This is a genomic window from Streptomyces mangrovisoli, from assembly GCF_000974985.2.
GTDB lineage: Bacteria > Actinomycetota > Actinomycetes > Streptomycetales > Streptomycetaceae > Streptomyces > Streptomyces mangrovisoli.
The window spans coordinates 1-57,063 of the sequence record NZ_LAVA02000080.1 but is presented as its reverse complement, the minus strand read 5'-3'; the positions used below and the strand labels follow the sequence as shown (position 1 = coordinate 57,063).

The 57,063-nt window shown below is 72.6% G+C and carries 51 protein-coding genes (1 of these 51 only partly in view); 22 read left to right on the top strand and 29 right to left on the bottom strand.

Going from position 1 to position 57,063, the window contains the following annotated elements:
* Positions 1-655: the 5' portion of an IclR family transcriptional regulator domain-containing protein gene (locus WN71_RS28880; RefSeq protein ID WP_046589608.1), read on the bottom strand. 182 nt of this gene lie to the left of the window's left edge; 655 of the gene's 837 nt are visible here — the first part of the coding sequence; the start codon lies at positions 653-655; its stop codon lies off the left edge, out of view.
* A gap of 197 nt (positions 656-852) precedes the next feature.
* On the opposite strand from WN71_RS28880, the gene WN71_RS28875 reads away from it, so the two are divergent.
* The 4 genes from WN71_RS28875 to WN71_RS28860 are packed head-to-tail and all read left to right on the top strand — an operon-like array spanning position 853 to position 4,236.
* Entirely contained in the window at positions 853-1,824 is a 972-nt protein-coding gene (locus WN71_RS28875) for an ABC transporter substrate-binding protein (protein ID WP_046589607.1), read from the top strand.
* The gene (locus tag WN71_RS28870; protein WP_046589606.1) at positions 1,821-2,594 is read left to right on the top strand and encodes an ABC transporter permease; all 774 of its coding nucleotides are present in this window, start codon (positions 1,821-1,823) and stop codon (positions 2,592-2,594) included. The genes WN71_RS28875 and WN71_RS28870 overlap by 4 nt, the downstream gene beginning before the upstream one ends.
* A complete protein-coding gene (locus WN71_RS28865) occupies positions 2,591-3,403 on the top strand; it encodes an ABC transporter permease (RefSeq protein ID WP_240529799.1) in 813 nt (270 codons plus the stop codon). Before WN71_RS28870 ends, WN71_RS28865 begins: the two co-directional genes overlap by 4 nt.
* Before the next feature lie 17 nt (positions 3,404-3,420).
* Complete coding sequence (locus WN71_RS28860; RefSeq protein ID WP_206300167.1) at positions 3,421-4,236, top strand: ABC transporter ATP-binding protein; 816 nt, start codon at positions 3,421-3,423, stop codon at positions 4,234-4,236.
* A 151-nt stretch (positions 4,237-4,387) separates the two neighbouring features.
* Here the strand turns inward: WN71_RS28860 and WN71_RS28855 are convergent, their stop codons facing one another.
* The 9 genes from WN71_RS28855 to WN71_RS28815 form a co-directional block, all read right to left on the bottom strand.
* Complete coding sequence (locus tag WN71_RS28855; protein ID WP_046589605.1) at positions 4,388-5,986, bottom strand: glycoside hydrolase family 13 protein; 1,599 nt, start codon at positions 5,984-5,986, stop codon at positions 4,388-4,390.
* A gap of 55 nt (positions 5,987-6,041) precedes the next feature.
* Positions 6,042-6,923 carry a carbohydrate ABC transporter permease gene (locus WN71_RS28850; RefSeq protein ID WP_046589603.1) on the bottom strand — a complete coding sequence of 294 codons (882 nt, stop codon included), beginning with the start codon at positions 6,921-6,923 and terminating at the stop codon, positions 6,042-6,044.
* Positions 6,920-7,879: a carbohydrate ABC transporter permease gene (locus WN71_RS28845; protein WP_046589602.1), complete on the bottom strand. Its 960-nt coding sequence runs from the start codon at positions 7,877-7,879 to the stop codon at positions 6,920-6,922. The genes WN71_RS28850 and WN71_RS28845 overlap by 4 nt, the downstream gene beginning before the upstream one ends.
* A gap of 6 nt (positions 7,880-7,885) precedes the next feature.
* On the bottom strand, positions 7,886-9,232 hold the full coding sequence (locus WN71_RS28840; protein ID WP_046589600.1) for an ABC transporter substrate-binding protein: 1,347 nt from the start codon (positions 9,230-9,232) through the stop codon (positions 7,886-7,888).
* A gap of 151 nt (positions 9,233-9,383) precedes the next feature.
* The gene (locus WN71_RS28835) at positions 9,384-10,382 is read right to left on the bottom strand and encodes a LacI family DNA-binding transcriptional regulator (RefSeq protein WP_206300166.1); all 999 of its coding nucleotides are present in this window, start codon (positions 10,380-10,382) and stop codon (positions 9,384-9,386) included.
* Positions 10,383-10,475: 93 nt separating this feature from the next.
* Complete coding sequence (locus WN71_RS28830) at positions 10,476-11,291, bottom strand: ABC transporter permease (protein ID WP_046589596.1); 816 nt, start codon at positions 11,289-11,291, stop codon at positions 10,476-10,478.
* Positions 11,292-11,307: 16 nt separating this feature from the next.
* Positions 11,308-12,213, bottom strand: coding sequence for an ABC transporter permease (locus WN71_RS28825; RefSeq protein WP_046589594.1), 906 nt, complete (start codon positions 12,211-12,213; stop codon positions 11,308-11,310).
* Between the two features lie 4 nt (positions 12,214-12,217).
* Complete coding sequence (locus WN71_RS28820; protein WP_046589591.1) at positions 12,218-13,411, bottom strand: ABC transporter substrate-binding protein; 1,194 nt, start codon at positions 13,409-13,411, stop codon at positions 12,218-12,220.
* Positions 13,412-13,509: 98 nt separating this feature from the next.
* Positions 13,510-14,547 carry an ABC transporter ATP-binding protein gene (locus WN71_RS28815; protein ID WP_046589589.1) on the bottom strand — a complete coding sequence of 346 codons (1,038 nt, stop codon included), beginning with the start codon at positions 14,545-14,547 and terminating at the stop codon, positions 13,510-13,512.
* Between the two features lie 104 nt (positions 14,548-14,651).
* Between WN71_RS28815 and WN71_RS28810 the strand changes: the two genes are divergently transcribed.
* Both WN71_RS28810 and WN71_RS28805 read left to right on the top strand, forming a co-directional pair.
* A complete protein-coding gene (locus tag WN71_RS28810; protein WP_420856538.1) occupies positions 14,652-15,398 on the top strand; it encodes a FadR/GntR family transcriptional regulator in 747 nt (248 codons plus the stop codon).
* 32 nt (positions 15,399-15,430) lie between these two features.
* Complete coding sequence (locus WN71_RS28805) at positions 15,431-16,261, top strand: cache domain-containing protein (protein ID WP_240529798.1); 831 nt, start codon at positions 15,431-15,433, stop codon at positions 16,259-16,261.
* A gap of 199 nt (positions 16,262-16,460) precedes the next feature.
* Here the strand turns inward: WN71_RS28805 and WN71_RS28800 are convergent, their stop codons facing one another.
* The gene (locus WN71_RS28800; protein ID WP_046589587.1) at positions 16,461-17,135 is read right to left on the bottom strand and encodes an MmyB family transcriptional regulator; all 675 of its coding nucleotides are present in this window, start codon (positions 17,133-17,135) and stop codon (positions 16,461-16,463) included.
* 223 nt (positions 17,136-17,358) lie between these two features.
* On the opposite strand from WN71_RS28800, the gene WN71_RS28795 reads away from it, so the two are divergent.
* Positions 17,359-18,015: a helix-turn-helix domain-containing protein gene (locus tag WN71_RS28795; protein ID WP_046589585.1), complete on the top strand. Its 657-nt coding sequence runs from the start codon at positions 17,359-17,361 to the stop codon at positions 18,013-18,015.
* Positions 18,016-18,139: 124 nt separating this feature from the next.
* Here WN71_RS28795 and WN71_RS28790 read toward each other — a convergent pair whose 3' ends face one another.
* Positions 18,140-19,189, bottom strand: a complete 1,050-nt coding sequence (locus WN71_RS28790) for an alpha/beta fold hydrolase (protein ID WP_079178179.1) — start codon at positions 19,187-19,189, stop codon at positions 18,140-18,142.
* Between the two features lie 227 nt (positions 19,190-19,416).
* On the opposite strand from WN71_RS28790, the gene WN71_RS28785 reads away from it, so the two are divergent.
* Positions 19,417-19,641, top strand: coding sequence for a hypothetical protein (locus WN71_RS28785; protein WP_046589635.1), 225 nt, complete (start codon positions 19,417-19,419; stop codon positions 19,639-19,641).
* A 95-nt stretch (positions 19,642-19,736) separates the two neighbouring features.
* On the opposite strand, the gene WN71_RS43365 is transcribed toward WN71_RS28785, so the two are convergent.
* Both WN71_RS43365 and WN71_RS28775 read right to left on the bottom strand, forming a co-directional pair.
* The gene (locus WN71_RS43365) at positions 19,737-20,723 is read right to left on the bottom strand and encodes a lamin tail domain-containing protein (protein WP_063777723.1); all 987 of its coding nucleotides are present in this window, start codon (positions 20,721-20,723) and stop codon (positions 19,737-19,739) included.
* Between the two features lie 423 nt (positions 20,724-21,146).
* Complete coding sequence (locus WN71_RS28775) at positions 21,147-21,713, bottom strand: TetR/AcrR family transcriptional regulator (RefSeq protein ID WP_046589583.1); 567 nt, start codon at positions 21,711-21,713, stop codon at positions 21,147-21,149.
* An 85-nt stretch (positions 21,714-21,798) separates the two neighbouring features.
* Here WN71_RS28775 and WN71_RS28770 point away from each other — a divergent pair, with 85 nt between their 5' ends.
* Complete coding sequence (locus WN71_RS28770; protein WP_046589577.1) at positions 21,799-22,704, top strand: SDR family oxidoreductase; 906 nt, start codon at positions 21,799-21,801, stop codon at positions 22,702-22,704.
* Positions 22,705-22,932: 228 nt separating this feature from the next.
* On the opposite strand, the gene WN71_RS28765 is transcribed toward WN71_RS28770, so the two are convergent.
* A complete protein-coding gene (locus WN71_RS28765) occupies positions 22,933-23,814 on the bottom strand; it encodes a helix-turn-helix domain-containing protein (protein ID WP_046589575.1) in 882 nt (293 codons plus the stop codon).
* Positions 23,815-23,969: 155 nt separating this feature from the next.
* Here WN71_RS28765 and WN71_RS28760 point away from each other — a divergent pair, with 155 nt between their 5' ends.
* Positions 23,970-25,442, top strand: coding sequence for an amidase (locus tag WN71_RS28760; RefSeq protein WP_079178178.1), 1,473 nt, complete (start codon positions 23,970-23,972; stop codon positions 25,440-25,442).
* Positions 25,443-25,631: 189 nt separating this feature from the next.
* Complete coding sequence (locus tag WN71_RS28755) at positions 25,632-27,149, top strand: hypothetical protein (protein ID WP_046589574.1); 1,518 nt, start codon at positions 25,632-25,634, stop codon at positions 27,147-27,149.
* Between the two features lie 59 nt (positions 27,150-27,208).
* Here the strand turns inward: WN71_RS28755 and WN71_RS28750 are convergent, their stop codons facing one another.
* The 5 genes from WN71_RS28750 to WN71_RS28730 form a co-directional block, all read right to left on the bottom strand.
* Complete coding sequence (locus tag WN71_RS28750) at positions 27,209-27,784, bottom strand: hypothetical protein (RefSeq protein ID WP_046589572.1); 576 nt, start codon at positions 27,782-27,784, stop codon at positions 27,209-27,211.
* Between the two features lie 54 nt (positions 27,785-27,838).
* A complete protein-coding gene (locus WN71_RS28745) occupies positions 27,839-29,410 on the bottom strand; it encodes a helix-turn-helix domain-containing protein (protein ID WP_046589571.1) in 1,572 nt (523 codons plus the stop codon).
* Positions 29,407-29,736 carry a helix-turn-helix transcriptional regulator gene (locus WN71_RS28740; RefSeq protein ID WP_052743135.1) on the bottom strand — a complete coding sequence of 110 codons (330 nt, stop codon included), beginning with the start codon at positions 29,734-29,736 and terminating at the stop codon, positions 29,407-29,409. Before WN71_RS28740 ends, WN71_RS28745 begins: the two co-directional genes overlap by 4 nt.
* Positions 29,737-29,919: 183 nt before the next feature.
* On the bottom strand, positions 29,920-30,771 hold the full coding sequence (locus WN71_RS28735; RefSeq protein WP_046589569.1) for an alpha/beta hydrolase: 852 nt from the start codon (positions 30,769-30,771) through the stop codon (positions 29,920-29,922).
* Between the two features lie 88 nt (positions 30,772-30,859).
* Entirely contained in the window at positions 30,860-31,525 is a 666-nt protein-coding gene (locus tag WN71_RS28730; RefSeq protein ID WP_046589625.1) for a DUF4097 family beta strand repeat-containing protein, read from the bottom strand.
* A 272-nt stretch (positions 31,526-31,797) separates the two neighbouring features.
* Between WN71_RS28730 and WN71_RS43515 the strand changes: the two genes are divergently transcribed.
* Together WN71_RS43515 and WN71_RS28720 are read left to right on the top strand one after the other, a co-directional pair.
* Complete coding sequence (locus WN71_RS43515; RefSeq protein WP_079178177.1) at positions 31,798-32,646, top strand: helix-turn-helix domain-containing protein; 849 nt, start codon at positions 31,798-31,800, stop codon at positions 32,644-32,646.
* 110 nt (positions 32,647-32,756) lie between these two features.
* The gene (locus tag WN71_RS28720) at positions 32,757-33,743 is read left to right on the top strand and encodes a L,D-transpeptidase (RefSeq protein ID WP_046589568.1); all 987 of its coding nucleotides are present in this window, start codon (positions 32,757-32,759) and stop codon (positions 33,741-33,743) included.
* Between the two features lie 111 nt (positions 33,744-33,854).
* Here the strand turns inward: WN71_RS28720 and WN71_RS28715 are convergent, their stop codons facing one another.
* Positions 33,855-34,325 carry an Lrp/AsnC family transcriptional regulator gene (locus WN71_RS28715; protein ID WP_046589566.1) on the bottom strand — a complete coding sequence of 157 codons (471 nt, stop codon included), beginning with the start codon at positions 34,323-34,325 and terminating at the stop codon, positions 33,855-33,857.
* A gap of 79 nt (positions 34,326-34,404) precedes the next feature.
* Here WN71_RS28715 and WN71_RS28710 point away from each other — a divergent pair, with 79 nt between their 5' ends.
* Positions 34,405-35,463 carry a Glu/Leu/Phe/Val dehydrogenase dimerization domain-containing protein gene (locus WN71_RS28710; RefSeq protein WP_046589564.1) on the top strand — a complete coding sequence of 353 codons (1,059 nt, stop codon included), beginning with the start codon at positions 34,405-34,407 and terminating at the stop codon, positions 35,461-35,463.
* Between the two features lie 74 nt (positions 35,464-35,537).
* Here WN71_RS28710 and WN71_RS28705 read toward each other — a convergent pair whose 3' ends face one another.
* Positions 35,538-36,179 carry a class I SAM-dependent DNA methyltransferase gene (locus WN71_RS28705; RefSeq protein ID WP_046589562.1) on the bottom strand — a complete coding sequence of 214 codons (642 nt, stop codon included), beginning with the start codon at positions 36,177-36,179 and terminating at the stop codon, positions 35,538-35,540.
* A 69-nt stretch (positions 36,180-36,248) separates the two neighbouring features.
* Here WN71_RS28705 and WN71_RS28700 point away from each other — a divergent pair, with 69 nt between their 5' ends.
* Positions 36,249-39,410 (top strand): AfsR/SARP family transcriptional regulator, encoded by a 3,162-nt coding sequence (locus WN71_RS28700; protein ID WP_046589560.1) that lies wholly within the window; start codon positions 36,249-36,251, stop codon positions 39,408-39,410.
* 2 nt (positions 39,411-39,412) lie between these two features.
* On the opposite strand, the gene WN71_RS28695 is transcribed toward WN71_RS28700, so the two are convergent.
* Both WN71_RS28695 and WN71_RS28690 read right to left on the bottom strand, forming a co-directional pair.
* Positions 39,413-40,174 carry an ABC transporter permease gene (locus tag WN71_RS28695; protein ID WP_046589558.1) on the bottom strand — a complete coding sequence of 254 codons (762 nt, stop codon included), beginning with the start codon at positions 40,172-40,174 and terminating at the stop codon, positions 39,413-39,415.
* Positions 40,171-41,109 carry an ATP-binding cassette domain-containing protein gene (locus tag WN71_RS28690; protein WP_046589556.1) on the bottom strand — a complete coding sequence of 313 codons (939 nt, stop codon included), beginning with the start codon at positions 41,107-41,109 and terminating at the stop codon, positions 40,171-40,173. Before WN71_RS28690 ends, WN71_RS28695 begins: the two co-directional genes overlap by 4 nt.
* Before the next feature lie 265 nt (positions 41,110-41,374).
* On the opposite strand from WN71_RS28690, the gene WN71_RS28685 reads away from it, so the two are divergent.
* A complete protein-coding gene (locus WN71_RS28685) occupies positions 41,375-42,262 on the top strand; it encodes a TIGR03619 family F420-dependent LLM class oxidoreductase (protein ID WP_107469790.1) in 888 nt (295 codons plus the stop codon).
* 152 nt (positions 42,263-42,414) lie between these two features.
* On the opposite strand, the gene WN71_RS28680 is transcribed toward WN71_RS28685, so the two are convergent.
* The 3 genes from WN71_RS28680 to WN71_RS28670 all read right to left on the bottom strand — a co-directional run bounded on the left by WN71_RS28680 (position 42,415) and on the right by WN71_RS28670 (position 45,130).
* Complete coding sequence (locus WN71_RS28680; RefSeq protein ID WP_143074886.1) at positions 42,415-43,392, bottom strand: SecDF P1 head subdomain-containing protein; 978 nt, start codon at positions 43,390-43,392, stop codon at positions 42,415-42,417.
* A 111-nt stretch (positions 43,393-43,503) separates the two neighbouring features.
* On the bottom strand, positions 43,504-44,304 hold the full coding sequence (locus tag WN71_RS28675; protein ID WP_046589552.1) for a 4'-phosphopantetheinyl transferase family protein: 801 nt from the start codon (positions 44,302-44,304) through the stop codon (positions 43,504-43,506).
* Positions 44,252-45,130 (bottom strand): metallophosphoesterase family protein, encoded by an 879-nt coding sequence (locus WN71_RS28670; protein ID WP_046589550.1) that lies wholly within the window; start codon positions 45,128-45,130, stop codon positions 44,252-44,254. Before WN71_RS28670 ends, WN71_RS28675 begins: the two co-directional genes overlap by 53 nt.
* Before the next feature lie 368 nt (positions 45,131-45,498).
* On the opposite strand from WN71_RS28670, the gene WN71_RS28665 reads away from it, so the two are divergent.
* Positions 45,499-46,689 carry an ATP-grasp domain-containing protein gene (locus WN71_RS28665; RefSeq protein ID WP_046589548.1) on the top strand — a complete coding sequence of 397 codons (1,191 nt, stop codon included), beginning with the start codon at positions 45,499-45,501 and terminating at the stop codon, positions 46,687-46,689.
* A gap of 174 nt (positions 46,690-46,863) precedes the next feature.
* Positions 46,864-48,540 (top strand): carbohydrate binding domain-containing protein, encoded by a 1,677-nt coding sequence (locus WN71_RS28660; RefSeq protein ID WP_420856539.1) that lies wholly within the window; start codon positions 46,864-46,866, stop codon positions 48,538-48,540.
* Between the two features lie 372 nt (positions 48,541-48,912).
* Here the strand turns inward: WN71_RS28660 and WN71_RS28655 are convergent, their stop codons facing one another.
* Together WN71_RS28655 and WN71_RS28650 are read right to left on the bottom strand one after the other, a co-directional pair.
* Positions 48,913-51,969: an alpha-mannosidase gene (locus WN71_RS28655; RefSeq protein ID WP_046589545.1), complete on the bottom strand. Its 3,057-nt coding sequence runs from the start codon at positions 51,967-51,969 to the stop codon at positions 48,913-48,915.
* 71 nt (positions 51,970-52,040) lie between these two features.
* Positions 52,041-53,378: a 6-phospho-beta-glucosidase gene (locus WN71_RS28650; protein ID WP_046589543.1), complete on the bottom strand. Its 1,338-nt coding sequence runs from the start codon at positions 53,376-53,378 to the stop codon at positions 52,041-52,043.
* A gap of 278 nt (positions 53,379-53,656) precedes the next feature.
* Between WN71_RS28650 and WN71_RS28645 the strand changes: the two genes are divergently transcribed.
* From WN71_RS28645 to WN71_RS28630, 4 genes are all read left to right on the top strand, one after another.
* Positions 53,657-54,157 (top strand): DUF4981 domain-containing protein, encoded by a 501-nt coding sequence (locus tag WN71_RS28645; protein WP_338058706.1) that lies wholly within the window; start codon positions 53,657-53,659, stop codon positions 54,155-54,157.
* A gap of 271 nt (positions 54,158-54,428) precedes the next feature.
* Positions 54,429-54,848 (top strand): MarR family winged helix-turn-helix transcriptional regulator, encoded by a 420-nt coding sequence (locus WN71_RS28640; RefSeq protein WP_046589540.1) that lies wholly within the window; start codon positions 54,429-54,431, stop codon positions 54,846-54,848.
* Positions 54,845-55,606 (top strand): IclR family transcriptional regulator, encoded by a 762-nt coding sequence (locus WN71_RS28635; RefSeq protein ID WP_046589538.1) that lies wholly within the window; start codon positions 54,845-54,847, stop codon positions 55,604-55,606. The genes WN71_RS28640 and WN71_RS28635 overlap by 4 nt, the downstream gene beginning before the upstream one ends.
* A 111-nt stretch (positions 55,607-55,717) precedes the next feature.
* A partial coding sequence (locus WN71_RS28630; RefSeq protein WP_107469788.1) for a sensor histidine kinase occupies positions 55,718-57,063 on the top strand: 1,346 nt, incomplete at its 3' end.

Sequence of the window (57,063 nt, the reverse complement as noted above, 5' to 3'; positions counted from 1 at the left end):
GTCGTACGGCCGCCCGGGAGACCCGCCCGGCGTGGGCGAGGACGGTCACCGCCGCCACGACCTCGCCGCCCCGGTCCCGCACCGGGGCGGCGACCCCCCGCATCCCCGGCTCCAACTCGCCGTCCACCACGGCGAATCCGCGGCCGCGCAGGCGGATCAGGTCCGCCCGCAGCGGTTCGGGGGCGGTCGCGGCGCCCGGGGCGTGGGCGAGGAGCATCCGGCCGGCGGCGGTGTCGGCGGCCGGGAAGCGGCTGCCCACGGCGACGTCCGCGGCCATGAGGCGACGCGCGGGCACCCGGGCCACATGGACCACGTCGGCGCCGTCGAGCACGCAGAGGAAGGCCGGTTCGCCGGCGGTCTCGGCGAGGGCGACGAGGTGCGGTGCCGCGATGCCGGGCAGAGTGAGCCCCGAGAGGTAGCCGTGACCGAGTTCGAGGACGCGCGGGGTGAGGCGGAACGCGCGGCCGTCGGTGCGGACGTATCCGAGGTCGGTGAGGGTGAGCAGGAAACGGCGGGCCGCCGCGCGTGTGAGGCCGCAGGAGTAGGCGACTTGACTGAGCGTCAAGTCCCGTCGCGCGGCGCCCAGGGTGCGGATCACGGCCAGGCCGCGCTCCAGAGACCGGACGAAGTGAGGCTCACGGACAGCGTCTGTCATCGGCTCCTCCCGATTCCATAACTGTCAACAATATTGTGAGCACAAGCATTGACCGGGAAGTGCCTGGGCCGTACGTTCCCGCTGAGCACCAACTGAGCACGCACCACTGTGCGGTATGCGCACAGGCAGTCCCTGTGCGGAATGTGCACAGGCAGTCCCGATCTCACCGACACACCGCTGTCTGCACGGGAGGCGCCATGCGTCGTCGTCTGCTCATCGGCCTAGCCGCCGGAAGTCTGCTGGTGGCCGCGACGGCCTGCGGCTCGTCCGGTGGAAGCGCCTCGGACAAGAGTTCCTCGTCCGGGGGCACCACCACGGTCAAGGTCGGGGTCATCCCGATCGTCGACGTCGCGCCGATCTATCTCGGCCAGAAGCAGGGCTTCTTCGCCAAGCACGGCCTGAAGCTCTCGCTGTCGACCGCGCAGGGCGGCGCGGCGATCGTGCCGGGCGTGGTCAGCGGCCAGTTCCAGTTCGGGTTCTCCAACGTGACCTCGCTGATGGTGGCGCAGTCGCAGAACGTGCCGGTGAAGGCCGTCGTCAACGGCGTCGCGTCGACGGGCGTCGCCGGCAAGGACTTCGGCGCGATCGTGGTGAAGAAGGGTAGTTCGATCACCTCCCCGAAGGACCTCGTGGGCAAGAAGGTCGCGGTCAACACCCTGAAGAACATCAACGACACCGCGGTGCGCGAGTCGGTCCGCAAGGCGGGCGGCGACTCCTCCAAGGTGAACTTCGTGGAGCTGGCCTTCGACCAGATGCCGGCCGCCCTCGACAAGGGCCAGATCGACGCCGCGATGATGGTGGAACCGGCGCTCGCGACCGCCAAGGCCCAGGGCGCCACCGAGATCGCGTCGTCGTTCGTCGACGTCGCCAAGGACCTCACGGTCGCCATGTACTTCACCTCGCAGAGCTACGAGCAGAAGAACCCGGCCGTGGTGAAGAACTTCCAGGCCGCCATGGAGGAGTCGCTCTCCTACGCCGACAGCCACCCGGACGAGGTGCGGCAGATCCTCACCGCGTACACGAAGATCTCCGCGGACGTGCGGGCCTCGCTGACGCTGCCCAAGTGGCCCGCGCAGGAGAACCGTTCGTCGATCGAGGCGCTGGAGAAGCTCGGCCAGCAGGACGGCCTGTTCAAGACCGCCCCCGACCTGGACAAGCTGCTGCCGTGAAGGGACTGAACGCCGTCCTCGGCGCGGCCGGGCTCGCGGTCTTCCTCGCCCTGGGCGAGGCGGTGCCGCGGCTCGGCCTCGTCAAGGAGCAGTACTTCCCGCCGACCAGCCGCATCGCCTCCGCGCTCGCCGACGAACTCGGCGACGGCGCCTTCTGGTCGGCGCTCGGCGACACCCTCACCGGCTGGGCGCTGGGCCTGGCCATCGCGGTCGTCGCCGGGGTCGTCGCGGGCGTGCTCCTGTCCGTCGTGCCGTATCTGCGCGAGGCGACGGCCTCGACGATCGAGTTCCTGCGCCCGATCCCGTCGGTCGCCCTGATCCCGCTGGCCGTTCTGCTCTACGGCACCGAACTGCGGTCGGTGCTGCTGCTGGTGGTGTACGCCTCCTTCTGGCAGGTCCTCATCCAGACGCTCTACGGCGTCCAGGACGTGGACCCGGTCGCCGAGGAGACGGCCCGCTCCTACGGCCTCGGCACCTGGGCCCGGGTCCGGCACGTGCTGTGGCCGACCGCCCTGCCGTATGTGATGACGGGCGTGCGGCTGGCCGCGGCGGTCGCGCTGATCCTCGCCATCACGGCCGAACTCGTCATCGGCGCACCCGGGTTGGGGCAACAGATCGCGGTCGCGCAGACCTCGCAGGCGGTGCCGGAGATGTACGCGCTCGTCGTCGTCACCGGTCTGCTGGGGCTGCTCGTCAACGTCGGAGCGCGTACCGTGGAGCGGCGGGCTCTGGCCTGGCACCAGTCGGTGCGCGGGGAGGTGGCGGTGTGACGCAGCAGTCCGTGACCCCCAGGCGCGGCTGGGAGCGCCTGCTGGTGCGCGCGGTGTTCGTCCTCGCGCTCCCCGCGCTGCTCGTGGCGCTGTGGTGGCTGGCCTCGGACGGCTCCACCAACGTCTTCTGGCCGCCGCTGCGCACGATCGTGAAGACCTTCCCGGACGTGTGGACCCGCGAGCGGCTGCGCTCCGACGTCTGGCCCAGCCTGTGGCGGCTCGCGTGCGGATACCTCCTCGCGGCCGTCGTCGGGATCGCGCTCGGCACACTGATCGGCTCCTACCGCAGGGTGCGGGCGTTCTGCGAGCCGGTGCTGGAGTTCCTGCGCGCGGTGCCGCCGCCGGTCCTGGTGCCGGTGATCATGCTGTTCGCGGGGATCGGCGACTCGATGAAGATCGTGGTGATCGCCAGCGGCTGCGTGTGGCCGGTGCTGCTCAACACGGTCGAGGGGGTGCGCGCGGTCGACCCGGTGATGACGGAGACGGCCCGCTCCTACGGCATCACGGGGCCCGCGCGGCTGGGGTACCTGGTGCTGCCCGCGGCGAGCCCGCAGATCTTCGCGGGGCTGCGCCAGGCGCTGTCGATCGGCATCATCCTGATGGTCATCAGCGAGATGTTCGCCGCCAGCGACGGCATCGGCTTCACGGTGGTGCAGTTCCAGCGCAGCTTCGCGATCCCCGACATGTGGACCGGGATCCTCGTCCTGGGCCTGCTCGGCTTCGTCCTGTCCGTCGTCTTCCAGCTGGTCGAGCGCCGGGTGCTCGGCTGGTACCACGGTCTTCGCGCGTCCACCCGGCGGTCCCGGTGATGGTGAAAGGGCGGTCCATGCTCGACGTACGCGGCCTGCGCAAGGTCTACGAGGGATCCGGGCGGCGGATCGAAGCGGTGCGCGACCTGACCTTCACGGTCGAGGCCGGCGAACTGGTCTGTCTCGTCGGCCCGTCGGGCTGCGGCAAGACGACCCTGCTGAAGTGCATGGGCGGACTGCTCACGCCGACCTCCGGCGACGTGCTGCTGGAGGAACGGCGGGTGACCGGGCCGCCGCCCGGGATGGCGTTCGTGTTCCAGGAGTACGGGCGCAGCCTGTTCCCGTGGATGCGGGTCGCCGAGAACGTCGAACTGCCGCTGAAGCAGAAGGATCTGCCCAGGCAGCGGCGCCGGGAGCTGGTGCGGGACGCCTTGGAGGCGGTCGGTCTGGCGGACGCGGCCGGCGCCTACCCCTGGCAGCTGTCCGGCGGTATGCAGCAACGCGTGGCGATCGCAAGGGCGTTGGCGTACGAGCCGCAGGTGCTGCTGATGGACGAGCCGTTCGCGGCGGTCGACGCGCAGACCCGTGCCGACCTGGAGGATCTCGTACGGCGGCTCTGGCAGGAGCGGTCGATGACGATCCTGTTCGTGACGCACGACATCGACGAGGCGGTCTATCTCGGGGAACGGGTGATCGTGCTGTCCGCGTCCCCGACGGTGGTCCAGGAGCAGCTGAAGGTGGATCTGCCCGCGGAGCGGGACCAGTTGCACACGCGGGTGGCTCCGCGCTTCGCGGAGCTGCGGACGCATGTGTACCAGCAGATCCAGGCGGCCAAGCGGGGGTCCCTGCGGGACGGGCTCACGAAGTCTGACCCGCCGCCCGCGACCCGGTGATCGATCACCTGCGGGCCGGTGGGGCTCGTTCGCGCAGTTCCCCGCGCCCCTTGCAGGGGCCTCGCAGCAGCGTCCCGAAAGGGGCGCGGGGAACTGCGCGACCAGCCCCCACCGGCCCGCAGATGCACGACAACCGCAGGCCGGTGGGTGGTCAGGCGGTCAGCCAAGCCGCCGTGTCCGACGGAAGTCGCCCCCCGTCCAGCGGGCCGCTGGTCAACAACACCGCCCGGTGCGGAGGCAACTCGCAGGGCTCACCGCCCAGGTTGACCACGCACACCGCGCCGTCCTCGCGGGCGAGCGCGAGAACCCCCTCGGGTGCGGGCAGCCAGGTCAGCGGCCCGTCGCCGAAGACCGGCCGCAGCCGGATCGCCTCGCGGTAGAGGCGCAGCACGGAGTCCGGGTCGCCCTGCTGCCGGTCGGCGGCGTACGACGCCCAGCCGGCCGGCTGCGGCAGCCACGGCTCCTGGCCCGAGCCGAAGCCCGCGTGCGGCGCGTCGGCGAGCCACGGCAGCGGGACGCGGCAGCCGTCGCGGCCCGGGTCGGAGCCGCCCGAGCGGAAGTGCATGGGGTCCTGGATACGGTCGACGGGCACCTCGGCCTCGGGCAGGCCGAGTTCCTCCCCCTGGTAGAGGTAGACCGCGCCGGGCAGCGCGAGCGACAGCAGCGCGGCGGCCCGCGCCCGGCGGGTGCCGAGCTCCAGGTCGGTGGGGATGCCGAACTCCTTGGCCGCGAAGTCGAATCCGGTGTCGGTGCGGCCGTAGCGGGTGACCGTGCGGGTCACGTCGTGGTTGCACAGCACCCAGGTGGCGGGGGCGCCGACGGGGGCGTGCTCGGCCAGGGTCTCGTCGATCGAGGTGCGCAGCCGTCCGGCGTCCCACGGGCAGGACAGGAAGGCGAAGTTGAAGGCGGTGTGCAGTTCGTCGGGGCGCAGGTAGCGGGTGAAGCGCTCGGTGTCGGGCAGCCACACCTCGCCGACGAACACGGCGCCGTACTCGTCGGCGATCCGGCGCCAGGAGCGGTAGACGTCGTGGAGTTCGTCGCGGTCGACGAACGGGTTCGGGTCGCGGCCCGCGACGAACTCCGGCAGCGCGGGGTCCTTGGCCAGCAGGGCGGCGGAGTCGATGCGGACGCCAGCCACCCCGCGTTCGAACCAGAAGCGCAGGATGTCCTCGTGCTCCCGGCGGACCGCCGGGTGGTCCCAGTTGAGGTCGGGCTGCTCGGGGGTGAACAGGTGCAGGTACCACTCCCCGTCGGGCAGCCGGGTCCACACCGGTTCGGTGGAGCCGACGAACTGCGACGGCCAGTCGTTGGGCGGGAGTTCGCCGTGGGCGCCGCGCCCGGCGCGGAAGTGGAACAGGTCGCGCTCGGGGCTGCCGGGGCCCGCGGCCAACGCGGCCCGGAACCAGGGGTGCTGGTCGGAGACGTGGTTGGGCACGATGTCGACGATCGTGCGGATGCCGAGTTCGCGGGCCTCGGCGATGAGCTTCTCCGCCTCGGCGAGGGTGCCGAAGGCCGGGTCGATGGCGCGGTAGTCGGCGACGTCGTAGCCGCCGTCCTTCATCGGTGACAGGTACCAGGGGTTGAACCAGAGCGCGTCCACGCCGAGTTCGGCGAGATAGGGCAGTCTGGCGCGGACACCCGCGAGGTCACCGGTGCCGTCGCCGTCGCCGTCGGCGAAGCTGCGGACGTACACCTGGTAGATGACGGCGCTGCGCCACCAGTCCCTCTGGGCATGGCTGGGCTGTCCCACTGTGCTTGCCTTTCTTGTCGACGGGTCGGTGTCAGCTCTTGTCGACGGGTCGGTGTCAGCCCTTCGTGGCACCCGCGCCGATGCCGGCGATGATGTGCCGCTGGAAGACCAGGAAGAGCGCGACCATCGGGATGCTGGCGATCACCATCGCGGCGATGAGCACGGTCAGCTGGATGTTCTGCGACAACTGGACGAGGGCCACGCTGATGGGCTGCTTGTCGGTGTCGGAGAAGACCATCAGCGGCCAGAGGAAGTCCTGCCACACGGCGACCAGGGCGAAGATGGACACGACGCCCAGCACCGGCCGGGACATCGGCAGGACGACCGACCACAGGATGCGCAGCTTCCCGGCGCCGTCGATCTCGGCGGCCTCCAGGACGTCGCGCGGGAGTTGGTCGAAGAACCGCTTGAGCAGATAGAGGTTGAACGCGTTGGCGACGGCCGGCAGCCAGATGCCGAGCGGGTCGTTGAGCAGGCTGGTGTGGATGAGCGGCAGATCGGCCACGGTCAGGTACTTCGGCACCACCAGGGCCTGCGCCGGGACCATCAGGGTGGCGAGGATGCCGCCGAGGATCACCTTGCCGAAGGCGGGCTTCAGCCGGGACAGGGCGTAGGCGGCGCCCGTGCAGAAGACGATCTGGAAGAACCAGGCGCCGGCCGCCTGCACGACCGTGTTCCACAGGTGTTCCGGGAGCTGCATCAGGTCCCAGGCGTCGGTGTAGGCGCTGATGTGCAGGTGGTGCGGGACGAGGGTGGGCGGGGTCTGCGTCACCTCGTCCGGCGACTTCATCGCGCCGGTCACCATCCAGTAGACCGGGAAGAGGAAGGCCACCGCGAACAGCAGGACGACGCCGGTGAAGACGCTCCAGTACACGGCCCGGCCGCGCGGGCGGGCGAGCACGGCGGGTGAGACCAGGGTGCGGGTCGTGCTGCTCATGCGTCCCCCTCGGCGGAGCGGGTCAGCCGTAGGTAGACGGCGGAGAAGACACCGAGCAGCACCAGCAGCATCACGCTGAGCGCGCAGGCCCCGCCGAAGTCGTTGTAGAGGAAGGCGTACTTGTAGATGAGGTAGAGGACCGTGACCGTGGCGCTCTCCGGTCCGCCGCCGGTGATGACGAACGGCTCGGTGAACACCTGCATGGTCGCGATGATCTGAAGGAGCATCAGCATCAGGATGACGAACCGGGTCTGCGGGACCGTCACGTGCCGGATGCGCTGGAGCAGGTTCGCGCCGTCCAGTTCGGCGGCCTCGTACAGTTCGCCGGGGATGGACTGGAGGGCGGCGAGGTAGATCAGCACGGTGCCGCCCATGTTGGCCCAGGTGGCCACGATGACCAGGGAGATCAGCGCCGTGTCGGTGCCGTTGGACCAGTTCGAGGTGGGCAGGTGCAGGAAGCGCAGGGTCTCGTTGGCGAGGCCCGCCCCGGGGTCGTAGAACCACTTCCACAGCAGGGCGCTGACCACCGGCGGGATCATCACCGGGAGATACACGACGACCCGGAAGAAGGCCTGGGCGTGGCGGAGTTCGTTCAGCACGAGGGCCATCACGAACGGCACCGCGAAGCCGACGAGCAGGGCCAGCAGGGTGAAGGTCAGGGTGTTGCGCCAGGCGGCGGAGAACTCCGGATCGTGCCAGACACGGGTGAAGTTGGCGGTGCCGACCCACTCGGGTGACGAGCCCGGTGTGTACTTCTGGAAGGCGATCACGACGGCGCGGATCGCGGGCCACCAGGAGAACAGCGCGAAGCAGATCAGGCCGCCGAGGAGGAATCCGTAGGCGCGGGCCTGGTCGGCGAGGCGGCGCCGCCTCCGGTCCCCTGCCGGAGGCGGCGCCTGCACCGGGCGCACGGCGACCGGCTCGGCCGGCCGACGTGCTGCGGTGGTCTTCGTCATCACCGGTCAGCCCCGCGCCAGAATGCTGTCGATCTTGGTGCTGGCGTCCTTGAGGAGCTGGTCGATGTCGGCGTCCTTCTTGGTCAGGACGGCGGAGACGGTGCCGTCGAGGACGGAGTAGATCTGCTGGGCGTCCGGCGGCTCGATCTTCATCTGGAGGCTCTGGTTGCCGTCGAGGAAGGCCTGGTAGTTCTCCACCGGCACGTTGGCGTTGGCCTTCTTGACCGCCTGGTCCTTGGCGTCGGCGGCGCCGGTGAACAGCCGCGGCTCGGGCAGTCCGACCGGGGCGTCGGCCTTCTTGGCGCGGGCGTAGTCGCCGAGGAAGCCCGATCCGGGCGTGAGGAACATGTGGTCCAGCCACTTCAGGCCGGCGCGGATCTGGGCGGGCGTGTCGTGCTTGTTGAACATGTAGCCGTCGCCGCCGATGAGCGTGCCGTTGCCGCCGGGCATCGGGCCGAGGGCGAGGTCGTCGTAGTTGCCGCCCTTCTCCTTGACCAAGATCGGGATGTTGTCCGGCGCGGAGAGGTACATGCCGAGCTTGCCCGAACCCATCATCTGCTGCACGTCGTTGATGACCAGCAGCTGCTTGCTGCCCATCGAGTTGTCGCTCCAGCGCATGTCGTGCAGGTTCTGCAGGACCGCGTGACCCTGCGGGGTGTCGACGGTGGCCGACTTGCCGTCGGCGGAGACCACGTCGCCGCCCTGCGAGTACATCTCGGCGGTGAAGTGCCAGCCGCCCTGGTTCTGCGCGCTGTAGTCCGCGTAGCCGACGGTGCCGTTGCCGAGCGCCGCGATCTTCTTGGCGTCGGCGCGGACCTCGTCCCACGTGGTCGGGGGCTTGTCGGGGTCGAGGCCGGCCTTCTGGAACAGCTTGCGGTTGTAGATCAGGCCCATCGAGTAGCCGGTGCGCGGGATGCCGTAGACCTTGCCGTTGACGGTGTAGATGTCGCGCAGCTGCTTCTGGATGGTGTCGTAGCTCTTCAACTCCTTGAGGTACGGCGTGAGATCGGCCGCCTGGTTGATGTCCACGACATGCTTGGCGTCGGTGAAGTAGGTGTAGAAGACGTCCTCCATCTGCCCGCCGGCGAGCTTGGCGTCGAACGTCTTCGGGTCCTGGCAGGGGAACGCGTCGTGCGTGACGACGTCGATGTCCGGGTTCTGCTTCTCGAAGGAGGCGACATCCTCCTCGAAGAACTTGCGGTCCGTCTTGGCACTCTTCGGCGGCTCGCAGTTGACGGTGATACGGGTCTTGCCGCTCGCCGAGTCGTCGCTCGAACCGCAGGCGGTGGCGGTGACGGTGAGGGTACAGACGCCTAGGGCGACAACAGTACGGCGGAACCCGGTGCTTCTCATCGGTGGACCCCTTCGGGCAGGAGCGGTGGGCGCCGCACACTCAAGCACCGACGACAAGCGAGCGCAAGATGTCACGCAGAATCTGAAATTTTTTGGCAGTGAACCGGATCTTCCGGATCCCGTACCGACGTTCGAGAACCGAAGCCGGACCTCAGTTGCGCGGCGCTTGCGCGGTCGACCCCCGAACCACCAGCTCGGGCTCGAACAGCAGCTCGTCCGCCGGTACGGCACTGCCGCCGATCTGAGCGTTGAGCAGCTCCACGGCCGCCTTGCCCATGGACTCGATGGGCTGGCGGACCGTGGTCAGGGGCGGCTCGGTGCAGTTCATGAGCGCGGAGTCGTCGTAGCCCACGACCGAGATCCGGCCCGGGACGTCGAGCCCCTTGCGCCGGGCGGCCCGGATGACGCCGAGCGCGAGCGGGTCGCTGGCGCAGATGAAGCCGGTGACACCCCGGTCGATCAGCCGCGCGGCGGCCGCGTGACCTCCCTCGATGGAGAACATCGCGCGCGCCACGAACTCGTCGGGCAGCTCGCCCGCGATCGCGCGCGCCGCGGCCAGCTTGCGCGCCGAGGGCACGTGGTCGCCGGGGCCGAGCACCAGCCCGATCCGCTCGTGCCCGAGCGAGGCCAGATGGCGCCACGCCTGCTCGACGGCGACGGCGTCGTCGCAGGAGACGGCGGGGAAGGGCAGGTGCTCGATGGCCGCGTTGACCAGCACGACCGGGATGTTGCGGTCGGCGAGCTCGCGGTAGTGGTCGTGCGGCGCGTCGGCCTGCGCGTACAGTCCGCCGGCGAAGACGACGCCGGAGACCTGCTGCTGGAGCAGCAGGTCCACGTAGTCGGCCTCGGAGACGCCGCCCTTGGTCTGCGTGCACAGCACCGGGGTGAGCCCCAGCTGTGCCAGCGCCCCGCCGATGACCTCGGCGAACGCCGGGAAGATGGGGTTCTGCAGCTCGGGCAGCACGAGGCCCACGAGCCGGGCACGTTCGCCGCGCAGCTGCGTGGGCCGCTCGTAGCCGAGGACGTCGAGGGCGGAGAGCACCGCCTGGCGCGTGGCATCGGAGACACCGGGCTTGCCGTTGAGCACCCGGCTGACCGTGGCCTCGCTGACCCCGACCTTCTTCGCCACTTCCGCAAGTCGTCGCGTCATGCACGCAAGCGTAGCGCAAGAAACGCAAAAGGCTTGCGTAAATCGGCCAGGCGGATCAGACGCGGTTCCCGGCGGCCGGGGCCGCCGAGGTGATCAGACGCGGCTCGCGGTCGCCGTGTCCGCCGACAGCCGCTGGGCGACGTAGATCGGGACGACCGAGAGCACGACGAGGACCGCCGCGACGACATTGACCACCGGGGCCTGCTGCGGCCTGGTCATGTTGTCGAAGATCCACAGCGGCAGGGTCTGCACGCCGGGGCCCGCGGTGAAGGTGGTGACCACGATCTCGTCGAAGGAGAGCGCGAACGACAGCAGCCCGCCCGCCAGCAGCGCGGTGCGCACCAGCGGGAAGGTGACGTCGACGAAGGCGCGGAAGGTGTGGGCGCCGAGGTCCATGGCCGCCTCCTCGTACGACCCCGAGGTCCGCCGCAGCCGTGCCACCACGTTGTTGAACACCACCACGATGCAGAAGGTCGCGTGCCCGACGACCACGGTGAACAGCCCGAGCCCCACGCCGAGGGGCTGAAGGACCGTGCCGAAGGCCGAGTTGAGGGCGATGCCGGTGACGATGCCGGGCAGCGCGATCGGCAGGACCACCACGAAGGAGACGGTGCCGCGGCCGAAGAAGCGGTACCGGGCCACCGCGAAGGCGATGAGCGTGCCGAGCACCAGCGCGATCGCGGTGGCGCCGAGCCCGGCCCGCACCGACGTCCACAGGGCCTCGCGCGCACCGGCGTTGCGCCAGGCGGTGGACCACCAGTGCAGGGTGAGGCCGGGCGGCGGCCAGCTCGCGCTGCGGTCGGGGTTCAGGGAGTTGAGCAGGACCAGCAGGAGCGGCACGTAGATCACCGCGAAGCCGGCCGCGGCGGCGATCCGCAGCGCGATGCGCGCGGGACGGGACAGCTGCATGACGGGCACCCCCCTTCTAGAGGCTGCTGAGCGCGCCCGTGCGGCGCATCGCGAGCAGGTAGACCACGATCACGACGACCGGGACGGTGCCGAGGGCCGCGGCCATGGGCAGGTTCAGTTCGAAGTTGGAGTAGACGAGGTTGCCGATCAACTGCGTCTTGCCGCCCACGATCTGCACCGTGATGTAGTCACCGAGGCTGAGCGAGAAGGTGAAGATCGACCCCGCGGCCACGGCCGGCAGCACCATCGGCACCACCACCGAGCGGAAGGTCCGTCCGGGCCGCGCGCCCAGGTCCGCCGACGCGTCGAGCAGGTTGTCGGGCAGCTGCTCCAGCGCGGTGTGCACGGGCAGGATCATGTACGGCAGCCAGAGGTACGTCAGCGTCAGCACGGTCGCGGGCAGTCCGTAGCCGGGGCCGCTCAGCCCGAGCGGCTTGAGCAGCCAGTCGGCGGGCCCGCCCTCGGACAGGATCAGCCGCCAGGCGTACACCTTGACCAGATAACTCGCCCACAGCGGGGTGAGGATGGCGACCACCAGCAGCGGCCGCCACTTCGGCCGGGCCACGCGCGCGGTGTAGAACGCGACGGGGAAGGCGATCACCACGCACAGGACGGTGACCGCGAGGGCGACCCCGATGCTGCGCAGCACGACCTGCCGGTAGACGGGCGTGGTGAACAGCTCGTGGAAGTTGTCCGTCGACCAGACCTTCACCACCTCGGAGGTGAAGGAGTCCGTCGTCCAGAACGCGGAGACGAACAGCACGGTCAGCGAGCCGAGATAGAGCACCGCCAGCCACAGCAGCGGGGCCGCCAGCAGCAGGGTCAACTGAAGCCGGGGACGGCGGTGCAGCGCCCCGGCGAGCCGCCGGACCGCGCCCGCGGGGGCGGCCGGTCCGGCGGGCTGCGCCTCGACGAGGGTCATCGGTTCAGCCCTTGATCTCGGTCCACGCCTGGACCCACTTGGTGTACGGCACGCACTTGACGTCCGTGCGGCCGTCCAGGCACTGCTCGATGGGCGTGTTCCAGAAGGCGATCTTCTTCCAGTAGCTCTCGTCGGCCGCGTGGTAGACCGTGCAGAAGTTCTTGTCGCTGGTCTCGGCACACGCCTTGGAGTTGGCCGGCGCCTCGCCGAAGTACTCCGCGACCTGGGCGTTGACCTTGGGCGAGACGATCCAGTCGAGCCACTTGTAGGCGCAGTTGGGGTGCTTGGCCTTGGCGGACACCATCCAGGTGTCGGACCAGCCGGTGGAGCCCTCCTTGGGCACGATCGCGTTCACCTTGGCGCCCTCGTCGGCCGCGAGGGAGGCGATGACCTGCCAGGTGGTGCCCACCACGGAGTCGCCGCTCTTGAAGGCGGAGACCTCCTTGAGGTAGTCGCTCCAGTACTCGCCGATGTCCGCGTTCTGCTTCTTCAGCAGCGCCACGGCGGCGTCGAACTGCTTCTGGTCGAGGGCGTAGGGGTCCTTGATCTTCAACTCGGGCTTGGTGGCCTTGAGATACAGCGCCGCGTCGGCGATGTAGATCGGCGAGTCGTAGGCGGTGACATGGCCCTTGTAGGTGCCCGCGTCGTCGAAGACGGCGGACCAGGACGTCGGCGCGGGGCTGACCTTCTCGGTGTTGTACATCAGCAGGTTGGCGCCGCGGCCGTGCGGGATGCCGTACATCTGGCCCTTGACCGAGTTCCAGGCGCCGTTCTTCAGGCCGCTGAAGATGTCCTTGTAGTTCGGCACGAGGTCGGTGTTGACGGGGGCCGCGTCGCCGGAGGCGATGAGCCGCAGCGAGGCGTCGCCGGAGGCGGAGACGGCGTCGTACTCGCCCGTCTTCATCAGCTTGACCATCTCGTCGGAGCTGGCCGCGGTCTTCGAGTGGACCTGGCAGCCGGTCTGCTGCTCGAAGTCCGAGACCCAGTCGACCTTCGGGTCGTTGGAGCCGTCCTCGACATAGCCGGCCCAGGCGATCAGGTTGACCTCGCCCTCCGTCTTGCCGAGTTTCGTGGGCTCCTTGAGGTCGGGCGGATTCAGGCCGCCGGCGGAGGAGCCGGAGCCGGAGGAGCCGCAGGCGGTGGCGGCCAGGAGCACGGCCGCGGCCGCGGCGACCTGGAGGGTACGGATGGGACGCACGGCGATTCTCCCTACGTGGAGCGGGGGTTGGGCGGTCGGCGTGGGGAGCCGTTGTTCGAGTGGGCAAGTCCGGGGCCGAGTCGGCCGCGGCCGCGCGGTCAGCCCGTGGTGGGGACCTCGACGGCGTGGCGGCGGTGCCACTGGAGGCGTACGCGGGTGCCGCGGTAGGCGGCGACGTCCTCGGAGGAGGTCTCCAGGTTCTGCTGGAGCGCGGTGAGCCGGCCGCCGGCGTCCAGGTCGACCAGGAAGCGGGTCGCGTCGCCGAGATAGACGACCTCGGCGACGGTGCCGGCGGCGGTCGCGTGCTCCGGCTCGTCGGCGTCGGCCGACTCCTTGAGCACCCGGATCTTCTCGGGGCGGATGCTGTAGGTGCCCGGTGCGCCGACGACGCGGTGGGCCGCCTCGCCCGCCAGCAGGTTGGAGGTGCCGACGAAGGACGCCACGAAGGGGGTCGCGGGGCGTTCGTAGATCTCCGCCGGGGTGCCGACCTGTTCGATGCGGCCCTGGTGGAAGACGGCGATCCGGTCGCTCATCGTCAGGGCCTCCTCCTGGTCGTGCGTGACGAAGACGAAGGTGATGCCCACCTCCCGCTGGAGCGCCTTGAGTTCGACCTGCATCTGCTCGCGCAGCTTGAGGTCGAGGGCGCCGAGCGGTTCGTCGAGCAGCAGCACGCGCGGGCGGCCGACCAGGGCACGGGCCAGGGCGACGCGCTGGCGCTGGCCGCCGGAGAGCTGGGCCGGGCGGCGGCCGCCGTAGCCGTCGAGCCGGACCTCGGCGAGCGCCTTGCGGGCGCGGACCAGACGCTCGGCCCTCGGCACCTTGCGGATCTTCAGCCCGTACGCGACGTTCTGCTCGACCGTCATGTGCGGGAAGAGGGCGTAGTCCTGGAAGACGGTGTGCACGTCCCGTTCGAAGGGGGCGCGGCGCGTGACGTCCTGCCCGGCGAGTTCGATCCGCCCGGCGGTCGGGCTCTCGAAGCCGGCGATCATGCGCAGGACGGTGGTCTTGCCGGAGCCGGAGGGGCCGAGCATGGAGAAGAACTCCCCGTCCCGGATCTCCAGGTCGACCCCGGCCACGGCTGTCGTCCCACCGAACGACTTCCGCAGATCGTGCAGCCGGATCGCACTTCCCTCCATGGGCGGGAACCTTTCTGGCGCTCTCGTACGTTGGAGTGAAACATATGAAGTCATAGTTCAAAGCTCAAGGCCCCCTTAAGGTAAAGCTTGCGTCAACGTGCAAGGTGGTGACCGTGAAGCAACCAACCGCCGGTGGAGCCCGCCGGGCCGTCTTCGCGCCGGTCGACAACCTGGCCCGCGTCGAGGCGGTCGTGCACCGGCTGTCGGACGCCATCCAGCTCGGCCTGCTCGCGGACGGCGAGCAACTGCCCGGCGAGAGCGAACTGGCCGGCCAGCTAGGCGTGTCCACGGTGACCCTGCGGGAGGCCCTGATGGCGCTGCGCCAGCAGGGCCTGGTGATCACCCGCCGGGGCCGCGGCGGCGGCTCCTTCGTGTCGCTGCCCGAGACGCCGGGCGACGAACGGCTGCGGGTACGGCTGCGCGGCTGGACCACCGAGGAGCTGCGCGACCTCGGCGACCACTGGGCCGCACTGTCCGGAGCGGCGGCCCGGCTCGCCGCCGAGCGCACCGAACCGGACGACCTCGGACAGCTGCGGCGCACCGCCGAGGAGCTCGCGAAGGCCGCCGACACGGCCACCCGCAGCAGGCTCTACGGCCGCTTCCACGTCGAGCTGGCGGCGGCCGCGCAGTCCGCCCGGCTCACCCGCGAACAGGTCGCGCTCCAGGCGGAGGTCGGCGCACTGCTCTGCCTGGTGCTGGGAGACGACGAGCATCGTGAAGAAGTGGCGGACCGTCACCGGTCCGTAATCTCGGCGGTGCAAGATGGGGCGCACGCAACGGCCGGCACGCTGGCCGAGGAGTGCGTGCGGGAGTCGACGGCGCGGCTCGTCGCCGTGCGTCTGACCCTGTAGACCTCGTACGGTCCCGTCCGCTGGAGGGCGCCATGAGCAGCAGCCCCGGCCTCGTCGGTACGGCGGCCACGGCGCCGCCGCGGGACGCCTCGGCGGACGGGGGCGGCACGGCTCCGGCCACGGTCGGAACCTCGCGCGAGCAGCGGGTCGTGGCCCTCGTCGACGGCTGGCTCGAGGCCGTGTTCGACGCCGTCGCGCAGACCCGCGCCGACACCGCCGCACTGCTGGCCCGGGTGGCCGCGGAAGGCCGCCGCCCCGCCACCGCGGACCTCGCCGCACTGCGCCCCGGGCTCCATCTGCGCCTGACGCGCGACGAGTTGGTCAGCGGCGTGGGCTTCGTCGCCGCGCCGGGACTGCTGACGGACGTACCGGCCTGGCTGGAGTGGTGGCAGAGCACCGCCGACGGCGGCGTACGCCCGCTGCTGCTCGACCTCGACCCCGCGCAGTCGGCGTACTCGGACTACACGCACTGGGACTGGTTCGCGCTGCCCCGGGACACCGGGCGGCGGGCGGTGGCCGGACCGTACGTCGACTACCTCTGCTCCGACGAGTACAGCCTCACGCTGTCGGCACCCGTCGCCGTCGCGGGCCGGTTCGCCGGGGTGGCCGCGGCCGATGTGTACCTACGGCACTTCGAGGGCGCGGTGCTGCCGCTGCTGCGCGAACTGCCCGGCCCCGCGCGGCTGGTGAACGCGCGCGGGCGGGTGGCCGCCTCCGCCGACCCGGCCCGTCTGGCCGGATCCCTCACCAAGGGAACCGATTTCCAGGCCGTCCTGGAGGGCGGTCGGCCGGTCGCGGCCGGGGGGCTGCGACTGGTGCCGTGCCGGCGTGTCCCGCTGGTCCTCGTGGTGGACGGACACTGAAGCCCTGGGGCCGCCGCGGGGTGGTGACGTCCGTCGGGTGCGGGCCGGTGGGGGCTGAGCGCGCAGTTCCCCGCGCCCCTTTCAGGGGCACCTCGCAGCCGCGGCCCGAAAGGGGCGCGGGGAACTGCGCGAAAGGGCCTCACCGGCCCGCGGAGGAGTCCGGCGCCGTCGGCGACCTGAACGCCGACGGAGCCGGACCCTAGGTCTCCCGCGTGGGGACGACGCTGAGATGACCGGCCGTGCGCCGGACCGAGCGGCCCGGTCTGCGCGGCGCGGCGGCGCCCCGGCGGTTCTCCCGCAGAACCAGCGTCAGCCGGGTGTAGCCCATGTCCTGAAGGGTCTTGGGGGTCTCCTCGACGACGCGGCAGTCGGTGGCGCCCCAGCGCGGGTCGGGGTGGAGCAGCGGGCGGAGCGCCCCGTCGTGCTCGACGGCCGCCTCACCGACCGCCCGGATCCAGTGCGGCAGGCCCTGCCGGAAGGCGGCGTCCATCAGGGGGTCCTGCGCGATCTCCCGGCGGATCGCCTGGAGTTCGTGGTCGTGGCCCATGCGTTCCAGGGCGGCCCGGAAGTCCGCGAGCATCGGCAGGCACCAGCTCGCCTCGTGGTCACCGAGGACGGTGTCCGCTTCCGGATGGAACAGGACGAACCGGAGGAAGTTGTCACCCGGCATGGCCGTGGCATGGCCGCCGATACCGCGGAAAAGTGTCTCGAACGCGTTGTTGGTCAGGACCACGTCCCAGCGGTGGTCGACCACGACCGAGGGAAAGGGGACGGCGTCGAGGAACGTGGCGTAGTCCTGGAGATACGCCTGGGCCTCGAGGCCCTGGGGGACGGGCCGCGGTACGGACCGCTGCCCACCTGCCTGATATGCCATCGGGAGGTCACCCCTCTTGCCTCTGCGGCCTTCGCGCGGCGTCTTGATCCTGCGGCCCCGGTACGAGCGGTGTCAACTATCGTGGCATTTCACACTGGTTGACGGCTGAAATTGGCCACAGTTGTGGCGAGACCTGGATGTGAGTTCGAACCAACCGCTACTCTCCGGGAAGTTCACGGCAACCGCTTGTGAGAGGCCTGTGAGAGACGTAGGAGATCTGGCGGTGACGGATGGCTTCGAGATACCGGGCGCCGCGGCGACCGCTCTGCTGCCTGCCGTCGTCGCCCGCGTCACCGCACTCGCCGACCGGCTCGGCGTCCCGCACGCGGAGGTCTTCGACGTCGGCAGGCTGTCCGTCGCCTGCGGGGTGCCCGAGCCCGTGGTGCGCGCCCTGCTCAGCGGCCGCCCGGCGGGCGAGCCCGATGTGCAGTCCCGTTTCCTGCAACGCCTGGACCTGCTGCGGCGCACCCGGCTGAAGGCCAACGGACGCCGGTACACCCAGCAGGAGATCGCCGACGGGGCGGGCATGTCACGGCAGCAGGCCGGCGCGCTCATCAACGGCGACCGACGGCCCACCATGGAGCACTGCGACGCCCTTCAGCGGTTCTTCCGGGTGCACGCGGGCTTCCTGACCGCGGAAGACCCCGAGGCGCTCGCGGGCGCCCTCCAGCACACCGAGCAGGAGCTGCTGCAGAAGCTCGCCGACCGGGAGCGGGAGGCCACACAGCCGGCCGACGACCCGCTGGAGAAGTTGCTCCAGGACCACGGGGTGCGCGGAATCGCCTGGCGCGCCGCGCAGTTGCCCACCGACCAGCACCGCGACAAGGTCGCCGAATGGCTGGACATGCTCCTGGAGAGCGTCAAGCGACCCGAGTCGTGATCCTGGGGAGTTCGGGTGCGGGCTCGGATGCGCGCTCGCGTGCGCGTTCAGGTGCGCGTTCAGGTGCGAGGGCGGGGGCGCGTTCGGGTGCTTGGGGCTGAACTTCCGCCTGGGCGGCGGTGTTTCAAGTGGCGCTGCGTTCGCTCGCCTCTCTCAAGTCGCTCTCCAGCGCCTGCGTTCGGGCCAGGTCCGCCCGGCCCCCCGCGCCCTCGACCGCCGGCCGGCCCTCGACGAGCAGCTCACGCCAGTGCTCGCGGCTCCAGTCGGCGGGAGACGTGGTCGAGGTGAACTCCTCGATCAGGGACAGGAAGCGCGCCGGGTCGGAGTGGTACGGGAAGTGCCCTGCGCCCTCGAAGATCTCCAGCCTGCTGCCGGGCATCGCCGCATGGGCGCCGTACGCGTGCCGCACCGGCACCACGCTGTCCCGGTCGCCCCACAGCAGCATCGTGGGCATCCCCTGGGTGAGATAACAGCGGTCGAGCATGGTCACCACCTGGCCGCGCCAGTCGACCACGGCCCGCAGCGTGCGGATGAAGGCGTACCGCGAGGTGTCGTCCGGCAGGGCGTCCACCAGCGTCAGCAGCTCGGGGGCGTCCTGCCCGAGATCCGTGTCGAGCATCTTGAGCAGGTGCACCGCGAGGCCGACCTGGAGCCGCATCCCCGGCAGCCGCAGGGTGGAGAGCATCAGGTGCGCGCCGGGCAGCGAGACCAGGCGGAGCATCGGGTTGACCTCGCTCCCCACCCCGCCCGCGCTGACCAGGATGAGCCGCTCGGTGCGCTCGGGGAACTGGTAGGCGAACTGCATCGCCACTCCCCCGCCGAGCGAGTGCCCGACCAGCGTCGCCGACTCGACGCCCAGGGTGGTGAGCAGATCGCGTACCCCGTTGGCGTAGGCCGCGACGGAGTAGTCGGCGCGGGGCTTGTCGGAGGCGCCGTGGCCCAGCAGGTCGGGCGCGATCACGGTGTGGGTGCGGGCGAGGTCCGGGATCAGTTCCGCCCAGGTGGCGGAGGAGTCGCCGATGCCGTGGATGAGCACCAGCACCGGGCCGGATCCCGCCATGCGGAAGGCCCGCCGGTAGCCGTGCACGACGCGGTACTGCAATGCCAGTTCGTCCTTGCGCACCGGGCGCAGCCGTACGGTGCGCGCCGGTGGCCGGCGCCGGGCGTCCACCACGACTCGCCTCCCGTCCGGCCGGCCGCGAGGCGGCGGCCGAATGCCCTCCGCTCCAGCGTAGGCACCTCGTGTGCCAGGGGGTTTCCGTGAGGTTTCCCTTCCGCTACGCGGGCGAACGACGGCGGAGGGAAACGGGATTGTCAGTGGCGGCAGGCAAGCTGGAGGGGCGGGGCCGCCACGGGGGCGGAGCCGCGTGACCGTCGACACCCAGCGGGGAGATGCACGCCATGCCGACAGCCGTGATGACCGACCGTGAACGGGCCGCCGTACAGGCGTATCTGCGGCTGCTGCACACCGTCCGCGCCGCGTTCGACGGGCCGCCGGGCGATCGACCACCCGTGGTGCCGCCCGCCGTCCTCGCGGAGACCGAGCAGGCGCTGGCGGCCGCGGGCCTGACCGGCAACGAGGAGTCGTTCTTCCGGCTGCTCCAGACGTGGTGCCCCGCGCCCTGAGCAGCCATGCGAAAGAGGTGGGCCGCCTCCAGTGCCGAAGGCGGCCCACCCCGTAGGTGTGGCGTCAGCGGGCCGAGGTCACGGCCGGGCGCCGGTCAGCGAACCGGGTGACCGTGGTTCTGGCCGCCCTGGTTGTTGCCGCCCTGGTTGTTACCGCCCTGGTTCTGGCCGCCCTGCTGGTTGCCGCCCTGGTGGTTACCACCCTGGTTCTGGCCGCCCTGGTTCTGGCCGCCCTGGTTGTTGCCACCCTGGTTGTTGCCACCCTGGTTGTTGCCACCCTGGTTCTGGCCACCCTGCTGGTTGCCGCCCTGGTGGTTACCACCCTGGTTGTTGCCACCCTGGTTGTTGCCACCCTGCTGGTTGCCACCCTGGTGGTTACCGCCCTGGTTCTGCGAGCCCGGGTGGCCCTGGACGCCACCGCGGCCCGGCAGGTTGCCGTGGCCCTGGGCACCGTCGTGGCGACGGTTGTCGTCCTGGCGGCGACCGTCGTCGTGACGGCGGTCGTCATCGTGGCGGCGGCCGTTGTCGTGACGGCGGTCGTCGTCGTGACGACGGTTGTCGTGGCGCGGGTCGTGGCGACGGTCGTCACCGTGACGCCGGTCGTCACCGTGGCGGCGGTCGTCGCGGTGGTCGCGGCCCCACGAGACGCTGTCGACCAGGCGCCCGTGGTCGTTGCGCAGGGTCGCGGTGTCGACGTCGTCCCAGACCTGGACACGGCGGCCCTCGTACAGGTTGCGGCTGGTGTCAGTGCCGACGCCGGTGTGCACGCGGACCTTGGCGCCGGCGCCCAGCCACACATGCCGGAAGGTGTAGCTGTGACCGTCCCGGTCCGACAGCGTCCAGCCGGAGAGGCTCACCGCCTGCCGCGTGTGGTTCGTGACATCCACCCACTCCTGGTTCAGCACGGTGTTGGAGCGGTTGTGGTCGCCCCGGCCCGCGTGCTGCACCGCCGAGATGGAGACCGCGGTGAACTGGCGGGTGGAGTGGTCGGCGGCAGAAGCGGGCAGTGCCGAGGCCCCCATGGCGGCGGCGACCACGATGCCGGCGGCGGTCAGACGGCGGACGGATGAAGAAACGGACACAGGGGTATCCCTTCGCGGGTGCGCACACCCGGCCGGACCAGGGCAGAGAAACCCTGTGCTGACCGGATGCGTTGTGCTGGTGAGCGGCCGGTCGACCGCACACGCACACCCTGCCGCTCCGAATCGCCACGATGTGTGAGACATGCGAAGGGCATTACAGATTGCACAGATTCCTGTGACAGTAGCGTGCAATGTCCATTTATCGAATGAAAGAACATGTTTGTGTCATATTGATCCCCAAGGGCGTTGAAAAACACCGGACTTACCCGACTCAGGAGACTCCACCGGGACCCTCGGCACTCCGACAGGACCAGGGCGCTCACCCGAAAGTGAGTAACATTCGCAGGTCCGAACGGGGGACGGCGCGCAGCCACGAACGGGCGACACGCCGATGACGGCGCCAATGATTGACAACACGCACGATCAGGCGCCCGCGGTCACGGCCTTCAGCTCGTCCAGCGACTGACGCATCAGCAACTCCATCGGCCGTTCCTCGCCCGCCGCGATCCAGCGCTCGAAGCCGACCTTGAAGACGGCGATCCCCGCCTCGGCCGTCAGGCTGGCGGCCGGCTCGGCCACCCCCCGTGACCGCAGCGCACCGGCGACCGCGGCCGCGAGGGAGGCGAGTTTGATCAGTTCGCGTTCCTGGAGCTCCGCGTTCGCGACGATCACGGCCTGCCGCTGCCGGGCGAACGCACGCCGGTCGGCGAACATCGCGGAGACGGCGTCCAGCCCGGCCGCGACCGCGTCGATCGGCGCGGCACCGGCCGGCATCCCCTCGACTGCGTCGACGAACAGCTTCTGCAGGACGGGCGAACCGTCGAAGAGCACTTCGCGCTTGTCGGCGTAGTGCCGGAAGTAGGTCCGCTCGGTGAGACCGGCGCGCCCGGCGATCTCCGCAACCGTCGCCTGCTCGTAGCCGCGCTCGCTGTACAGCTCGAGCGCCGCCTTCGCCAGGCGTTCCCGCGTGTTCGGCTCCCACCTTCCCATGCGCCGATAGTACGTGATGACAGCCACTGACATCAGTGCTAGCGTCTATGACAGTCACTGACATCAACAGGTTTGGGGCACTCCCATGCGCATCTTCGTGACCGGCGCCTCCGGCTGGCTCGGTTCCGCCGTCGTTCCCGAGCTCATCGGCGCGGGGCACCACGTGGTCGGACTCGCCCGCTCCGACGCCTCCGCGTCCGCTCTCGGCGCCGCCGGGGCCGACGTCGTCCGCGGCACCATCGACGAGCTCGACGTGCTCCGCGACACCGCCGCCGCCTCGGACGGCGTGATCCATCTCGCGTTCAAGCACGACATCGCCTTCAGCGGCGACTTCCAGGGGGCCGTCGACGCCGATCGCCGCGCCGTCGACACCTTCGGCGAGGTACTGGCCGGGTCCGACCGGCCGCTGGTGATCGCCTCCGGCCTGCTCGGCCTCAAGCCGGGGCAGACCGCGACCGAGCAGGACATGCCCGCGGTCGACGGTTCCCCCATGTCCGGCCGCGCGGCCACCGCCGAGGCGGTGCTCGCCCTCGCCTCGCGCGGGGTGCGGGCCTCGGTCGTACGGCTCTCCCCGACCTGCCACGGCGAGGGGGACAACGGCTTCATGGCGACGCTGGTCGCCACCGCCCGCGCGAAGGGCGTCTCGGCCCACATCGGCGACGGAGCCAACCGCTGGCCCGCCGTGCACCGCCTCGACGCGGCCCGGCTGTTCCACCTGGCGGTGGAGAAGGCCCCCGCGGGCACGGTCCTGCACGGCTGCGCGGAGGACGGCGTCCCGCTCCGCGAGGTCGCCGAGGTGATCGGCCGCCGGCTGGGCGTGCCGGTGACCTCCGTGGCGCCCGAGGACGCGGCCGCGCACTTCACGTGGCTGGCCGGTCCGCTCTCCCTGGACGCACCGGCGACCAGCATCGCCACCCGGGAACTGCTGGACTGGGAGCCGACCCGCCCCGGCCTGCTGGCGGACCTCGAAGAGGGCCACTACTTCAAGTAACCGCCACGGCGGCCCGACGGTACGGCGAGCCGCGTTCCGCGCGGGGCGGGGCCGACACTTCCTTCGGCCGCGCCCCGCGGTCCCGGCGGCCGCCCCTCCCTCACGCGTCGAACCTCCCTCACCCGTCGAAGATCATCACCGCTCCGACGGCCATCCGGTGACGAACGGGCGGGCGGGAAGGTTGCCCTGGTTCGGCCGGGCATACGGCGGGTCGTCCCGAACGGACGGTCAACGTGCCGCTGCGCGGCGGCGGTCCCCGGACAGATACGCGGGAGCGGCCCAGGCGACCTCGTCGACGGCCAGCCACGGGGCGAGCGCGACCGCCGTCGGGGTCACCCCGGCGAACGCCATGACGTCCCGGTGCAGATGGGACTGGTCGGCGTAGCCGCTCTCCGCCGCCACCCGGGCCGCGCTCTGTCCGGCCGCGAGCCGGTGCGCCGCGTGGTCGAACCGGACGAGCTGCGCCGCACGCTTGGGGCCGAGACCGATCTGCTCCCGGAACCGTGACCACACGCGCTGGCGGCTCCAGCCGACCTCGTCCGCCAGCCGTTCGACCCGGACGGCACCGCGCCGTGCCACCAACTCACGCCAGATGTAGGCGATTTCGGGGTCGACCGCCGGACCGGCCGCGCGCCGTTCGGCGAGCGCCGTCTCCGCGATCGCGAACCGCTCCGACCAAGACCGGGCGGCGCGCAGCCGTTCCTGCGTCCGTTCGGCCGCGCGACCCCAGAGGGCGTCGAGCGGGACCGCCCGTCCGCTCAACTCGGCTGCGGGGCCGAGGACTTCGTACGCGAGCACCGGCGAAAGACGTAGTTGCAGGCAGCCGATGTCACGGCCGCGGCCCCGCACGCCGTGCGTGCCGAGCCCGACGACCACCCCGCCGGTGTGCCGCCCACCGCCCGCGTCGTCCACGGCGAGCGACCCGTCGCCGACGTCGACGGCCACCGTCACGGCCGGATACGGTACGACGCCCAGGTCGACCGGGTCCGTCGTACGGGCACGGAAGCCGGCCATGGCGAGGCCGCGCAGCCGGCCGGGACGACGGGCCGGGGTCGCGATGTCCCAGACCGCCGCGGCGGCGGCGCCGTGAGCCGGCTCGGCGGATCGCATGTCTTCAGGCTACGCGCCGGAAAGGGCTCGCGCGGCGGCCCCAAGCGCCGGGCCCCTTTCCGCCCCCGCCCCGACATTCGTCCAAGACCCCGGCCGCCCGCCCCGCCGAGACTGGCGGCACGCGCACACAACCGGACCGGAGAGGACCGCCCGACATGCCCGCACGGATGAACCCGCCGCACGCGACGGACCCGTTGGACCCGTTGGACCCCTTCACGCCGGCCGTCGAACTCGCGGCGGCCGTACGACGCAAGGAGGTCAGCCCAGTCGAGGTGGCCGAGCGCTTCCTGCGGCGGATCGACGACCTCGACCCGGGGCTCAACGCCTTCTGCCACCGGGCCGACGACGACGTCCTCAAGGCCGCCGCGGCCGCCGCCGACACCGTGGCGCGGGGCACCGAGGGCGACGCGCTGCCGCCGTTCCTGGGCGTACCGCTGCCCGTCAAGGATCTGGTGGACGTGGCCGGTTGGCCCACCACCTACGGCTCCGCGGGCGCCGCGCGCACCCCCGCGGCCGTCTCCGGTCCGGTCGTACGCCGGTTCGTGGCGGCGGGGTTCGTCCTGCTGGGCAAGACGACCACGTCGGAGTTCGGCGCGGTGCCGTTCACCGAGAACGACACCCTGGGCATCACCCGCAACCCGTGGAACACCGCCCGCACGCCGGGCGGTTCGTCGAGCGGGGCGGGCGTCGCGGTCGCCGCCGGGATGGCGCCGATCGCCCACGCCGAGGACGGCGGCGGGTCGATCCGCATCCCCGCGTCGTGCACCGGGCTGGTCGGTCTGAAGCCCACCCGCGGCCTGGTCACGGACGAGACCGTGCTGGTGGAGGGGTTCGGGACCAGTGGCGTGGTCAGCCGTACGGTCGCGGACACCGCGGCCGCGCTCGACGTGCTCGCCCGGCACGACCCGGGGGCGTGGTGGTCGCCGCCCGCTCCGCGGCGGTCCTTCGCGGACGCGCTGTGGCGGGACCTGCCCGCCGGGCTGCGGGTGGGCGCGCTCACCCGCTCCCCGGTCGACGGCATCCCGGTGGACCCGGCGTGCGTGGCGGCCGTCGACGCCGTCCTGCGCGCGCTGGAGTCGGCGGGCCACCACCTCGTCGACACGCCGCTGCCGCTGCCGCCCGCCGGGGAGCTGATCGGGGCGTTCACCACCGTGTGGAACGCGGGCGCCGCCGCCGTACCGCTGGCGGATCCGGAACGTGTGGAGCCGCACAACCGGGCGATGCGGGAGGCGGCGCGCGCGACCGACTCGTGGGCGTACGTGGAGGGGGTGCAGCGGACCCAGCACTTCTCGCGGCGCATCGTCGAGGGCTTCCTCGCCGGGTACGACCTGCTCGTCACGCCGACGATGGCGTGCCTGCCGCCGCCGGTCGGGGCCTGGCGCGCGGGCGCGGACGACAACCCGATGGCAGCGCTGCTGAACAGCTACCCGATGGGGGTGTTCACGTCCGTCTTCAACGTCACCGGTCAGCCCGCGATCTCCGTCCCGGTCCACCACGACGAGGCCACCGGGCTGCCGGTGGGCGTGCAGATCGTCGCCGCACCATGGCGGGAGGACCTGCTGCTCCAGGCAGCGGGACTGCTGGAACGCACCCTTCCGTGGGCGAACCGACGACCGCCTGTCGGCTGAGACGGAACGCGCGGCGCGCGGCTGGTGGCACCCTAAGCCGTCGTGGGGATGCTTCTGGACCGCGGGGTCGGCCGCTCCGGGCTGCGCCGGGACTTCCACGTGATGTCCTCCTTCAGGTCCGGGCTCCCTCCGGCTCACCTCCCCGTAATTCCTGACGCGGGGTCCGGGCGGGCAGGCAGGATGCCTGTCGTGGATCCCCTCCTCTGCGGACTGGCCGCCAACCCCGCCCTGCCGGGCGACCTGGTGGACCACCTGATCGCCCGCGCCGACGACGACCTCGCCCACGACCTCGCCCGTCGCCCCGACCTCAGCCACGCGCAGGCGCTCGCGCTGATGGAGCGCGTCACGGACAGCGCGGCGCTCCTCGCCTACGAGGGCCGGCTCACTGCGGCCGACGTGGACCCCGCCACCCACCCGGACGCCGTCCTCGCGCTGCTCGACCGGGGTGCCGGCCGCGCGGAGTGGGCCCGGCTGCTCGCGCGGGATCCCGACCGGTCGCGCCGGGAGCGGCTGGCGACCTGCCCGGATCTTCCCCCCGACGTGGTGGACGCGCTCGCGGCGGATCCGGACGTCCGGGTTGTCGCCGAACTCGCGCTGTGGACCACGTCGTCGGCCGCCGCGCGACTCGCCGGGCATCCGCACGCCGAAGTACGCCGGGCGGTGGCCGCCAACGAGTCGACACCGCCCGCGTCGCTCGAAGCCGTGGTCATCGGGACGGGTCTGCCGGCCCTACGAAGCTGTCTGGTCTGCGACCGGGAGGAGATCCCCTTCGTCCACGATCCGTACTGCCCGCGGGCCGACTGCGACCTGCCGTCGGGTGCCTCCTGCGACGGCTCCCACGAGTCCGCCCGACAGGACATCCTGGATGCGGCGCTCCGCAACCCCGCCCTCCCCGCCCACGTGCTCGTCGGCTTCGTGGACCATCCGTCGGCGCTGATCCGCCGGACCCTCGCCGACCGCCCGGACCTGCCCCGCGACGTGTACGAACGGCTCGCCGCGGACCCGGCTCACCTGGTGCGTGTCGACCTCGCCGGGAATCCTGCGCTCGACGACGCGCTGATCCGCCTGCTGGCCGAGGATCCCGGTGCCGACGTACGGCGCCGGGTCGCGGCGCACCCCCGCGTACCCCTCGACGTGCTGACCCGCCTGGCCCGCACCGCCAAGGCGGGCGGCACTCTTCTGCCCCGTGTCGCGGCCGCATCGGCCGCGGAGGTCGCCGAGTTGGCCGCCTCACCCGATCCGGCCGCCCGCATGGTCGTGGCCCACCGGCGCGACCTCCCGCCGGGCGTGCGCGACCGGCTGGCCACCGACCTCGACGCCAAGGTGCTCAAGGCCCTCGCCCCGCATCCCGGCCTGAGCGAAGCCCAGTTGCGGGACATGGTCGACCGGCACGGTGTGCGTGTCCTGGCGAGGGTGGCGACCAACCCGGACGCGAGTGCTGCCCTGTTGGAGGACCTGACCAGGCACCGGCCGCCGGTGCAGAAGGTGTTCCGCCAGATCGCCCGCCACGACCGCGCACCGGCCGCCGCCCTGGTGGCCTGCCTGGCGGACAGCCAGGCCAGGCCCCTGGCGGCCGCCCATGCGGCGCTCCCGCCGGAGGTCGTCGTGGGGCTCCTGAGGGACACGGACCCGCAGGTGGTCGAGGCCGCGGCGGCCAACCCGTCGCTGCCGGTCGCGGTGATGGCGGAACTGGTGCACGAGCGCTGAGCTCGCCCCCGGACCGGCCGGGCCGCCGCGCGGCCGCGGTGCGGGCCGGGCGCTGTGCCCTACGCCGCGAAGCCGATCGTGGTGACGTACTCGTACTGGCCCCACTCCGAGCCGAGGTCGACGACCGCGTCGGTGATCCAGGCGTCGTCGAGGGCCGTGGCGTCGTCGGCCGCCCATGCCTCGATGATGCGGTCCCAGTGGCGGACGTTGAGCGAGCGGTAGGCGACCGCGCGGTGGTGGGGGCGGTCCACCTGGGACTGGTTGAGGGGGTGGAACTCGACGCGGGTGCCGCGGCCTTCGCGGTTGAGTCGCGCGAGGAGGTAGCGGGCGACGTTGTGGCGGCGGACGATCCGGTACGTCTTCTCGATGAGTTCGAGGTTCTTCCTCGACGGTCCGCGCCGGCCGTCCAGCCACGCCTTGAGGGTGCGGTCGGTGACGGTCAGACCGGCCGCACGGGCGGCCTGGCGGGCATGTCCGCTACGGGTGAGGTAGTGCAGGCGCGCGAGCAGGCCCCGGCGTTGCGTGACCGGGGTGGTGACGAAACCGGCCAGGGCGTCCAACTGCCGGGCGACGGCCTCGTGTCCCCGGATGCCGCGGGCCCCGAACTTGCCGAATTCGATGTTCCGTTCCGGCACCCTCGTCTCCTCCGTGGTCGGCTCGCGGGTCCGCCGCCTCGCTGCCGGGTCACTCTAGTCGGCCGGGTGCGGGGCACCCACGCTGTACACGTCCTTGACCTTCACCTCGGTGACCCCGCGCCCCTCGTCGAACACGGCGCGCCAGTCGCCGACGACATGGAACTCGTCGGTACCCATCGCGCGGACCACCATCAGGCCCTGGTCGTAGGCGCGATGGGCCTTCCACCACAGGTTCGCGAAGGCCTGCGCGCGGATGAGGTGCATCCAGTCGGCGCGGTACAACTCGCGGTTGTAGTTGGACTCCCCGAGCGTGGACACGAACTTCGCGTACATCGCCTTGACGTAGTCGAGCGTCACCTCGTCGTCCTCGGCGATCGCCCGGTCCCGGGCGTCCTTCAGCGCGACGCGGAACTTCTCCAGCAGGCCCTCGGTGGCGCCGGAGGTCCAGGACTCGTGGATCTCCGGTGGGTCGCAGAGGCCGTACGCCGGTCCGGAGACCCGCAGCAGCAGGCGCAGGGTCGGCTCGGTCACCCACAGCGGGCCCGGCTCGTCCCGGCTGCCGATCGGGTTGGGCAGGTAGGCGTCGTGCTCCCACTCGGGCGGGGTGATCAGGTGCACGCCCGCGCGGCGGCGGTCGTGGTGGTCACCGGTGGAGTGCTCCAACTGGCCCAGCGGGAGATGCGTCTTGAGGGCGGAGAGGTAGGCGCCGTTGACGTCGAGCGCGGTGACCTCGTGCTCGCCGGGCGGCAGTTCGGGCCTGGCCCACTTGGGGCGGGCCTCCCAGATCTGGTCGGCGCCCCGGGCGGACTGCTTGCGCAGGACGTCCGGCAGCCAGGGGTGCGCGATGACGTCGTACCGCCCGCCCTTGCGGCTGTGGTCGAGCAGCGCCATCGCGTCCGGGATCGCCCGCTTCACCAGCGCCTTGGTCGCCGCCTCGACATCACCGGAGTGCTCGGCGAGCGCGGCCGCGACGGCCGAGCCGATGAGGTCCGGGGTGTCGGTGGTCTTGAGGCGACGGCCGGCGGGGACGACCGGCACCCCGCGCGGGGGCCTGCCCGGCCGGGCCGGGCGATCCACACGCGAGGGCTCCGGTTCCCGCCGCGCGGGGGTGGGTGCCGCCGGGGCGGTGGGCTCGGCCGTCTCCCGGGGTACGGCGGTCTCGCACTCGGCGGGGTCGAGGTGCTGGGGGAACCCCGCGACCTGATGGTGCGCGGGCTGCCCGCACAGCACGCAAGGCTCGGGGGCGGCGAGGTGGCCGACGTCGTCGGGGTCTTCGGTGGTGCCGGGGGCGGTGGGGTCGGCTGGGGCGGTCGGGGTGGCGGGGTCGATATGCGCGGTGAGGGGCTCGGCGGGCTCGGCCAACTCTGCCGTCTCTGCCGTCTCTGCCGCCAGTTTGGTCCGCGCCCCCGCGAGGAAGTACGCGTACTTCTCCCGTACTTCGCCGCTCGGGTCCCGTCCGGACTCCCAGCCCGCGACCGTGGACGGGCTGACGCCCAGGACCTCGGCGAGCCGGGGGCGCGAGAGGTTCAGTTCCTCGCGCAGGGTGCGCCGCTCCTCGGCGGAGGGCAGCGGGACCTCCTTCGCGGCCCCGGCAAGCAGCGCGTCGATCGCGCCGAAGTCGGTCATCGCGCGCCTCCCTCGATCGCCGCACGCCGTACGTCCGTCGGCTGCCGTACGGCCGTCGGCTGCCGGCCGGGGACACGGCGCCGCCGGGCGGGCAGCGCCTCCGCGGCCCGGGTGGGGCCTGCCAGCAGGTCGAGGACGTCGATGCCGTAGTGCGCGGCGACCGCCTCGCAGTCGGTCAGGCTCCAGGTGGCGGTTCCGGACTGACGGCGGCTCACCTGGGCCTGGCTCACGCCGAGGGCGGCGGCCAGCTCGGTCTGCGACTCACCGGCGGCGTGCAGCAGCGCCGCCACCGCCGACCGCACCCGTTCTTCGAGGCTCATGCCCATGTCCGGGACTTTAGCACCGGAACCTCATGAACTATGCGAAATACGCACCGCTCGGGGCCGGCAAAGGAAGACCCGCGCGGGGCGGCGGGCCGTCTGATGGCCCGCCGCCCCGTCACTCCGGCGCCCGGCGGCTCCGGTGCCCCGGTACCCCGGCGCTCCGTCACCCCGCCGCACCCTCCCCGCTCAGTCCTCGCCCCCGAGCGCGGCGGCCTCGCGCACCTCGCGGACCGCCGCCGCCACCTCCCCGAAGTTCTTCTTCAGGATCGCGCCGTGGTTGCCGGAGGCCTTCGCGCTGACGCGGATGTTCGTGTTGCGGGCGGTCACCGCGTCGATGCCGGCGCGGATCTGCTCCTGCTCGTCGCCGCGGCTGCCGAAGGACGAGCCCGAGGCGAGCACGTAGCGCACCGGGACGGTGATGTCGTCCAGCACCGGACCCAGTTCGCTCACCCGGGAGAGCCGGCCGAGCTCGATGTTGCTGTTCGCCTGCTCCTCGGCGGTCATCCGCGGGGTCAGGCCCGTCGGGCGCAGCAGCGGCATGAACCAGTTCAGCCGCTTGAACAGCGTGCGGATGCGCTCCTCCATGGCGTCGTCGAGCCAGTCGTGGGGGAAGGCGCCGTCGACCAGGACCGCGCCCAGGGCGCGGGCCGGGTTGCGGTGGGCCCAGTGCGCCGCGACGACGGCTCCGTAGGACCAGCCGACGACCAGTGCCCGCTCCACGCCCCGCGCCGCGAGGACGGCGTCGACGTCGCGGACGGCGGCCTCGAAGGAGTAGTCCGCCGACCGGCCCGACTTCCTGCCGCGGGCCCGCTCGTCGTAGGTGATGTGCCGCTGTTCCGAGCCCAGTTCGGCGATGACCCGGCTCCAGTACCCCTGGGTGGCGAACTGACCGTTGAGATAGACGACGGGGATGCCGGGGCCGCCGGTGTCGGTGACGGCCAGGGCGGTGTCGTCGACGGGCACCAGCCCCGTCCACGGCGCGGGGGCCGCGGCGGTGGAGGGCTGCGCGTGGTTCGAGGAGATGCTGGTCTTCGTCATGGGGTTCCCCCTGGTCGCGTGTGGTGTGGGCGTTTGGTCGCGTGTGGTGTGGGTGTTCGACGGGCCTCGGCGGGCGGCGCCCGCCCGCTCAGAGCGCGCGAGCGGTGATGTCGCCGCGCGAGGTGGTGGCGCGGATGTCGAGCTCGGTGGTGCCGTCGTTCTTCAGGGTGTTGGCGACACGGCCGTGGTCGGTGCCGGCGTCCAGCGCGGCCGAGACGCCCGCGGCCGCGCCGACGGTGATGTGGCCGTCCTGGGTGCGGAGCACGACGGTGCCGCGTACGGCCTCGTCGACCCGGATGTCTCCGCGGGCGGTGCTGATCTCGGCAGGACCGTTCAGCCTGCCGATCACCACGTCGCCGTCGACCGCGGTGAGGCGGACGCTCGCGGCCTCGTCGAGCTTGATCTGCCGGTGGGCGCCGTCGACGTCGACGTCCCCGAGACGGCCGACGCCGCGCAGTTCGCAGGCGCCGGACCTGGCCTCGACGCGGGACCCGGCCGGCAGCTGGACGGTGATCTCCACGGATCCGGACGGACCGAAGAGCTGGTTCCCGCCCTCGGCGCCGCCGATCCGCAGGACGCCGTCGGCGTAGGAGACGGTGGTCCGCCCGGCGGCCTCGACATCGCGCTTTCGCGCCGGGTCGGCGGGCCGCACCTCGACGGTGGCGTCCGCGCGGTCGGCGGCGATGAGCTGGAGCCGGCCGGCGGCGATGTCCACGATCGCGGCGATCGGGGCGGAGGTGTCGAACTTCTGCATGGTGTTCTCCTGCTTCTGCATGGCGTTCTCCTGGGTTCGTTCGTCGTTTCCGACATCACGAAAGCTACGTTGCTTTCCACATCGCGGCAACAAGTCAGTTGCGCCAAATCCGTGTAATCACTGGTCAGTTGCGTCAATCTGTTGCAACGAGCCTGTCGATAACGCAACGACCCCGCATGCCTTCATTGCAATGACCTTGCGGTGAACGCTATGGTGAAGGGCATGTCGGCACCGCCGCCCGCGGGCCCCGCAGAAGCACCGAGGAGATCGCGATGCCAGGAGGCAGACTCACCCAGCAGGAACGACGGGAGATCGCGCTGGGGCTGGCCGACGACCTCCCCTACGCCGAGATCGCCCGCCGCCTGGAGCGTCCGACCTCGACGATCACGCGCGAGGTGATGCGCAACGGCGGCCCCACCGTGTACCGCGCCGACCTCGCCCACCGGGCCACCGAGCGCCGCGCCCACCGGCGCGGGTCCGCCGCCGTCAAGGGACCGCAGTCGGCCCCCCAGCCGCACGGGCGCGACGCCGAGGCCGTGGCGGAGTACGAGGAGACGCTCACCCTCACGCTCATGGCCTCGGGCCTGCCGAAGACCTCGGCCCGCCTGCTGACCTGCCTGTTCGTCACCGACGCGGGCAGCCTCACCGCGTCCCAGCTCACCCAGCACCTCCAGGTCAGCCCCGCCTCCGTCTCCAAGGCGATCGCCTTCCTGGAGAGCCAGAGCCTCGTGCGCCGGGAACGGGACGAACGGCGCCGTGACCGGTACGTCGTCGACGACGACCTCTTCTACCAGGCGACGGTGGCCAGCGCCCGGGCCAACGACCGGCTCGTCGAGACCGCGCGCCAGGGCGTCGCCGTCCTCGGCACCCACACCCCCGCCGCCGCCCGCCTGGAGAACGTCGCCCGCTTCCTCGACTTCATCAGCGAGAGCATCACCCGCGCCGCGGAACAGGCCCGCGAGGTGCTGCGCACCCGGCCCGTGCCGCCCGCGCCCGCCGCGGACGACTCCGGCGGGCGCGGTCAGGACCCCGCCCGGACCGGCGTACGCTCGGCCTTGCGCGGGCACGCGTCCGATGACGGGACGCACGGGGTTCCGACGACGGGGCGCACGGAATCTTGAGGCACGCTTTACACAACGAACGCAACTACGAGCCCCGTCCGTACTGTCTGACATGGAGTCGGGCCGTCGGGACCGATGATCACAAGAGCAACGAGAGAGCGGGGCAGTTCGTGGGACGGCGTAAGGGCGGCATAGGGATCGCGCTCGTCGCGGGGGCGCTGCTGATGACGAGTGCCTGCGGCGGTGGCGGCAGCGACAAGGCGAGCGGCAGCGACGACGCGAAGGCGTCGACCAAGCCGAGTGCGAGCGCCTCCCCGTCGCCGACGAAGCCGCTGGGCCCGCCGATGCTGCTGGATACGATCACTCCGCAGACGGGCACCACGGTCGGCGTGGCCATGCCGATATCGGTGGTCTTCACCAACCCGGTCGCGGCCAAGGCGCGCGCCACGGTGGAGAAGCACATGAAGGTGAGCACCTCGCAGCCGGTGGCCGGTGCCTGGCACTGGTTCGGCGACCGGCGCGTCGACTGGCGGCCGAAGGACTACTGGCCCTCCGGCACGAAGGTGAAGATCGACGCCGACATGAAGGGTGTCAGCAACGGCAACGGCCGCTACGGCACCCACAGCTACACGCACACGTTCACCGTCGGCGACGACGTGCGCGCGGACGTCTCGGTGACCGGCCACACCATGAAGGTGACCCGCAACGGCAAGCTGGTGCGCACCCTGTCGATCAACGCGGGCAGCCCCCAGTACCCGACGTGGAACGGCACCATGGCCGTCATCGACAAGCAGGAGAAGGTCCATATGACCTCCTGCAGCGTCGGCATCAGCTGCGACAAGGGCAGCCCCAACTACTACGACCTGACGCTGCCGTGGGACGTCCACCTGACCCAGTCGGGCACGTACGTGCACTACTCGACCGGTGACCCCAACCCGGGCAGCGGCAGCGCGCGCGGCTCGCACGGCTGCGTCCACCTGTCCCTGTCGGACGCCAAGTGGTTCTACGGCCAGGTCAAGCAGGGCGACCCGGTCACGATCACCGGCTCCTCCCGCGCGAAGGCGTCGGCCGACAACGGCTACGCCGACTTCAACCTCGGCTGGAGCGAGTGGCTCGCGAGCAGCGGCTCCGGGGAGGGCACGACCGCCACGCTGTGACGGTCGGCCACAGGACTTGGTGGCGGCGCGGCAGGCATTCTCCGGATGCCCGCCGCGCCGCAGCTTTGTCTGTGGGGGCGCGGTCGCTTGACGGGGGCGCCGGGGCCGCGGTCAGGCGGGGTCCGCCGGTGGCAGCGGGTCCAGGACCGGGCTGGTCAGGTGCTGGTAGATGATCGAGGTGCGGAAGCCCACGATCTCCCGGCGGTTGGTGAACTGGTCCAGCAGGAACGCGTGCAGATGGTCGATGTCCTGAGCCGTGACGTGGACGAGGAAGTCGTCGCTGCCGGCCATCGTGAACACCGAGACGACTTCGGGCAGTTCGGTCACCGACCGCTCGAACGCGGCGACGACGTCCCGGCGCAGCGGCCGCACCTGCGTCGCCACCATCGCCTGCACCGGGCGGTTGAGGGCGCGCAGGGAGACCTTGGCGGTGTAGCCCTGGATGATGCCCCGCCGGTGCAGGAGCCGGGTGCGTTCGAGGCAGGTGGACGGGGCGACGCCGAGCTTCTCGGCGAGGGCGCGGTTGGACATCCGGCCGTCCAGCTGCAGATGGCGCACGATCGCCGAATCAACTTCGTCCATGGCTGCCTCCGCGCGTCGGATCCCGAACTTGATTCGGTGAACGGCCCAACTACCCGTGCACCAGCCTAACTTCGACGGTATGAGCCAAGCGTTCACACACGAAGAAGTAGTCGTCCGCCGCGGCAGCCGCTCGGCGCTGCCGCTGATCGTCGCCGTCCACTCCCGTCTCCTCGGCCCCGCGGTCGGCGGCTGCCGGATGCGGCGCTACGACACCTGGCAGGAGGCCCTCACGGACGCGCTGCGTCTGTCGGAGGCCATGACCCACAAGGCCGCGGTGGCCGGTCTGGACTTCGGGGGCGGCAAGAGCGTCGTCGCCCTCGGCCCGGACACCGAGCTCACCCCCGCCCGGCGCGAGGCGGCGCTGGCGGACCTGGGCGAGCTGGTCGCGTCCTTCGACGGGTCGTACCGCACGGGTCCGGACATCGGCACCGGCCCGCAGGACATGGCCGTGCTCAGGCGTTTCACGCCGTACGCCTACTGCGCGCCCGAGGAGCACGGCGGCACCGGGGACTCCGGCGGGCCCACCGCGACCGGGGTGCTGGCCGCCCTGCGCTCCGGCGCCCGGCAGGTGTTCGGTGACGCCTCCTGCGCCGGCCGCACGGTGGTCGTCAGCGGGTTCGGGTCGGTCGGCGGCCGGATCGCGGCCGCGCTGGCCGCCGAGGGCGCGCGGATCGTGGTCTCGGACGTGGACCCGAGCCGCAAGGCGGCGGCCCTGGCCCTCGGACACGGCTGGGTGGAGCCCGAGCGGGCCCTGTCCGCGCCCGCCGACATCCTCGTCCCGGCGGCCGTCGGCGGTGTCCTGAGCCGGGCGGTGGTGCCGCGGCTCGCCGCGCGCCTGGTCGTCGGCCCGGCGAACAACCAGCTCACCGAGGACTCTGTCGCCGACGCGCTCGCCGCGCGCGGGATCCTCTGGATCCCCGACCATGTGGCCGGGGCGGGCGGCATCGTCTACACGCTGAGCCGGGAGTCGGAGCACTACGGTCACGAAGCCGCCCTGAGGCGGGTGGAGTCGATCGGCGACACCGTGGACCGCCTGCTGGAGTCGGCCCGTTCGGCCGGTGTCACGCCTCTGCGGGCGGCCCGCCTGCTCGCCGAGGCCCGGCAGACCGCGGCCGCCGCGCCCGCACTCCACCCCTGACGCCCTCTCCGCACCGGATCGGCCGCGCCGGATCAGCCATCAGCCGGGCCGGATCAGCCGTCAGCCGCACCCGGTCAGTCGCGGCGCGCGAACAGGAACGCCTGCGCGGCCGGTCCGTCCGGGTCGAGCAGCAACTGCGCCTCGACCGTGAACCCCGCCTCGCGCAGCCACGCGGTCATGCGCTCCGGACGGCGGCGGTGCACAGGGACGCGCATCGGGTGGCCGCCGTAGCCCTCGGTCTTCACGCGGGACGTGTCGCCGACGTGGAAGAGAAGGTGCAGCACGCCGCCCGGCCGCACCGCCCGGTGGAAGTGGCCGAGCACCGCCGGTATGTCGCCGTCGGGGATGTGGATCAGCGACTGCCAGGCCAGCACGCCGCTCACCGAGGCGGCGGGCAGGGCCGGGTCGGTCATCGAGCCGACCTCGAAGCGCAGACCGGGATGGTCGCGGCGGGCCACGTCGATCATCCCGGGCGAGAGATCGATCCCGAAGGCGTCGACACCGAGGGCGTGCAGCTGCGCGGTGACATGTCCGGGCCCGCAGCCGATGTCCGCCACCGGTCCGCCGCCCGCCTCCCGCACGGCGTCGGCGAACAGCGTCAGCGCCGCGCGCAGGTAGCCGGGCCGGGCGAGGGCGCCGCGTACCTGGTCGGCGTAGCCCTCCGCGACCGTGTCGTACGAGACGCGGGTGTCGGTCAGCCAGTCTTCGGTCTCCATGCGCGGGACGCTAGCGCCCCCGGCGGCAGCGGGAGAACCGGCGGCGGGTGACCGTGCCAGAATCGGCGGGTGCAGATCAGGGTGCTGGGGCCGTTGGAGGTGCGCGCGGCGGACGGCGGGGTGGCCGACGTGCCGGGGGCGCGGTTGCGCGGGCTGCTCGTCGCTCTCGCGCTCAGGCCGGGGCAGGTGATCGCCCGGGCGTCGCTCGTGGACTGGATCTGGGGCGAGCACCCGCCCGCGGACGCGGCCAACGCCTTGCAGCGCCTGGTCTCCCGGCTGCGCAAGACGCTGCCGGAGGCGGTGGTGCAGGGGCAGACCGACGGCTACCGGCTGATGGCGGACGGGGACGACGTCGACGCCGTACGGTTCGAGCGGTTGGTGGCCGACGCGGGCCGGGCCGGCCGCACGGATGTGACGCTGCGAGTGCAACTCCTGCGTGAAGCAGGCGAGTTGTGGCGTGGGGACGCGCTTCAGGACGTCGGCCTGCAAGGGGGTGCCGCGTTCGACGCGGCCGCGGCCCGCCTCGACGGCCTGCGGGTGACGGCCCTGGAGGAGCTGTACGACGCCGAGATCGGCCTCGGGCACGGGGAGTCGGTCGTCGCCGAGCTGACCGATCTGGTGGCCGCCCACCCGGTGCGGGAACGGCTCGCGGGCGCGCTGATCCGGGCCCTGGTCGCGGCCGGCCGGGACAGCGAGGCGCTGGTGGCGTTCCAGCGCATCCGCCAGGCCCTCGCCGACGAACTGGGCGCTGACCCCTCGCCCGAGCTGGCGGCACTGCATGTCGCGCTGTTGCGGGGTGAGTTGGGCGGACGGCGCGAGGAGACCGGCCGAAGCAGCAATCTGCGGGCCGAGTTGACGACGTTCGTGGGCCGGGAGACCGATGTCGCCGCGGTGCGCGAGCTGCTCGCCGAGCATCGGCTGATCACCGTGATCGGTCCCGGCGGGGCGGGCAAGACCCGGCTGGCCACGGAGACCGCGCGCACACTGCTGGGCGAACTGCCGGACGGCGCCTGGCTGGTGGAGCTGGCCGCGGTCGGCCCGGACGGTGATGTGGCGCAGGCGGCGCTCGCCGGGCTCGGCCTGCGCGACACCCTGCTCGGCGACGCCCCCCATCTGGAGCTGACCGACCGGCTGGCCGCCGCGATCCGCGAGCGCGAGGCGCTGCTGATCCTCGACAACTGCGAGCATGTCGTCGAGGCGGCCGCCGTCTTCGCGCACCGGCTGCTCGGCGAGTGCCGGCGGCTGCGCATCCTGGCGACCAGCCGGGAACCGCTCGGCATCACCGGCGAGGCGCTGTGGCCGCTGGAGCCGCTGGAGTTGCCCGCGCGGGACGCGGGCCCCGAGCAGATCGCAGCCTCCCCCGCCGTACGGCTGCTGCGGGACCGCGCGCGGGCGGTGCGCCGGGATCTCGCGGCCGACGCCGGTACGACGGCGACGATGGTGCGCGTGTGCCGGGCGCTGGACGGGATGCCGCTGGCGATCGAGCTGGCCGCGGCCCGGCTGCGCACCATGCCCCTCGGCCAGCTCGCGCACCGGCTCGACGACCGCTTCCGGCTGCTGACCGGCGGCAGCCGGACCGCCCTGCCGCGCCACCGGACGCTGCGCGCGGTCGTCGACTGGAGCTGGGAGCTGCTCTCCCCGTCCGAACGCGCCGTGCTGCGCAGGCTGTCGGTGTTCTCCGGCGGCGCGAGCCTGGACGCCGCCGAGGAGGTCTGCGCGGGCGCTGACCTCCCGCCCTGGCAGGTCCTGGAACTGCTCACCTCGCTCGCCGAGAAGTCGCTGCTGTTCACCGAGACCTCCGGCGCGGCCCGCTACCGGATGCTGGGCACGATCAAGGAGTACGCCGGTCAGAAGCTCGCCGAGGCGGGAGAGGCGGACGAGATACGGCGGGCGCACCTCGCGCAGGTCACCGGGCTCGCCGAGACCGCCGAACCGCATCTGCGCCGCGCCGAGCAACTGCACTGGCTGGCCGTGCTAGGCGCCGAGCACGACAACCTCACCGCCGCGCTGCGCGGCGCCCTCGCGGCCGGCGAGGCGCAGGCCGCGATGCGGCTGGCGGCCGCCGCCGGGTGGTACTGGTGGCTCAGCGGCCACAAGAGCGAGGGCATGGAGCTGATCAGCGCGGCCACCCGGGTCCCCGGTCACGTCGACGACGACATCCGGGCCACGGTGTACGGGCTGATGGTGATGTTCGTCAGCTCCGGGCGGGGCGACGAGCACCAGGCCGCGGAATGGATCCACAAGGCCTACCGCCACAACGAGCAGGCGGGGCACCTCGCGCGCCGCCATCCGCTCCTGGGGTTCGTCGCGCCGCTGGAGCGGATGCTGCGGACGCCGGACGACTTCCTGTCCGCGTTCGAGCCGCTGCTCGACGACGAGGATCCGTGGGCGCGGGCGCTGGCCCGGCTCCATCTGGGCAAGATGCGCATCCTGCTCGGCCAGTCCAGTCCGGTGGCGGACGCGTATCTCCAGACGGCGCTCGGCGAGTTCCGGGCCCTGGGCGAGCGGTTCGGGATCTCGTTCGCGCTGACCGAGCTGGCCGAACGGATCGCCGTGCGCGGGGAGTTCGCCGCCGCGTGCGAGCTGCTGGAGGAGGCGATCACGGCCGTCGGCGCGCTGGGCGCCGCCGAGGACGTCATCCGGATGCGGTCGCGGCAGGCGCAGTTGTACCGGCTGCTGGGCGACGAGGAGGCGAGCGCGGCCGCCCTCGCGGAGGCGGAGCGGTGCGCGCGGCGCGTCGCCTGGCCGGACGCGCTCGCCGAACTGGCCTTCTGCCGTGCCGAACTGGCCCGCTGGGCCGGTGACATGACGGAGGCGATCCGTCAGGTCGACCTCGCGCAGGCCGTGTTGGGCGCCGAGGCCGGGCAGACCAGCATCCGCGCCCTGACCCACGACGTGCTGGGCTATCTGGCCGACGACCTCGGCGAGTCCCGCGCGCATCGCGCGGCCGCCGTGGAGGCCGCCTCGCTGGCCGGGCACGCCACGCTGATCGCGCAGGTCCTCGTCGGCGTCGCCGACCTCGCGCTGCGCCGCGACCGGCCCGAGCAGGCCGTACGGCTGCTGGCGGCGAGCACGCGGCTGCGCGGGCTGCCCGACCGCTCCCACCCGGACGCGGCGCGGATCGAGCGAGACGCCCTGGACCGCCTCGGCGACGTGCGCTATGCCGAGGCGGCCGGTCAGGGCGCGGAGGCGGACTGGTCCGCACTGGCGGGGGCGGCGCTGGCCCCCTGACATCAGGCCCGCTTCCGGAAGGTCGTCACCGCCCAGACGTAGCCGACCAGGGCGAGCCCGGCGCACCAGGCGACGGCCGCGATCGCGTCGCCGCGGGACGGATCGCCCGCGAGCAGCCCGCGCAGGGTCTCGATGACCGGGGTGAAGGGCTGGTACTCGGCGAACTGGCGCACCCCGGCCCCCATGGTGTCCGCGGGCACGAACGCGCTGCTCAGGAACGGCAGCATGATCAGCGGCACGGTGGCGAGGCCCGCCGACTCCGCGGTCTTCGCGGCCAGGCCCATGGCGACGGTGAGCCAGGCGGCCGCGACGGTGAGCAGGACGAGCAGTCCGAACACCCCGAGCCAGCCGAGCGCGCCGGCGGCCGGGTCGAAGCCCAGCGCGAAGGCGAGGGCGACGATGGCGGCGTCGGCCACCAGGCAGCGCACCGCGGTGACGACGACGTGCCCGGTCAGCACGGCCCCGCGTGAGACGTCCATGGCCTTGAAGCGGTTGATGATGCCCTTGGTCATGTCGTCGTTGACGGCGGTCGCCGTCGACCCCAGCCCGTAGCTGACGGCCATCACGAGCAGGCCGGGGGTCGCGTAGTCGACGTAGTCCTCGCCGACGCTGAAGGCGCCGCCGAACACCTTGACGAACATCAGCATCATCACGAGCGGGAACAGGACCGCGTTGAAGATCACCAGCGGATTGCGCAGGGAGTGCTTCAGATTGCGGCGCAGCATGATCGTCGAGTCGGCCAGAGCCGTGGAAAATCCGCTCACTTGGCGGTCACCTCCGTGCTGACGCGCCCGGTCAGGGCGAGGAAGACGTCGTCGAGGTCGGGCGTGTGCACCGAGAACTCCCGGGAGCCCAGCAGGTGTTCGTCGAGCAGGTCGAGCAGGGCCCGCAGCGACCGCGACTCGCCGTCGCTGGGCACCCGCAGGGTCAGCTCCTGGTCGTCGCGTACGGCGCCGGGCAGGAGCCGCGCCGCGGCGTCGAGTTCGTCGGGCCCGGCGAACCGCAGCCGCACATGGGTGCCGGGGATCTGCCGCTTGAGCTCCTCGGCGGTGCCCTCGGCGACCAGCCGGCCCTGGTCGAGGACGGCTATCCGGTCGGCGAGCTGGTCCGCCTCCTCGAGGTACTGCGTGGTCAGGAAGATGGTGGTGCCCTCGGCCACCAGGCCCCGGACGATGTCCCACATGGTGCGCCGGCTGCGCGGGTCGAGGCCGGTCGTCGGCTCGTCCAGGAAGATGATCCGCGGGCTGCCGACCAGGGTCATCGCCAGGTCCAGCTTGCGGCGCATGCCGCCGGAGTACGTCGAGGCCTGCCGGTCCGCCGACTCCGTCAGGTCGAAGCGCTCCAGCAGCCCGTCGACCACCGAGGCGGCGGGGCGCACGCGCCGGAGGTCCGCCATCAGCCGCAGGTTCTCGCGGCCGGACAGCAGTTCGTCCACCGCCGCGAACTGGCCGGTCACCCCGATGGCCGAGCGCACCTGCCGGGTCGCGGTCGCCACATCGTGGCCGGCGACGCGCACCGAGCCGGCGTCGGCCTTCATCAGTGTGGCGAGGATGTTCACCGTCGTCGTCTTGCCCGCCCCGTTCGGGCCGAGCAGGGCGAAGACCGATCCCTCGGCCACCTCGAAATCGATGCCGTCGAGTACGGCCTTGTCGCCGTACGCCTTGCGCAGTCCGGTGACTGCGATCGCGGAACTGTTCATGTCCTTCACGGTCCTCGCGGCCGCTGACACGGGGCTGTCGCGGCGCTGACACGACGGGAGCGGACCCTGACACGGCGGGAGCGGTCCCTGACAGGACAGGAGTGGGCCCTGGCACGACGGTCGGAGCCGCTGACGGAGGGGGACACGCACGCGGGTCGGCCGGGCGGGCGGGATGAATCCGCGGCAGGGTGTGGTTGGTGAGGGCGACAGGGCGGTCGCGTGGTCGTCGTGCCGCCGGCGGACTCCACCGAAAGGCAACCCCACCATGCCCTCGCTGCGCCTCGGTGTCTCCCTCCAGCCTCGCTGGCCGCTCGACGACGGGGCGGCCGTGCTGCGCGCCGCCCGGCGCGCCGAGGAGCTCGGCTTCGACCATGTCGCGGTCGGCAACCGCCTGCTGGACAGTGGCTTCGGCCTCGACACGGACCCGCTCGTCCTGCTGGCGGCCGTCGCGGGGGCGACGACCCGCCTGCGGCTGCTGACGTCCGTGCTCGTCGCGCCGTACTACCCGGCGCTGGTGCTGGCCAACCAGGCCGCGACCCTGGACGTCGTCTCCGGGGGCCGGCTGATCCTCGGCGTCGGCACCGGCTGGAACCCCGACGAGTTCGCCGCGGTGGGCGTGCCCGTCCGGGAGCGCGGGGCGCGCACCGACGACCGTCTCGGCGCCGCCAGGGCCCTGTGGAGCCGCCGCCCGACGGACTTCGACGGGCGCTTCACCACCCTTCGCGAGGCGCGCCTCGGCGTTCCCCCGGTCACCTCGGGCGGTCCGCCCGTGTGGGTCGGCGGGGCCAGCGACGCCGCCCTGCGCCGCACGCTCCGCCACGGCGACGGCTGGTACGGCACGGGCGCCGACGCCGGCGACCTCACCGGCGTACGGCACCGCCTGCGCGAGCTGGCCGACGAGCCGGAGCACGCCGACCGGCTGACGCTCGCCTCGGCCGAGTTCCTCACCCCGCCCGGCGTCCCCGCCGTCACCGAGGCACCGGGACGCCCCCTCGGCGGTGCCACGCCCACCGCGGCGAGCGTCGCCGACGACCTCGCGCGCCTCGCCGGGGCCGGGCTCACCGCCTGCACGCTGTGGCTGCCGATCGCGGCCGAGCACGTCGTGGAGGCGATGGAGTGGATCGCCGCGGAGGTGGTCCCTCAGCTCCCCTGAACCCGGGAGGGGCGCGGGCTCCGCGTCCGCGCCGTCCTCCAGAGGTCTCCAGCTACAGCTCGCACCGTCCCACTCGCCGCCGTCCACGGTGAGCGGCGCAACGGCGGGAACTCGCGGACCCGTTCGGGGAGCCGTCAGCCCGTGGGGAGCCGTCAGCCCCCGGGGAGTCGTCGGGCGCCGGTGAACCGGAGGGGGATCGGCAGTGCGCCCGAGTCCAGTTCGGCGGCCAGGTTCCGCGCCTCCGTCTCCGTGCGGCTGCCGTGCAGGAGCGCCGTACGGCCCGTCGGCTCCCCGGTCATGGCGGGGGCCGAGAGTACGGTGCCGTCGACGACGGTGGCCAGTTCGTCGCGGGGGGCCGGGTGCCGGGCCAGGCGGGCGGCGGCGTCGGCGTAGGCCGTGCCGCCCGCCGCGGTGAAGCGCAGCCGCACCAGCCACAGCGCGCCGGTGGCGGGATCCTGCAGGGACTCGGCCGAGGTGACGTCGTGTCCGGTGAGGACCGCCGGACCCAGCAGGTACTTCTCGGGGGGCTCCCCGAGCGGTCCGTGCGCGGCGCAGACGGCGACGGGCGCGCGCGGGTCCGCGGCGGCGGGCGTGCCGCCGTGCGAGCAGTCCAGCGCCGCGTACCGCGCCCGGAGCGCGGCGGAGACGCCCTCGGCGCCCGTGCCTCCGACGGGGTTGGTGCCCGGGGTCCCCGAGCCCGCCGGGGAGGCGACACCGCGGTCCACCGCCAGCACCGGGCGCAGGGTCAGCGAGCCGGGCGCGCCCAGGGCGCGCAGCCGGTCGGCGGCGTACGGCCCGGTCAGGGTGAGCGCACCGCCCCGCGTCCCGATCCGCGTGCCGGTGAGCCCCGTGCCCTTGGCGCGCTCGCGCAGGACCGCGACGCTGCGGCGCAGGTCCTGGGCGCTCGCGGGGGTCGCCCGTGAGCCGGTGGCGAACGTGACCGCCGACCGCTCGGCCGTCACCCCGGTCGCGCTCGGCGGGGCGCCCGGCCGCCCCGGTGCCGTGGCCGAACAGCCGGTCAGCGCGGCCGAGACGAGGCCGAGGGCGAGGCATCCCCGCCACCATCGGCGAGCGGCGACGGGGAGGACATGAGCGACATGGGCGAGATGAACGCTGTCAACGGGACGCACGCCGTAGAGCGTGCCGAAACGGACCGGCCGGATTCAGCCGAATCGGGGGAATCTCATCAGGACGGGGGACAGCGGGAGTTGGCGGTCCGCGTCGGGACGAGTGACCGACTGTCAGGCCCCGGCGCCGGGTCGCGGCACGACCACCGCCGTCGTCACCAGTCCCCGCCGCACGGCCCAGCGCCCCTCGAACGCGGCGATGCGCCGGCCCGCCACCACCGGCCCGGGGACGAGGAGTTCGGCACGGAAGACGCCGCCGGACGCCGTGTCGGGGTCGCCACGGAAGGCGCTGCCTGACGCTGTGTCAGAGGCGGCACGGAAGGCGTTGTCTGACGCCGTGTCAGGAGCGGTACGAAGGAGCCCGCCCGACGCCGCGTCAGGGTCTTCGCGGAGGTCGATGTCCGCCTCGGTGAAGTCCAGCCAGCGGCCGGTGAGCGGGTACCACGCCTTGTAGACCGACTCCTTGGCGCTGAACAGGATTCTGTCCCAGTGGAGTTCGGGCCGCTCGGCGGCGAGCCGACGCAGCCGTTCCTCCTCGGCCGGCAGCGCGACGAAGGGCGTGACGTCGTCGGGGAGCGTGTCGTGCGGTTCGGCGTCGATGCCGAGGGAGGCGATGTCGGTGGCGCGGACAAGGGCCGCGGCGCAGTAGTCGTCGCTGTGCGTCATGCTGCCGACGAGGCCGGGCGGCCACACCGGGGCACCGCCCGCGCCGGGCAGGACGGGCTGCGGGGCCACGCCGAGCTTCTCCATGGCGTGCCGGGCGCAGGCGCGCACCGCGGCGAACTCGCGGCGCCGCTTGGCCACCGCCCGTGCGACGACCGCCTCCTCCTCCGGGTGGAGCGGGGCGTCGCCGAAGCCGTCGTCACCGTACGTCTCCACGGCCACGACCGAGTCCGGGAGCAGCTCCTCGATCACCGGATCCGACCTCCATCGGCAGTATGCGGCGCGGCCGTCCGGGCGGTTCCGTCCGCGTGCGCCACTCGCGGGGGTAGCCCACCGACACCTCGGCGAAGCGGACGCTGTCGAGCCACGTGGTCCTGGGGATGTGCAGATGACCATAGACCATGGTCGTGACGCGGAAGCGGCGGTGCCAGTCGGCGGTCAGCGCGGTGCCGCACCACATGGCGAACTCGGGGTGCCACAGGACGTCGGTGGGATGCCGGTCCAGCGGGTAGTGGGCAGCGAGCACGGTGGGCAGGTCGCCCGGGAGCGCGGCGAGCCGCCGTTCGGTCGCGGCGACCCGGGCCCGGCACCAGTCCTCCCGGGTGGGGTAGGGGTCGGGGTGCAGCAGGTACTCGTCGTTGCAGACGATCCCGGTGCCGTGGGCGTGGGCGAGGCCCTCTTCCTTGGTGGTGCAGCCGGCGGGCAGGAACGAGTAGTCGTAGAGCAGGAACAGCGGTGCGACGGCGACCGGGCCGCCGGGGCCGTCCCAGACGGGGTAGGGGTCCTCGGGGGTGAGCACGCCGAGTTCGCGGCAGAGGGCGACGAGGTGGTCGTAGCGTTCGGCGCCGCGCAGGGTGACGGGGTCCTTGGGGTGGGTCCACAGGTCGTGGTTGCCGGGGGCCCACAGGACCGTGCGGAAGCGGCCGGCCAGGGTGGCGAGTGCCCAGCGGATGTCGGCGACGGTTTCGGCGACGTCACCGGCGACGATCAGCCAGTCGTCGGGCGAGCCGGGGTGCAGGGCCTCGACCAGGGCGCGGTTCTCGGCGTATCCGATGTGCAGGTCGCTGATGGCCAGCAGCTGTCCGGCGCTGTGGGCCCGTCGACTCCACCCCTGGCCCCCTCCGCGTGCCCCCGCCGCGTGCCGTGTACGACCACGAGATCACATGCGGCCCGGGCGGGACAAGGGTTCCTGCGGTCAGGGGCGCATCGACCTTCTCACCGCGCACTCACGCGCGCCCCCGCGCACGCCTGCCACCCTCCCGTCACCATGATCGGCGAATCCGTAACACGGGCGTTGCATTCTCGGCCGCTTGAAAGCCGTATGATCGCCCCACCACCACCGCCACGAACTTCCCTTCGCGTAGGGCGGTTTGGTGTTCCTCCAACGACCCCATCCCGGGCACGGGCCGCTCCGCCCTGCCCGAAAACCCCCGAAAGGCGGCCTGCATGCTCTCTCGCGTACGCGTCTGGCTCAACCGCACGTACGCGGAGAACGTGTTCTTCATGGATCAGCTGCGGAGAAATCCCAGCGATCGGGCCGTCGAGATCCACGCCACCCACGGCGACGCCGACTCCCCCGTGCTCGCCGCCGCCGACACCGCCGATCTGGAGCCCGAGGGCCTGTCCCCGGCCGCGTACGTGGAGTACGCGCTGGACCAGTGCGCCCGCCGCGGCATCGACGTGTTCGTGCCCCGGCTGCACCAGTCGGCGATCGTGGCGCACCGCGCCGAGTTCGAGGCGGTCGGTACGGCGCTGCTCGCGCCCACCCCGGAGGCGGCCGCGGTCTTCGAGGACAAGATCGTCGCCTACGAGGCGGTGTCCGCGATCGGCGTGCCGGTGCCGCCGTGGTGGCGGGTGCGCTCGGCGGACGAGCTGGTCACGGCCGTGGAGACGCTGGAGGCCGGTGGCCACAAGGCGTGCTTCAAGCCCGCGTCCGGCGCGGGCGGGGTGGGCTTCCGCGTGATCACCCGCACCCCCTTCTCCCTGATGAACCTGGAGGGCTTCCCGAGCCCGTACGTCCAGCTGGAGATGGTGGTCGGCGCGCTGGAGCGGGCCGAGGCGCCGGTCGACTGGCTGGTGATGCCGCGCCTGGAGCAGCCGGAGGTCTCCGTCGACTGCCTGACCGGCACCGACAACCGCATCCGGCTGGCCGTGGGCCGCACCAAGAACGGCCGCCGCCGCGGCTTCACCCTGCACGAGCAGTGGCTGGAGCCGGCCCGCCGGATCGCCGAGGGCTTCGGCCTGCACTACCTGTCCAACATCCAGTTCCGGATGTACGGCGACCAGCCGGTGCTGCTCGACGTCAACTCCCGGCCGGCCGGCGGCCTGCACCAGCTGTCCCTGTGCGGTGTCAACGCCCCTTGGGCGGCTGTGCAGTTGGCGCTCGGCGAAGACCCGGGGGAGATCGCGCCGCCGTTCCTGGGCCAGGACTACACGGTGGTGTCCGGGCCGCGCCAGCTGCGCCCGGTGACCATTCCGCAGCAGCGCGCGGACGAGCCCGAGCCGCTGCCGGCCGTGGCCGCGCCGCCCGCGATCCCCGCGGACACCCTCGGCACCGCCCCCGCCCCGGCCGACCCGGTCAGGGCTGCGATGCCCGGGGCGGCCGCCGCCGACAGCAAGGCGGCCGCACCGGCGTAAACGGTTCGAACCGTCCCCAACTCCCCACCGGTCTGGACCAATCATGGGTCAGTCTCTTGACACCGTGATTGGTCCATACCAACTTGGTTGCGCATCACGGCACACACCCCGCACTCCCCTGTGCCCTCCCGAACACCCCCATTCCTTCAGGGAGATCGCGTGCGCAACACACTCATGCGTTCCAGACGCCGACTGCTCGCCCTGCTCGGCTCCGCGGCCCTCGCCCTCGCCGGGGCCATCGCCCTTCCCGGCACGGCCCAAGCGGCCAACGTCCTGACCAACCCCGGCTTCGAGTCGGGCAGCCTCTCCCCCTGGAGCTGCACCGGCAACCTGGGCTCGGTCGTCTCCTCCCCCGTGCACGGCGGCTCCAAGGCCCTTCAGGGCGCGGTGAGTTCGAGCGACAACGCGCAGTGCAGCCAGACCGTCTCGGTCCAGCCCAACACCGCCTACACGCTGAGCGGCTGGGTCCGCGGCTCCTACGTCTACCTCGGCGTGGACGGCGGCGCCTCCACCTGGACCACCTCCCCCTCGGCGTACAGCCAGCTGTCGGTGTCGTTCACCACCGGCGCCTCGCAGACCAGCGCCAAGATCTACGTCCACGGCTGGTACGCCCAGGGCACCTACTACGCCGACGACATCAACCTGGACGGCCCCGGCGGCGGGGGCGGCAGCACCGACACCCAGGCGCCGTCCGCGCCCACCAACCTGACCTCGACCGCCAAGACCTCCTCCAGCGTCTCGCTGTCGTGGTCCGCCTCCTCCGACAACGTGGGCGTCACGGCGTACGACATCTACAGCGGCTCCAACAACGTGCTGAGCGTCTCCGGTACGACGGCGACGGTCAGCGGGCTGTCGGCGAGCACCGCCTACACCTTCACCGTGAAGGCCCGCGACGCCGCCGGGAACGTCTCCGGCGCCTCCAACTCCGTGAGCGTCACGACCAGTGCGGGCAGCGGCGGCGGCGACACCTCCTTCAAGCAGGCCGCGCCGTACCTCTACGAGGGCTGGGGCGATCCGCCGAACCCGACCACGGTCATGAACGCGACCGGCGTCAAGTGGTTCACGATGGCGTTCGTGCTCGACTCCGGCGGCTGCACCCCCGCCTGGGACGGCAGCCGCGCGCTGACCGGCGGGGCGGACCAGACCGCCATCAACCAGATCCGTTCCGCCGGCGGTGACGTCGTCCCGTCCTTCGGCGGCTGGCAGGGCAGCAAGCTCGGCGCCAACTGCTCCTCGGCGAGCGCGCTGGCCGGTGCGATCCAGAAGGTGATCGACGCCTACGGCCTCAAGGCCGTCGACATGGACATCGAGAACACGGACGAGTTCGAGAACGAGGCCGTGCAGGCGAAGATCCTCACCGCGCTGAAGACGGTCAAGGCCAACAACCCCGGCCTGCGGACCATCGTCACCTTCGGCACCTCGACGACCGGCCCGACCTACTACGGCAACCGGCTCATCGAGCAGGCCCAGTCGCTCGGCGCCAACATCGACGTCTTCACCATCATGCCGTTCGACTTCGGCGGCGGCTCCGACATGTACGGCAACACCGTGAACGCGGCCGAGGGCCTGAAGGCCAAGCTGAAGTCGACCTTCGGCTGGGACGACGCGACCGCCTACGCCCACATCGGCATCTCGGGCATGAACGGCCTGTCCGACCAGCAGGAGAACACCACTCCGGCGATCTGGACCCAGATCAAGGACTGGGCCAACTCCCACCACATCGCGCGGCTCGCGTACTGGGCCGTCAACCGCGACCGCCCGTGCGCCGGCGGCGGCGTGGTGAGCAACTGCTCCGGAATCGACCAGAGCACCTGGCAGTTCACGTCCATCACGGCGGGCTTCACCGGCTGACCGGACCTCGGCCCGGCCCACCGGCCGGCTGATCCGCCGGCCCGCACCACCCGAAGGCGTCCCCCCGGTTCCTGGGCCGGGGGGACTTCGTCGTCCGACTCCCCGCAAAATTTCGGGATTTCTTCGCACGAGGGTGTATCAGGGCCCGGGCCGGGCGCTCTTGATGACAGAACAGAACGACGGGGGATCGGAAACCCGGGGGAAGCGCGGGGGACCGACGGGGGAAGCACCACCTGGGGGAAGCACGGGTCCCACGGGGGAACGAGGGACCCACCACGGGGGTACGGGGGATCGGGTCGGCCGGCCGCGGTCACGGGGAGCGACCGGCCGACCCGAACGACGTCCTCGGGACGCGCCGCGGCCCGTGTCATGTCATCCCCGTCCGGCCCGGCGCAGCCGCAACGTCAGGATCTGGAACGGCCGCAGCGCGACCGGCACTTCGTCCTCGCCGTCGAGCGGCGCGTCCGTCAGACGCCGCTCCAGCAGATCGGTGACCTCGGCGCCCGCGAGCGGGAACCCGGTGCGCAGCACGCCGCTCGCCCGGCCGCCCCTCGACTCGTAGAGCCGTACGACGACATCGCCCGAGCGGTCGTCGGCGAGCTTGACCGCCTCGACGGTCACGCCCTCGCCCGCGACGGAGACCACCGGGCGCGGGGCGCCCGCCGAACCGGCCACGCGCAGAGGCAGGTTGAGGGCGTAGCCCGCGGCCACCGCGTCCTCGATGCGCGCCCCGGGCAGCAGCGCGTACGTGAAGCGGTGGCGGCCCTGGTCGGCCTCCGGGTCGGGGACGCGCGGGGCGCGCACCAGGCTGAGCCGGACCGTGGTCGTCGTGCCTCCGTCGTCGCGGACCGTGCGGGTCACGTCGTGGCCGTAGGTCGAGTCGTTGACGACCGCCACGCCGTACCCGGGTTCGCCGACGTGCACCCAGCGGTGGCCGGAGACCTCGAAACGGGCCGCCTCCCAGCTGGTGTTGGTGTGGGTGGGCCGCTGGACGTGGCCGAACTGGATCTCCGCCGAGGAATGCGCGGCGCGCACGTCCACCGGGAAGGCCGCCTTGAGGATCTTCTCCGTCTCGTGCCAGTCGATCTCGGTCTCGAAGTCGACGCGGGGGCTGCCCGCCCGCAGGGTGATCGTCTGCGTGATCCGTGACCCCTTGCCGAAGCTCCGCGCCACGCGGATCGCGCCGAGCAGCGGGTGGTCCTCGACGACCGTCACCGCGTCCGTCTCCAGCAGGTCGGTGTACCGGCTCAGGTAGTGCTTGTCGATGTCCCAGGCGTCCCAGTGGTTGGGCAGGTCGGTGTGGAGCCGCAGCAGGTTGCCCGCGCCGGCGAGGACCTCACGGTCGGCGCGCAGGTCGCGGACGGAGGCCAGGGTGCCGTCCGGGGCCACCTCGACGCGCACGAGGCCGTTGTCGAGGACGCGCCCGGCGACGGTCACGGACCGCGGGGGCGCGCCGTCCTGCGCCAGGGGCGCGCTGCCACCCGCCGGTACCGCCACGTGGACCGGGGCGCCCTCGGGGGTGCGGATCACCTCGGCGCGGTCGTACGGGCCCGCGTTGAACACCTGCGGGCCGCCCGCGCCCAGCGCGGCGACGGACTCGGCCGTCAGCGCCTCCAGTTCGCGTGCGATGCGGGCGTAGGCGGCCTCGGCCTCGCGGTGCACCCAGGCGATCGAGGAGCCCGGCAGGATGTCGTGGAACTGGTGCAGCAGCACTTCCTTCCACAACCGGTCGAGGGCGTCGTACGGATACGCGTGACCGGGCGCGTGGATCGCCGCCGTGGCCGCCCACAGCTCAGCCTCGCGCAGCAGGTGTTCGCTGCGGCGGTTGCCCTGCTTGGTGCGGGCCTGGGTGGTGTAGGTGGCGCGGTGCAGCTCCAGATAGAGCTCGCCCGCCCACACCGGCGCGTCCGGGTACTCGGCCAGGGCCTTGGCGAAGAACGCGTCGGGGTGCTCGATCTCGACCTTCGCCGAGCCCTCCAGGTCCCCCAGCCGGCGGGCCCGTTCGAGGATCTCGCGGGTGGGTCCGCCGCCGCCGTCGCCCCAGCCGAAGGGGGCGAGGGACCGGGTCGCGCCGCCCTTTTCCGCGTAGTTGCGCACCGCGCGCGCCAACTCCTCGCCGGAGAAGGAGGCGTTGTAGGTGTCGATGGGCGGGAAGTGCGTGAAGATGCGGGTGCCGTCGATGCCCTCCCACCAGAAGGTGTGGTGCGGGAACCTGTTGGTCTGGTTCCAGGAGATCTTCTGGGTGAGGAACCACTCGTTGCCCGCGAGCCGGGCGAGCTGCGGATAGGCCGCGGTGTAGCCGAAGGAGTCCGGCAGCCACACGCCCTTGGTCTCGATGCCGAAGTGCTCCATGAAGAACCGCTTGCCGTGCACGAGCTGGCGGGCCAGCGCCTCGCCGCCGGGCAGATTGCCGTCCGCCTCCACCCACATGCCGCCGACCGGCGCCCACTGGCCCTTCTTCACCGCCTCCTTGATGCGGGCCCACACCTGCGGATGCCCCTCGCGCACCCACGCGTACTGCTGGGCCTGCGAGCAGGCGAAGACCAGTTCCTCGTACTCGTCGGCGAGCGACGTCACGTTGGAGAAGGTGCGGGCGGTCTTGCGCCGGGTCTCCCGCATCGGCCACAGCCACGCGGTGTCGATGTGGGCGTGCCCGACCCCGGACAGGACATGGGCGCTGGCGTGCGCGGGCCGGGCGAGCACCGGGCGCAGCGCCTCGCGCGCCGCGGCCGCGGAGCCGGACACGTCGTCGAGGTCCAGCAGGTCCATGGCGCGGTCCAGGGCGTGCAGGATCTCGTGCCGGCGGGGCTCGTGCCCGCCGAGCTGCGCCATGAGTTCGCGCAGCACCTGGAGGTCGAGGTCGAGATGCCAGACGTCCTCGTCGAGCACGGCGAGGTCGGCGCGCCGGAACACGTACAGGGGCGCGTCCCCGGCCGTCAGGACGTCGCCGAGCGGGGTCGGGTGCGCGAAGCCGTCGGCGAGGATGTCGGGGTTGGAGGCCGCCTCCAGCAGGAGGTCGACGCGCTCCCCGCCGGCCGCGGGGCGGGCGATCGGCACGTACTGGTTCAGCGGGTTGACGGCCTTCAGCGGAGTGCCGTCGAGGCGGTGGACCAGGGCCTCGGCCTGGTTGCCGGGCCAGGCGGACACGAACCCGAGGTCGAAGACGGCCTCCACGCGGCGGCCCGCCCAGTTCTCCGGCACGGTGCCGGACGTCCGGAACCAGGTCGTCCCCCAGGGCGGGCCCCAGGGGGTGTCGACCGCGAAGGGGGCGTACGGCGCTGCCGCGGCCTCCTCGAAGGGCACGGGCTCCCCCGGCGCCTGCCACGCGGACACCTCCAGCGGGACGGTGACGGCGTGGACGGCGGGCTTGACTCGCTGGCTGTGCAGGCGCTCGACGCGCTGTTCGATCCGGCGGCTCTCGTCGTGCATCAGGGTCTCCCGTGGGCCGGTGGGACGGTGAACGGGGCTGGCTCGTGGACAGTGGGTGGCCGAGGGGCCGTCTACCGGAGGTACGCAAGCCCAGGGTGGACCTCGGTGTAGCCCTCGACGAGACGCCGGGCGACGGTCACGGAGTCGACGAGCGGGTGCAGCGCGAACGCCTTGACGGCCGTCGCCCGGGACCCGGACTCCGCCGCGGCGAGCACCTCCCGCTCGACCGCCTTCACCGCGCAGACCAGGCCGGTGGCGTGGCCGGGCAGCGGGTCGACGGCGAACGGGTGCGCGCCGCTCGCGCCGACCAGGCAGGGCACCTCGATCACCGCGTCCGCGTCCAGCGCCGAAAGGGTGTGCCGGTTGCGGACGTTGAGGATCAGCGTGGCGCGCTCGTCGCGCGCGATGGCCCGCATGAGGGCGAGCGCGACCTTCTCGTAGCCACCGGAGAGATCGTCGGCCTCGCGTTCGCCCGCGCCCGCGCTCTCCCGGTTCTCCGCCATGTACGTCGCCTCGCGCTCGGCGCGGGTGCGGTCCCAGGCGTCCAGCGCGGAGGCGCCGGGCCGCAGGGCCTCGGCGTAGAAGCCGGCCTGCTGGTCGCGGAGGAAGGCGCCGCGGGTCTGCTTCGCCTCCTGGTAGGCGCGGACGGTCTCGCGGTTGAAGTAGTAGTAGTGCAGGTACTCGTTGGGGATCGCGCCGAGCGCACGCAGCCAGTCCGCCCCGAACAGCCTGCCCTCCTCGAAGGAGCCGAGCAGGTCCGAGTCCGCGAGCAGGCGCGGGAGTTCGTCCCGTCCGTCGACGCGCAGGGCGCGCACCCAGCCGAGGTGGTTGAGGCCGACGTAGTCGATCCACGCCTGCCGCGGGTCCGCGCCGAGCACGCGCGCGACGCGGCGGCCGAGGCCGACCGGGGAGTCGCAGATGCCGATGACACGGTCGCCGAGATGGCGGGACATGGCCTCGGTCACCAGGCCGGCGGGGTTGGTGAAGTTGATGACCCACGCGTCCGGGGCGAGCCGGGCCACGCGGCGCGCGATGTCGACGGCGACCGGCACCGTGCGCAGGCCGTAGGCGATGCCGCCCGCGCCGACCGTCTCCTGGCCGAGGACGCCCTGCGCGAGGGCGACCCGCTCGTCCTCGGCGCGGCCCGCGAGCCCGCCGACACGGATCGCGGAGAACACGAAGTCGCTGCCGCGCAGGGCCTCGTCGAGATCGGTGGTGGCGGTGACCTCGGGGGCGTCGGCGACGTCCGCGGCCTGTTCGGCGAGGACCCGGGTCACCGCGGCGAGCCGGTCCGCGTCGAGGTCGTGCAGCACGACGCGGGTGACGCGGCCCTCGCCGCGGTCCGCGAGCAGCGCCCCGTACACCAGCGGTACGCGGAATCCGCCGCCGCCCAGAATCGTCAGCTTCACGCCTGCACCTTCCTGCCACGCTCACATCGGCCCGGCCCCCGGCGGCACCGCACCGACGGAGGCGTCGACCACCAGCATGTCCACCCCACCACACGGACGGACCCACGCCATGCCCGGAGGGGGCGGGATCTTGTGTGTGTGGGGGGGTGGGTGGGCGCCGACGCCCCATGCGCCCCGGCGGGTGCCCTCCCGGTAACCTCCCGGCGGCCGTCGAGCCGACGTCGGTCCTTCAGGGCGGGTTCATCCCGGTGTTCCGGTGGCAGGGCATCGTCCGGTATGTGATCGACCGCAGACCTGCCCCGCGCCCGCACGCCGGGCCGCACGAGCGCGGGACCGCCGCGCCGGTGTGGATCAAGTGCCACCGGCACGAGGGCGTGGTCGTGGGCAACCACCGGCGACTGCCCGGCCTCGGCGGGCTGGCCGGCGAGTGGCGGCTCGCCCTCGCCGACGGGCGAACCCTGACCGGGCCGGCCCGGCTGCCCGATCTGCGGCCCGGCGAGACGGCCGCGGTGCCGCTGCCGTTCGCGGTGCCCGCGGAGGGCGGCGAGGCGTGGCTGACGCTCTGGGTGACGCTCGCCGAGGCCCGGCCGTGGGCGCCGCGCGGAACCGTGGTGTGCGCACCGCGGACACGCCTGCGCGGGCCGGCCGGGAGCCGCCCGTCCCCGGGCGTCGGTCCGGTGAAACCGGTCGGCGTCGACGTCGACGCCGTCGGGCCGGTCGTGCGGAGCGGGGTCCCGGTAGCCGGTGGTGAGGTTGCGGGGAGGCTGGTCCGCTGCTGACCCACGCCCCGGGGGAGGCTGGTCCGCTGCTGACCCACGCCCCGGGGGAGGACGGTCCGCCGCTGACCCACGCCCCCGGGGCCGTTCCGACGCAGGGGCCGGACCAGGGGCGATGAGGATCAGCCCGCGGGATGGTCGTCGTGGGGCAGGTGCGTCATGCTGGAATCGCTTCGACGCCCGCCGCCCTACGCACGGGGCCGAGACCGAGGAGCCCGCCATCACCGGCCAGCACACGCCCCATCCGACCCCGATCGACGCGGACGAGCCGTGGATGCGCACGCTGTACGCCGACACCGGCTATCTGCTCTACCGACTGGGCCTGCGCTCGGGCCAGTTGTTCAACGCGTTCCTCCAGGACTCGGGTCTACGGCTGCGCCACTACGCGGTGCTGCGCTTCCTGGAGAGCGGCGAGGGCGCCCTCCAGCGGGAGTTGAGCGCCCGCCTCGGCTACGACCCGAGCGCGATCGTGGGCCTCGTCGACGACCTGGAGAAGCGGGGTCTCGCCGAGCGCCGGGTCGCCTTCGCCGACCGCCGCAGGCGCATCGTCGTGCTCACCGGGGACGGCCACGCGTTCCTGCGCGAGCACGACACGGCCGGCCCGCGGGTGACCGACGAACTCCTTGCCCCGCTCGACCCCGTCGAACGCCGCATCCTGCACCGGCTGTTGCTGCGCGTGGCCGACCGGCCATGAGCGACCGATCCGCACCCGAGCGGCTGCTGTCGGTGCTCGCCGCGTTCGACCACGCCCACCCGGCGCTCTCCCTGACCGACATAAGCCGCCGGGCCGGGCTCACCCTGTCCACCGCGCACCGCCTGGTGGCCGCGCTGACCTCGTGGGGCGCGCTGGAGCGGGACGCCGACGGCGTGTACCACGTGGGGCTCAGGCTGTGGGAGGTCGCGGCCCTCGCGCCGCGCGGCCTGGCGCTGCGGCAGGTGGCGCTGCCGTATCTGGAGGACCTCTACGAGGCCACGCACGAGAACGTGCAACTGGCGGTGCGGGACGGCACGGAGGTCGTCTACATCGAGTGGATCGCGGGACGCTCCTCGGTCGGCGTGCACATCCGGGTGGGCGCGCGCTGGCCCCTGCACGCCACGGGCGTCGGCCTGGTGCTGCTCGCGCACGGCGACCACGCGCTGCAGGAGGCCTACCGGGAACGGCCGTTGGAGGCGTTCACCCCGCACACGATCACCGATCCGGTACGGCTGCGCCGGACCCTGGCCGAAGTCCGGCGCACCGGAACGGCAGTGAGCAGCCGTCAGGTGACGGAGGACGCCCTGTCGGTGGCCGCCCCGGTGCGCGGAGCCGACGGAACGGTGGTCGCCGCCGTGTCGGTCGTGGTGCCCGAGGCGGACGCGCGGACCCCGGCCCTGATACCGGCCGTACGGCTCGCGGCGCGCGGCATCTCGCGGGGGCTCGGGTGGCAGCCGGGGGCACGGGTCCTCCAGTGACCGGCGCGCGGGCGGCACTTCGGCCCGGGCCCACGGAATCCCCCGCACCGGCGAGGCCCCGGCGGCGGCCGGCTCGCGATACTGGGACGGCCCCGGCCCGAGGAGCCGCCCATGCCCGCCCATCCGTGGATCGCGCCCGCCGTGGCCCGGCTGCGCACGGCGAACCCGTACGCCGTGGACACCGCGCTGTCCGCCCTGGTGCTGTTCGCGGTCTCCCTGCAGTGGCTGTTCCGCGACGAGGGCGACGACCCGCTCTCCTGGCAGGGCTGGCTGCTGGGCGCCGCCACCGCGGTACCGCTGGTCTGGCGGCGGCGGGCGCCGTTCACCGCCGCGCTGGCCGTCTCGGCCGCGACGCCCGCGATGGCCGTCTACCACGCGCCGCCGCCCGACGTGATGTACGGCGGCCTGGTCGTCCTCTACACGCTGGCCGCGCTGACCCCGCCCTGGCAGCGGCGGCTGATGCTGGTGTGCTGGCTGGTCGGGGTCACCGTGACGATGCAGCGCAAGGAGCACGCGCTGCCCTTCGAGTACGCCTTCCACCTCATGAGCCTGCTGTGCGCGTACGGCCTCGGGACGCTCGCCCGCGTCCAGCGCGCCTACACCGGCGCCCTGGAGGACCGTGCGCTGCGCCTTGAACGGGAGCGGGCCGCGGACACCGCGCGGGCCATCGCGCAGGAACGCGCCCAGATCGCCCGGGACATGCACGACGTGCTCGCGCACGCGGTCAGCCTGATGGTGGTGCAGGCGGAGGCCGGCCCGGTCGTGGTGCGCGGCGATCCGGCGCGCGCGGAGGCCGCGTTCGACGCGATCGCGACGGCGGGCCGCGACGCGATGGGCCAACTGCGCCGCATCCTCGGGGTGCTGAAGGAGCCGACGGTGCCCGGCGCGGTACGGGTGCCGCAGTCCGGGGTCGCCGCGCTGCCCGAACTGCTGCGGCAGGCCGGGCGGTCGGCCGGGCTGCGGGTGGAGCTGCTGACGACGGGTACGCCGCGGCCGCTGCCACCGGACACCGATGTCGCCGCGTACCGGGTGGTGCAGGAGGCCCTGACCAACACGGTGAGACACGCGCACGCCGCCTCGGTTACGGTCGAACTCGACTGGTCGGACGACGAATTGGCGCTGACGGTGACGGACGACGGACAGGGCGGCGGGACCGCCGCGGCCGAGGAGACCGGCCCCGGCGCGGGCCTCCGCGCGGACGCCCCCGCGGACGTCCGCGGGGGCGGACACGGGCTGATCGGGATCCGCGAGCGCGCGGCGGCCTGCGGCGGCCGCGCGGCGACCGGCCCGGGACCGGACGGCGGCTTCCGGGTCGCCGTACGTCTGCCGGTGGACGGGAGCCGAGTCGCCGTACGTCTGCCGGTGGACGGGGGCCGGGACGCCGTAGGGCTGCCGGTGGACGGGGGCCGGGAGGGCGGCGGGCCGGGGCGGACGGGCGGGGGGCCGCCGGTGGGCGG

Coding starts and splice junctions, on each gene's coding strand:
- WN71_RS28875 (WP_046589607.1), top strand. CDS start 853: ATGCGTCGTCGTCTGCTCATCGGCCTAGCCGCCGGAAGTCTGCTGGTG.
- WN71_RS28860 (WP_206300167.1), top strand. CDS start 3,421: ATGCTCGACGTACGCGGCCTGCGCAAGGTCTACGAGGGATCCGGGCGG.
- WN71_RS28850 (WP_046589603.1), bottom strand. CDS start 6,923: ATGAGCAGCACGACCCGCACCCTGGTCTCACCCGCCGTGCTCGCCCGC.
- WN71_RS28845 (WP_046589602.1), bottom strand. CDS start 7,879: ATGACGAAGACCACCGCAGCACGTCGGCCGGCCGAGCCGGTCGCCGTG.
- WN71_RS28840 (WP_046589600.1), bottom strand. CDS start 9,232: ATGAGAAGCACCGGGTTCCGCCGTACTGTTGTCGCCCTAGGCGTCTGT.
- WN71_RS28835 (WP_206300166.1), bottom strand. CDS start 10,382: ATGACGCGACGACTTGCGGAAGTGGCGAAGAAGGTCGGGGTCAGCGAG.
- WN71_RS28830 (WP_046589596.1), bottom strand. CDS start 11,291: ATGCAGCTGTCCCGTCCCGCGCGCATCGCGCTGCGGATCGCCGCCGCG.
- WN71_RS28825 (WP_046589594.1), bottom strand. CDS start 12,213: ATGACCCTCGTCGAGGCGCAGCCCGCCGGACCGGCCGCCCCCGCGGGC.
- WN71_RS28815 (WP_046589589.1), bottom strand. CDS start 14,547: ATGGAGGGAAGTGCGATCCGGCTGCACGATCTGCGGAAGTCGTTCGGT.
- WN71_RS28805 (WP_240529798.1), top strand. CDS start 15,431: ATGAGCAGCAGCCCCGGCCTCGTCGGTACGGCGGCCACGGCGCCGCCG.
- WN71_RS28800 (WP_046589587.1), bottom strand. CDS start 17,135: ATGGCATATCAGGCAGGTGGGCAGCGGTCCGTACCGCGGCCCGTCCCC.
- WN71_RS28785 (WP_046589635.1), top strand. CDS start 19,417: ATGCCGACAGCCGTGATGACCGACCGTGAACGGGCCGCCGTACAGGCG.
- WN71_RS28775 (WP_046589583.1), bottom strand. CDS start 21,713: ATGGGAAGGTGGGAGCCGAACACGCGGGAACGCCTGGCGAAGGCGGCG.
- WN71_RS28770 (WP_046589577.1), top strand. CDS start 21,799: ATGCGCATCTTCGTGACCGGCGCCTCCGGCTGGCTCGGTTCCGCCGTC.
- WN71_RS28765 (WP_046589575.1), bottom strand. CDS start 23,814: ATGCGATCCGCCGAGCCGGCTCACGGCGCCGCCGCCGCGGCGGTCTGG.
- WN71_RS28760 (WP_079178178.1), top strand. CDS start 23,970: ATGCCCGCACGGATGAACCCGCCGCACGCGACGGACCCGTTGGACCCG.
- WN71_RS28745 (WP_046589571.1), bottom strand. CDS start 29,410: ATGACCGACTTCGGCGCGATCGACGCGCTGCTTGCCGGGGCCGCGAAG.
- WN71_RS28740 (WP_052743135.1), bottom strand. CDS start 29,736: ATGGGCATGAGCCTCGAAGAACGGGTGCGGTCGGCGGTGGCGGCGCTG.
- WN71_RS28735 (WP_046589569.1), bottom strand. CDS start 30,771: ATGACGAAGACCAGCATCTCCTCGAACCACGCGCAGCCCTCCACCGCC.
- WN71_RS28730 (WP_046589625.1), bottom strand. CDS start 31,525: ATGCAGAAGTTCGACACCTCCGCCCCGATCGCCGCGATCGTGGACATC.
- WN71_RS43515 (WP_079178177.1), top strand. CDS start 31,798: ATGCCAGGAGGCAGACTCACCCAGCAGGAACGACGGGAGATCGCGCTG.
- WN71_RS28715 (WP_046589566.1), bottom strand. CDS start 34,325: ATGGACGAAGTTGATTCGGCGATCGTGCGCCATCTGCAGCTGGACGGC.
- WN71_RS28710 (WP_046589564.1), top strand. CDS start 34,405: ATGAGCCAAGCGTTCACACACGAAGAAGTAGTCGTCCGCCGCGGCAGC.
- WN71_RS28705 (WP_046589562.1), bottom strand. CDS start 36,179: ATGGAGACCGAAGACTGGCTGACCGACACCCGCGTCTCGTACGACACG.
- WN71_RS28690 (WP_046589556.1), bottom strand. CDS start 41,109: ATGAACAGTTCCGCGATCGCAGTCACCGGACTGCGCAAGGCGTACGGC.
- WN71_RS28685 (WP_107469790.1), top strand. CDS start 41,375: ATGCCCTCGCTGCGCCTCGGTGTCTCCCTCCAGCCTCGCTGGCCGCTC.
- WN71_RS28665 (WP_046589548.1), top strand. CDS start 45,499: ATGCTCTCTCGCGTACGCGTCTGGCTCAACCGCACGTACGCGGAGAAC.
- WN71_RS28660 (WP_420856539.1), top strand. CDS start 46,864: ATGCGTTCCAGACGCCGACTGCTCGCCCTGCTCGGCTCCGCGGCCCTC.
- WN71_RS28655 (WP_046589545.1), bottom strand. CDS start 51,969: ATGCACGACGAGAGCCGCCGGATCGAACAGCGCGTCGAGCGCCTGCAC.
- WN71_RS28640 (WP_046589540.1), top strand. CDS start 54,429: ATGCGCACGCTGTACGCCGACACCGGCTATCTGCTCTACCGACTGGGC.
- WN71_RS28635 (WP_046589538.1), top strand. CDS start 54,845: ATGAGCGACCGATCCGCACCCGAGCGGCTGCTGTCGGTGCTCGCCGCG.